Raw genomic sequence first — 57,671 nt, forward strand, 5'->3', positions numbered from 1 at the left:
TCGCCTTCAGCCTGACGCTGGGAATTGTTAGCCTGAATAATGGTGTGCTTAATGAGAACTTTACCAATGCACTGAATGGCATGGCAGGTTTAGGTTTTCTCTTGCTGTTTGTGGTCTATTTCTATTTTCATCTGGTGCTGGTCATTCGCCGACTCCATGATCTGAACCAGACCGGCTGGATCAGCCTGTTGCTGTTGGTGCCGGTCATCAACTTCTTCCTGGCCTTTTATTTACTGCTTGCTCCCGGTACTCCTGGGATGAACCGCTACGGTCCGCCACGCATGACCTCTGCAGCCGAAAAAATCATGGCCTGGCTGATCATTACCCTGAGTATTTTGAGCCTGCTTAGTATGGGCAGCATGATGTCCTACATGATGGGCAGTGGTGAGTTGCAGACCCCATCGGAAATGATGCGACAGAGCAGCAAGTATTTCTAAGCTCACATTTTTTAACTGGACAGCGCTGTGCACTTTGATTAGGGTAGGCAGCGCATTTTTTAATTAGGAAACAGGTTAGCCGGTGGCAGAACAGACCAATAAACTCAGCGATGTCGCACAAGGGACAGCAGATTTAATTCAGGAAGCGGGACAAAAAACCAGTGAATCGGTGATTGCACATACTGCGAAATATAATGATGCCTATCGTGCAATCGACAAGATCATGGAAGGATTCTGGGAACGTTTACCGTATTTTTGTATCGCTCTCGTTGTTTTCCTGATTTTCTGGTTACTCGCCAAACTGTTCAAGTTTTTTATCCGCAAAACCCTGGATAACCGCAGTTATGCTAAACAAAATCTGGTGCTGGTGCTGAACCGGCTGGGCAGTACGATAATTATTTTTATTGGTTTCCTGATTGCGTTGGTCATCGCCATTCCAGGTTTTACCCCCGGCCAGCTGATGAGTGCACTCGGGATTGGCTCGGTCGCGATTGGTTTCGCTTTCAAAGATATTTTCCAGAACCTGTTGTCTGGCATCCTGATTTTACTGAGCGAGCCGTTTCATATTGGCGATGACATCATTGTTGGTGGGATGGAAGGCACGGTGGAAGATATCCAGATTCGGGCGACGTATTTACGCTCACCGGATGGCCGCCGCATCGTGATTCCAAACGCAACCGTCTATACCAGTGCAGTGACGGTAAATACGGCTTATCAGCGCCGCCGCTGTGAATTTATCGTGGGGATCGGCTATGAAGATGATGTGCAGAAAGCCAAACAGATCATTCTCAAGATTCTGGACAATGACCGCAATATCCTCAGCCAACCACCATTTAGTGTCAATGTCTCTGCACTGGCAGATTTCTCGATTAATCTGACCGTGCGCTGGTGGGTTGATACCACTGAAACCACCACGGCAGCATCGATTAGTACCGTACAGGAAGCCGTGATTGATGCTTTTGATGAAAACAATATCTCAATCCCTTATCCGGTGCAGCAAGTGAAAGTCTATCGTGATGACGCGCAGCAGACCCAAGCACCCATTTCAGATACTAAATAAACGTCCCAGCGCATAAGGAATTACGGTTTCGGTACGGATAATGCGCTGTCCGAGAGAAACCGCTTGTGCCCCATTTCGGGTCAGCAGATCAACCTCGTACGGGATAAATCCGCCCTCTGGGCCAATGATCAGGGTACACGGATGTTGAATCTGCTGAGGCATCGTAACCATTGCATAAGGATGTGCCACAAAAGCCGGTCTCTCCAGACTGATCATGCCCGGTAAAACATCTTCCACAAAAGGTTTAAAACGCCGGTAACAGTCAATTGTCGGTGCCACCGTGTCTCCAGCCTGCTCCAGCCCCAAGGTGACATAGTCATCCAGTTGCTGCAGAAAAGGACTCTGCCAATAGCTTTTATCTACCCGATAGCTATGCAGCAAAATGATTTTCTCCACACCCAAGGTCACGCTATCCATGATCAATCGGCGCAAGACTTTAGGTCGCGGCAAGGCCACGATCAGAGTGACCGGCAATTTGGCAGGAACGACTTCCGGGTGTAAGGGCTGAACGATCACCTGTTGTGCACTAATCTCACGCACTTCGGTCAGATAACGCTGTCCCTGGCGCATACCCACCTTTAAATGATCACCAACCTGAATATCGAGATGTTGGCGCAAATGTTGTAACTGGCGTGGTTCGCGAATCACCCACACCTTTGAGTCGCTTGACTGCGGTTCAATTAAAACGATATTCACAGGTATTGATCCAGCAAATGAATATGACGCTGTAAAGCCCCCTGATTACGCGATAACACGGCTGACGCCTGCTCGACTTGTGTCTGTCGGAATGTGGTATCCCGCAACAGGTGCTGGATCTGTTCAATGGCATTCACTTCATCTTCGGCGACAATCAGCCCCTGCTCTTGCAAAAATTCATCTGCAATACTCTGGAAATTGAAATAATTTGGCCCGATCACCGTCGCCACCTGGAGCGACATCGGCTCCAGAATATTATGTCCACCACCTGGAGTATTAAATGAACCGCCGACAATACAGGCCTGACTGAGCGCATACCAAAGCCATAACTCTCCCATGCTGTCAGCTAAATAGACCTGCGTATCCGCTTGAATGCTTTGCCCCTGACTACGGCGCTGTACCTGCAGATTCATCGACTGGATCAGGGCAAAAACTTCATCAAAACGTTCTGGATGACGCGGCACCACGATACATAACTGTTCAGGGTGCTGTTTTAAATGCGGCTGCAGCATCTGCAACAGTTTCTGCTCTTCAGGTGCATGCGTGCTGGCCAGGGTAATGACTTGGCGCGATTCTAGTTGCCAATCCTGACGTAAGCGTGCAGCCTGCAGAATAAACTTTGGCGGTGGCTGAATATCAAATTTGATATTACCGACCACACTCATTTGCCGGGGTGATTTTCCCAAAACCGCAAAGCGCTGCAAGGTTGCTTCATCTTGCGCAGCAATCCAGTCCAACTGTTCCAACATCGGTGCAGTCAAACGTTTCAAACGTGCATAACCCTGTGCAGACTTTTTTGATAAGCGGGCATTTAACAGCAACATCGGAATTTCTTGCAACCGCACTCGTTCCAGCAGGTTGGGCCACAGTTCTGTTTCCATTAAGGCCAACACGCGTGGCTGATAGAGCTCAAGAAACTGGTCAATCAGGTCTTTTTGATCGACAGGTAGAAAGACTGCCTGAAAAAGGCCGGGATATTTTTTTAAGAACAAGGATTTGGCACGTGCCTGTCCGGTACGTGTGGTATTGGTGACCAGCACTGCTTGACCCGCTTGCAGATAATGTTCAATCAGCGGTTGTGCAGCATTAGTTTCACCCACCGAAACTGCATGAAACCAGAGAGCATTTTGATTTTTGGGTGGCTGAAAAGGCCCAAAACGTTCAGTCAATTCGTCAGCAAAATCCGCCAGATGCCCTGAACGCTTTTTTAAACGTTGACGGTAAAGTGGCTTAAGCACAGCCAAAATTGCGTTGTACCAAAATGGAGTTGCCAAGTGCATCGATCCTCTGATTGAACCTGGCAACTATAACATGACCCTGATTTTGGAATCATGCTTTACGACTATAGAGCTTATCCGTTGAGGCTTGGATAATCGGTATATCCTTCTGCACCTGCACCATACATGGTCGACACTTCGAGCTCATTCCACGCTGCATTTTCAACCAAACGTGTATACAGATCCGGATTGGCAATATAAGGACGACCAAAGGCCACGGCATCTGCCTGTCCTGAAGCCAATAATGCCAATGCCGATTCGCGGTTCAGGTTTTCATTGGCGATATACGGCACACCTGATTTTTCCTTGATCAACTGGCTGATGCTGTCTTCCGCCTGATATTCACGGGTAAAAATAAAGGCGATCTTGCGTTGACCCAATTGCTCAGCCACGTAACCAAATGTTCCACGTGGATCAGCATCCCCCATATCATGCGAGTCACCACGCGGTGCCAAATGCACCCCAACGCGGCCTGCACCCCAAACCTCGATCGCGGCATCCACAATTTCAAGCAGGAAGCGGGCACGATTTTCAACGGAACCGCCGTATTGGTCCTGACGCTGGTTGGTTGAGGTTTGTAGGAACTGGTCAATCAAATAGCCATTTGCCGCATGGATTTCTACCCCATCAAAACCCGCTTCTTTAGCGAGAAGAGCAGACTGACGGTATTCTTCAACAATCGCCTGAACTTCAGCCGTTTCCAGCGCACGTGGCGTGACAAAATCACGTTTTGGGCGCAACAGGCTGACCTGACCCGCCGGTTGGATGGCACTTGCAGACACCGGAGTTTCTCCACCGAGCAAATCCGGATGAGAAATACGGCCGACATGCCATAACTGCACCACGATTTTGCTGTCCTGCTCATGAACTGCCTGAATAATTTTTTTCCAGGCCTGAACCTGGGCATCGTTATACAAACCCGGGGTTTTCTCATAACCCACCGCATTTTCTGCAATCACCGTGGCTTCAGTCAGAATCAGGCCGGCATTGGCACGCTGACGGTAATACTCCACCATAAGATCGGTTGGAACTCGGTCTTCTGTCGCACGGGTACGGGTCAAGGGTGCAAGCACCACACGGTTTTTAAGCTGTAAATCACCAAACTGAGCGGGAGTTGAAAAATCGGTCATAACCTTATCCTTCAACATTCCTCAAGCAGGAAACACACCTTATAAGGAATGTTGCAAATGTTGTAAAAATTCTTGGATGAGTGCTTCGTTGCGCGAAAAGTAAGACCATTGACCATGCTTGGTAGCATGAATCAAACCGGCTTGCTGTAAAATCGACAAGTGATTGGACATGGTGGATTGCGACAGGTTACCAATCGTTTCGATATGTCCCGCACATACACCACGGCTAAAGTCATGACCACACTGATCGGACGCCAGAAACTGTTCAGGATGTTTCAAACATTGCAAGATCTGTCGACGCACCGGATTGGCCAAGGCTTTATAAATCGCTTCAGTGTCCATAGTATTACTCTTACACATCAGCAACCCCATCCCCTACACAGATTATATCTATTTCTATCGATATTAATATCGATATTTTTCGATATTTGTGTTTTTTTATGAAAGAGGTCCGCTGTTTTAATCCTAAAAGGCTAGTTTAACATCGCACATCAGTTTCTGCGTTTCTATTATGTCGCTGCTTTTCACTATTCCTCATCTTTTCTTGCAACCCTTGCTATGTGGATTTTCTCAAGACGACAGAACATATTGCACGTTATTACGACCCGCAGCCTTCGCTTGATACATCAAGGCATCCGCTGCCTTTAATGCTGTCTCCATCGAGCTAAAATCGCTCAGCATCACCAAGCCGAAACTGGCGGTGACCTGTTGACTGAGACCGCTTTCTAACTGTAGTGGTGTTGCTAACACTTTAGAGATGCGATCAATCACCAGCAGTGCTTCCTGCAAATTGGTCTGGCATAACACCCCCACAAACTCCTCTCCCCCAATCCGGGCTAGAATATCCTGCTCCCTCAGCACGGTCCGTACCGTGGCTGCGAAGGCTTTCAGCACCTCATCCCCGATCTGATGACCATGCTGGTCATTAATTTCTTTAAAATGATCCAAATCACAGAGAAATAAGGCGTGTTGCTGTACTTTTTGTGCCTGAAAAAATGCCTCAGCACTTTCAAAAAAACAGCGTCGATTGGTCAGTCCCGTCAGGACATCAATATCGCGTTCAGTTTTTAAAACATTCAGCCGGTCTCGGATATGTCCCACCAAGAATAAGACAGAAAACAGCCATAAAAACAGCAGACTGGCCAACTGGGTAGCGAACCAGAATACCGTCTGGCTATAATGAAGTTTTAATGGGCCTTGCCAGAGTTGCCACAACAATACCACTTCCCGAACCAGCAAGTAGGCACACAAAAAATAAAAAACATATTTGAGGGCTTGATCAATCGGATGCCGGGCAACAGCACGATAAATATCAGGCAACTTATGCAGACAAAGTGCAATAAAGCCCAAGCCACTCCAGACAATACGCATGTTTAACTGGTTATCGATCAGGGAGTAATAAAATATGCCCATCTGAACCACAATCACCACCAGCCAGACCAAAGGCCACGACACATGGGTGGAAAAACGTAGTGAAATTGCCTGTACTAAACAGATATAAGTCGCGAGATAAATAAAACCTAAAGGGACGGCCCAATGATGAATTTCAGCTAACGGAATAAAACTCAAGACCATCAGGCAAAAGCCCGCAAACATCGCCGCGAAGGAAAACCAGAGTAGATAAACTAACTCACGTTGAAAAAACCAGTACAAAGAAAAACACAGGCCGATCGTGATTAAACACAGTGGCGCCACCAAAATAAAATTGCTGAAGTTCGAACTTAGCATAGGCAAAAATCCACATCTGTCCCCGATCTCAAATGAGAGCTTGTATTGCAGAGCACCACGCTTTGTTGCCCTGATTTATGTTTTACGTTCATCGATACCGCCCTGCTTGACGGTTACAAGTTTTTTTGTTCGCTATTTATACCGCTTAAATATCTAATTCTCATTAAATTTTATTTTTCACCAATAATTGACCTACTGCAATCGTTTTTGTGATCCGCTGCAAATAAAAAGAGGCTGATTTCAGCCTCTTTTTATGAATAATCTAATGAGATTACAGTCCCTGTTTCAGACTGGCCTCAATGAATTTATCCAGATCACCATCGAGCACTGCACCGGTATTCGAGTTCTCTACACCAGTACGTAGATCTTTAATCCGCGAATCATCCAGAACATAAGAACGAATTTGCGAGCCCCAACCGATATCAGATTTGGTGTCTTCTAATGCTTGTGCTGCTTCATTACGCTTTTGCATTTCACGTTCGTACAATTTGGCACGTAACTGCTTCCACGCTGCATCACGGTTGGCATGTTGTGAACGCTGGTTCTGACAAGCCACGACAATACCAGTCGGAATGTGCGTTAAACGTACCGCAGAGTCAGTTTTGTTAATGTGCTGACCACCTGCACCCGATGCACGGTAAGTGTCGGTACGGACATCTGACGGATTAATCTCGATCTCAATATTGTCATCTACTTCAGGCGAAACGAATACTGCAGAGAATGAGGTGTGACGACGGTTACCCGAGTCAAATGGCGATTTACGCACTAAACGGTGTACGCCGGATTCCGTACGCAGCCAGCCATAGGCATATTCACCTTCAACGCGGATTGTCGCAGACTTGATCCCCGCGACATCTCCATCGGATTCTTCCATCAATTCAGCTTTAAAGCCATGACGCTCAATCCAGCGCATATACATACGCAATAACATGGAGGCCCAGTCTTGAGCCTCGGTTCCGCCTGAACCCGCTTGGATTTCCAGGAAGCATGGATTCGGATCCATCGGATTGTTAAACATACGACGGAATTCAAGTTTGGCTAAAGCTTCTTCAGCCGAATCCAGCTCGCTTTGTACATCAACGAGCAAACTTTCATCATCCGCTTCAACGGCTAAATCCAGCATCGCTTTGGCATCTTCAAGCTGAGTGGCTAAATTGTCCAAAACATTCAGGACATTTTCCAGCTCGCCTTTTTCTTTGGCCATTGCTTGAGCACGGTTCTGGTCATTCCAGATCGCCGGATCTTCAAGCTCGCGGAGTACCTCTTCTAAACGCTCTTTTTTTAGATCGTAGTCAAAGATACCCCCGTAAAGTTTGGCTACGATCAGACAAATCTTTTAACTGGTTTAGATAAGGATTGATTTCCACGGATTTAATCTCGCTACAGAAAAAATTGAGGCGAAGATTTTAACATATTGTGGGAATGATCTTGATATTTTAATTTTTGATCAAAATAAACCTTGCGACTGTTTTAATTTTAATCAACAATAACAAACCGTAACATAAGATTACATAAAATTTAACTTACTGAAGCTAATGATTTTTTGAGGGAAACATAATGAAAAAACTATCATTTTTATCGCTTGTATTGGGGACAACCTTAGGCGCAACACAAACCCAAGCATATCAATATCAAATTGATGCCGGTTATGACCATCACGAAATTGATGATATCGCTGGCCTCACAATTGATAAGGGTGATTTTAATCTGCAAGCCACAGCTTATTTTGAGAATATAAAAACTAAAAATGTACCTTTACAAGAAGCTGCATTTTTAAGTCAAACTAGTAATATTTATGGTGCATATGCTTATAGCTTCACAGATATTGAAGCTACGAACAATAGTGCTGAATTGAATATTGATGGTCATGATTTCAAAGGCGGCTTTGAATATTTAAACCGTCAAAATGGCCTCTATGTAAATGCTGAGATTGGACGTACTAGTCTTGATGCAACGGAGAAAGAAGATGGTGTAACAATTTGGGATGGTGAAGATCATGCTACCCATTACCGCGCCCTATTTGGTTTTATGCCACAGAATAATTTACTGATTGCTGCCGGGGTGCAGGGTTACAATGCTACAGGAGAGCAAAAAGAGGCGGGATTGGCAGCTCGTGCCAAATACGTCACTGCGTTGGGGCAAAAAGGTCAATATCTTAACTTGGAAACGAATGTTAATCTGAATGGTATTGATGGATATTTTAACGAAACCGATAGTTATCAAGTAGCAGCAGATTTCTATATCAACCCAACTTGGAGCATTGGTAGCAACTATACTTTTGTTGATTATGGTTCGGAAGATACCGACTCAATCTCAATCCGCACTAAAAAATATTTTAATCAAAATGTTGGGATTGGTGCTGAAGTGAATTTTGCTGAAGACGATACCGTATATGGCGTACGCGGAACCTACCGTTTCTAAATCTCAAACTACCCCTGCTTAAATACACCCTCCTGCTAAATTTCGTCGGATTTAGTAGGAGATCATTCGATATAAATTCTCACAAATCAGTCCGAAAATGAGTCATCAACACATTCTCTCCACAATCTTAATAAAACAAAACATTTTAAAAATCTGATTTATAATCAACACATTAAAGCAAACAATTTACACAAAGCTACCTATATTACTGTTTGATTACATTAGCAAGATTGACGCATTTTTTTTTTCCACTAGACTGAAAGTTGTAACAAAACATTAATAAAAACGTGGAGATTTAGCCATGAAAAAACTTGCAATCGCTTCAGCACTTTTATCAGCATTAGCAGTCACTGGTACAGCAAATGCCTATCAAGCAGAAATCGGTGCTTCAGCCGGCTATATCGATCCAGACAATGGTAGCTCAGGCTATTCGCTTGGTGCTGAAGGAACTTACTATTTCAACCCAGTACAAACCCGTAATGCGCCACTTGCCGAAGCAGCATTTCTTGACCGTGCCAGCAATGTCAAAGCACAGGTGCAATATCAGGATTATGACAATAACCTAGAAGTGACCGATTACGGTGCAGGTATTGAATACTTCGTACCCAACTCAGATTTTTATATGAGCGGTAATGTCAGCAATCAAAATGTAGATTATGGCGTTGCCGATGATGATACGACTTACTACTCTGCTGAAGTGGGTTATCTACCAGCACCAGGTTTCTTACTTGCCGTAGGTGCAAAAGGTTATGACAATGACCATGATGACGGTGTAGACCCAACGATCCGTGCCAAATATGTGACTCAAATGGGTGGTAAAGATATTAATCTCGAAGCAGGTGCCTCTTTTGGTGATCTAGATGAATACAATCTAGCTGCCGATTACTACATCGACAAAAGCTTCAGTATCGGTGCAGATTATTACAGCAACGACCTGACCGATCGTGATGAATTCGGTATCAATGCACGTAAATTCTTCACCCCACAAGTGAGCCTTGAAGGCCGTGTTGGCTTTGGTGAAACAGCGGCTAATAATGACTACAACACCTTTGGTGTCGCAGCGAAATACCGTTTCTAATCCTAATAATCGAACGACAAAAACCGCTCTTTATGAGCGGTTTTTGTTTTGAGCCAAATGTAAAATCTGCAGCTGTAAACTCACCACTCCATTGAACTGGTTACGCTGTAGGGTATAGACCAGATCCACATGATCTTGCATCGGATCAAAATCAAATTGATCGCGCAAATTGAAGCCAATCGCATCCACAATCTGACCGGTATCCAGCGCCAAACGTAACTTGAGATGCTGCTCTTTCAACCAACGATAATCCAGTACACGAAAGTGTCCCTCAAACACAGGAGAAGGAAACTTTTGCCCCCATGGGCCTAGCTGTTCAAGTAGATCTACGGTTTCTAGCTGCAACTCGGGATGAGGTAAAACACCATCGGTCCATAACGTTGCTTGAAACAGATCATCATCCATCTGTTCAATGAGATGGGTAAAGACCTGCTGAAACTCAGAAAAATGTGCTTTGCGTATGGTTAAACCCGCTGCTGCTGCATGTCCACCGAAATAACGCACTAGGTGCGGATACTGCTCGGCTACACGTTCAATCGCATCGCGGATATGAATTCCCTCAATCGAACGTGCTGAACCTTTAATATGCTCACCATCTTCATCCGCAGCAAACACAATACTCGGTCGATGAAACTGTTCTTTCAAACGTCCCGCGACAATTCCGATCACCCCCTGGTGCCAGTGTGGCTGAAAGAGTACGAGTGCAGCCGGCAAGCTTTGCTGGTCTAACTGAAGCTCTGCCAAGTGATGAAGAGCATCCTGCTTGATCTTTGATTCAACCTGACGACGTTCCAGATTCAGGTCATTCAGTTGCTGGGCTAAAGGATAAGCTGTCGCAAAATCTGCAGCCAGCAAACACTCAATCCCAATATCCATAGTTTCCATACGGCCAGCAGCATTCAGGCGAGGCCCCAATACGAACCCCAGGTCTTCAGCCTGTAATTGCTGGGGATCACGGCTGGCAATTTGTAACAGCGCGCTAATTCCCGGGCGGCATTGATTCTGCTGAATCCGTTTCAAGCCGGCATCAATCAAAATCCGATTGTTATAATCTAGACTGGCCACATCAGCATAAGTACCCAAAGCTACCAGGTCTAAATACTGTACCAACTTACTGCTACTTTTACCCTGTTTGGCCCGTTGACTCGCTAAATTTGCCAGCAGATAAAAAGCCACGCCAACACCCGCCAAGGCTTTACTCGGAAACTCACAGCCCAACTGATTTGGATTCACCACCGCTTCTGCATCAGGTGTTGCCTTGGTTGTTAAGTGATGATCGGTAATAATCACCTGCATACCATGCAGATGTGCCTGCTCTACCCCTGCATGACTGGAAATGCCGTTATCCACCGTGATCAACAGATCGGGCTGATAACGCTGCAATGCCAAATCTGCAATTGCTGGAGTCAAGCCATAACCATATTTAAAACGATCCGGAACCAGATAATTTACCTTAGCCCCCATATCGCGTAAGGCCAACATCATCAATGTCGTACTGGTCGCGCCATCGGCATCATAATCACCGACAATGACAATTTTCTTTTGCTGATCAATCGCCTGATCCATCAAAGCAATCGCCTGATCCAAACCTTTTAAATTCGGTGGCAATAAATATTTGAGCTTCAGTTCTAACTCTTGATCCGACTGCACGCCACGGCGTGCCAGAATCTCGGCCACAAAAGGCGGCACGCCCTGAAACTGTTCAGGGCGTGTCAAAAAAGGACGTTGTTGTATCTGTAGCTTTGGCATTTACGGCATTAATCGTTTCAGGTTCCAAACGCCATCGATTTTTTCATAACACAGACGGTCATGCAAACGGTTAGGACGACCCTGCCAAAACTCATAATATTCCGGTTCGAGACGATAGCCGCCCCAGAATTCTGGTTTTTCCAGCACATCCCGTCCTTCAACCTCAGCCTGTAAAGCCTGATAGCGCTGTTGTAACAGCTCACGACTCTCAATCACGCCACTTTGTGGCGTACTGATATGTGCAGCTATCTGGCTATCGCGTGGGCGTTTATGGTAATACTCGGTCGATTCTTCATGCGGAATCTGGCTCACCTTACCCGAGATACGTACCTGTTGCTCAAGCTGTGGCCAGTAAAACAGTAATTCTGCAAATGGGTTCGCCGCCAAATCCAGACCTTTTTGACTGTCATAATTGGTATAAAAATCATAACCTTGTGCTGTTGCACCACGCAGCAACAAGGTCCGCACATGCGGGCGTCCTGTTTGGTCGGCTGTCGCAACCGACATCGCATACGGTTCATGCAACTGTGCAGCTAAGGCCTGATTAAACCATTCTAAAAATTGCACATGTGGATCGGCATGAATCTGGTTTTCATGCAGCTCACCTTTTTGATAGCTGAGTCGCAGTTCACTGAGATCTTTAATGACATCGGTCATAGTTCACTTCCTTAAGCTGCTGCTTGAATACGGACTTGTTCAGCCAAATGAGTAGCGATCTGCTTCACTTGTTCCAGATCATCTCCTTCCACCATGACACGAATCACCGGCTCTGTTCCCGATTTACGGATCAAGATTCGACCATGACCTTTCAGTTGCTCTTCGGCTTGATTAAATTCTGCCACCAGCGCTGGAATACTGTACGGATCGACCATTTTTTCTAAACGTACATTAATCAGTTGTTGCGGAAACAATTCAAAGTCTGCCACCAACTCATGCAAAGCTTTTTTCTGTTCTACCATCACCGTCAGAACCTGCAAGGCAGCAATAATCGCATCACCCGTCGTACTCTTGTCCAGTGTCAGAATGTGGCCTGATGGCTCACCACCAATGTTCCAGCCATTTTCTTCCAAGCCTTGCAGAACATAGCGGTCACCGACTTTGGCTCGTACAAAGGGGACATCCGCTCGCTCTAAAGCCAGTTCCAATGCCATATTACTCATGACTGTCCCGACAATACCCGCTGGCTTTTGCACTGCCTGAGTCGCCAGAATATACAGAATATGGTCTCCATCAATCTGACGGCCCTGTTTATCCACCATAATCACCCGATCGGCATCACCATCAAAGGCGACCCCTAGGTCTGCTTGATGTTCTAACACCGCTTTTTGCAGATTTTCCGGATGGGTAGAACCACAATGGTCGTTAATATTTAAACCATTCGGCTCATTGTAAATACTGATGACTTTAGCACCAAGTTCACGGAATACTGCAGGACCGACGCTGTAGGCTGCACCATTGGCACAATCCACCACAATTTTCAAACCCCGTAAATTCAGATGATACGGGAACGTCGATTTACAGAATTCAATATAACGACCATTCGCATCTTTCACCCGCACACTCTTACCGAGATTGGCGGTATCTTCAATCACTAGCTCTTTTTCAATTTCTTTGCTGATCGCATCCTGCAACTCATCTGGCAATTTTTTACCTTCACCAGAGAAGAATTTAATCCCGTTGTCAAAATACGGGTTATGCGAAGCTGAAATTACAATACCCGCATGAGCATGCAGTGCACGGGTTAAGTGGGCAATCCCTGGCGTTGGAATGGGACCCAAAAGATGTACATAGACACCGGCAGCATTTAAGCCTGCCTGCAAAGCCGATTCTAAAATATAGCCTGAGAGACGGGTATCTTTACCCAATACCACGATTGGTTTTTCATTGGTATATTGTCGTTTTAATACTTTACCTGCCGCGAAACCTAGTTTTAATGCAAATTCTGGAGTAATAGGTAGTTGTCCAAATTTTCCGCGAATACCATCGGTACCAAAATAGCTCATTTATACACTCACTTATTATGATTTTAGCTGGAAAATACCCAACCTTTTTCAACCACAAAATACTTTACACCAAAACAAAAAGGCCGTCATGAAATTGACGGCCTTTTCTCAACTTTCACCAGCTATAACTTAGCCCATGCGATAGTTTGGTGCTTCTTTAGTAATCGTCACATCATGTACATGAGATTCCTGCATACCTGCTGAAGTAATCTTCACGAACTTGGCATTTTTACGCAAGTCTTCAATCGTCGCTGAACCAGTATAACCCATAGATGAACGTAAACCACCCATCATCTGATGCACGATTGCACTCATTGGACCTTTATAAGGTACACGGCCTTCAATGCCTTCTGGAACCAGTTTCTCAGCACCAGCTTTGGCATCCTGAAAATAACGGTCTGCAGAACCTGCTGCACCTGCCATCGCACCCAAAGAACCCATACCGCGGTAAGCTTTATAGTAACGACCCTGGAAGAATTCGACTTCACCTGGTGCTTCTTCAGTACCCGCCATCAATGAGCCGACCATGATGGTGCTTGCACCAGCAGCAATCGCTTTAGCCATATCGCCTGAATAACGGATACCACCATCCGCAATTAACGGGATCTGACCTTTCAACGCTGTCGCTACATTATCAATCGCTGAAATTTGTGGAACACCAATCCCTGCAACAATACGTGTCGTACAGATCGAACCTGGACCAATCCCCACTTTCACCGCATCCGCACCTGCATCTAACAACGCCAATGCAGCATCACCAGTTGCGATATTACCGCCAATCACTTGAACTTGTGGATAGTTGGTTTTTACCCAACGTACACGCTCAATCACACCAGCGGAGTGACCATGTGCTGTATCCACGACGATGACATCTGCACCCGCCTCAACCAATGCTTCTACGCGTGATGGTGTTTCTGCACCCGTACCGACAGCGGCACCGACACGTAAGCGACCAAGGTCATCTTTACAACTGTTTGGATAAAGCTCTGCTTTACGGAAATCCGTAACGGTAATCAAACCTTTAAGGTTTTGGTTATCATCTACCACCAATACTTTTTCAATACGGTGTTTTTGCAATAACGCCTGAATATTTTCTTTAGATTCGCCTTCACGCACCGTCACTAAACGCTCTTGCGGTGTCATGATGTTGCTGACTGGCTGTTCAAGATTGGTCACAAAACGTGTATCACGACCGGTCACGATACCGACCACTTTGCCATCTTTCACTACTGGCACGCCACTGATATTGTTCGCCTGAGTCAAAGCAATCAAGTCACGCACTGTGGTTTCTGGCGTTACACTGATTGGATCTTTCACCATGCCCGCTTCGAACTTTTTCACACGGCGTACTTCAGCTGCCTGGGCTGCAATATCCATGTTTTTGTGCAGGATACCGATACCACCATTTTGTGCCATTGCAATCGCCATACGGGATTCAGTTACCGTATCCATCGCTGCAGACACTAAAGGAATATTAAGTTGAATACCGCGGGTCAAACGTGTCTTTAGGGAGACATCTTTTGGAAGGACAGTAGAATAGGCAGGGAGTAATAAGACATCATCGAAGGTTAACGCTTCTTGAACGATGGTCAGCATAACAATCTCACTGGTAATTTCCGTGAGCTATTATAAACAAAAAATTTGCTTTTATTCATGCTTATTTTCAGGACGATACAAAATAAATCTGTATCGCCCCGGTTGGAAAACTGCTTGGTACGGGTCAATCAAATGAGCTGGGGCAGTTCTACAGCATGACCATTAAGCTGAACAACGGAAGATCTCTCGTTTAAACACATCGACACCACAAGGTAAATGCCACAGCCAGTCGAGGAATTGCTCGATGCTCTCTTTACCGACAAAAGGAGAACCGTGCTGCGGCACAATCATTTCGATATCCATGTCTCGAACCATTTCAATCTAATAACGTAAAATCTGATTAGAACACATATAACGTTGATGAAAGCTGCGCATGCCTGGCACATGAGCTTCTACATCTTGAACCTGAGTTTGTGGATCACCAGATAGGGACGCTCCCAAATCGCCAGAGAACAGAACTTTGGAAACCGGATCATAAAACTGGAAGTTTCCCACCGAATGCAGAAAATGTGCCGGAATACCAGACTAATCAATAGCCCTCATATCAGTCTTTGGGCAAAAAAAAGCAAGAACTGGATTCTTGCTTTTTTGCTTGATTTAAATTGCACTGATCAGTATTTATTCTGGACAGGTAAACACGCTTTCATCCATTAAATCTACGCCACATTCCAGATTCTCGATCCAATCGAGGAACTGGTTGATCATATCTTTACCAACGAAAGCACAACCATGTTGTGGCACGATCATTTCTACATCCATCGCGCGGACCATATTCACCCATAAACGGATGACTTTATTGCAACACATGTAACGTTGGTGGAAACCCTTCATTTTTGGAATATGTGCAGCAAAATTTTCTAATGGTTTACCCGCATCTTCCACCATCGATGCTCCCATATCGCCAGAAAACAGGATTTTGGCCACTGGATCATAAAACTGGAAGTTCCCTACTGAGTGTAGGAAATGTGCTGGTACAGCTATAATTGAAGATTGACCCAAAGGAATCACCTGACCATGATCCGGCAACTCAATCAAGCGATCTAGCCAGTTGCCTTTCATACGGTCACTCATAAATGCAGAGTTCAAATGCGGTAAGAAACGCGCCCATAGCTTGGAGGCCACAACTTTCGCATCTGAATACACCAACCAGCGTGGCATGGAGGTAATGATATCCGGGTCTTGATGCGAAGCCATCACATAATCAAGGTTTTGTAGACGAGTATATTTGTTCAGCTCCATGGTCAATGGAACATAAGTCAAATCACCACCTGGATCAAGAACAGCTGCACGTTCATTATCAATAATCAAAAATTGGTTGGCTTGTACGCCTTCACCTTTCACAAGACTGGTAAAGCTAATACATTTATGTGTGCCATTATCAAATAACACTTGTGAGGTGGTACGCTCTAAAGCCATTTCCTTGTTCCCCAAAAAAACTTATTTTTTAAATGAAATTATCTAATCCCTATAACATAAAAGGATTCGGGTAAAATTACAATAAATATACGAATAACTTTAACGCCATCACAGCCTGAAAATAAAAAGCTCAAACCGGGTTTGAGCTTTTTTGACGGAATCAAAATACAGTATTAAAAGAAGTAATGTTGCAACAATGTACCGACACCAATAATCAGGAAAATCGCAGCACCAATTTTATGGATCAGCGGAATTGGCAATTTTTCTGCCATCTTATTCCCGACAAAAACGGCTGGTGCATTGGCAATCATCATCCCGAGTGTTGTACCCAGCATCACCCAGAACACGCTATCAAAACGTGCTGATAAGGCAACAGTCGCGATCTGCGTCTTATCCCCAATTTCTGCCAGAAAAAACAGCACAAAGGTGGCACCAAATACCCCGAATTTTTGCCACTTATTAATACTATCCGTTTCATCATCCAGCTCATCTGGAACCAGCATCCAGAGCGCCATGGCAATAAAACCGATGGAGAGAATCCATAACAAAATTTCAGGGCTGAGCACCGTAGTGATCCACTGCCCTAACACAGCAGACAATCCATGGTTAATGAGCGTTGCGATCAAAATCGCCGCGAGAATCGGGATAGGTTTACGAAAACGGGCAGCAAGGAGTAACGCCAACAACTGGGTTTTGTCACCCATTTCAGCGAGTGCCACGATGGCAGTAGAAATAAAAAATTCTTGCATGTTGATTCTCTGGCTAGCGAAATCCCAATGACCTACCTTTCCCGCTAGCCAAATATTTCAAGCAGAAAGATAAATCAAAGGTCTTGCCAACAAAAGAACCAGGAGACGGGATTCTTTGGCTATGATGACCATGCGCTGTGGCGCAATTATGTTGACCATCACCTATTTACTGAGCGTAAATAGCGGCTACTCCCCAATGAAGTGAAGTTATTTTAAATAATTCCCAATGCAAAAGGCAAATCTTTTAGGATCTAACCAATAAAAAACCCCGCTGATGCGAGGTTTCCATCCAAGACTTCCGCAAGGATTACAACAATAAACTACGAATGTCTTTCAACAGTTTGGTCAGTTTGTTGGTGAAACGTGCTGCATCGGCACCATTAATGACACGATGGTCATATGATAACGATAATGGCAACATCAGGCGTGGATCAAAACTACTTCCATTCCAGACTGGCTGCATCGTCGCAGGGGAAATACCCAAAATTGCCACTTGAGGCCAATTTACCAATGGGGTAAAGGCTGTACCCCCAATACTGCCAAGGCTGGTAATGGTGAAGTTCGCCCCTTGCAGATCTTTAGGTGACAGTTTCTTGTCACGTGCTTTTTGGCTCAGCTCAGCCAACTCAATCGCAATTTGCTTAATCGATTTCTGGTCTGGATTACGCAATACCGGAACAGTTAATCCATCTGGTGTCGCCACTGCAATCCCCATATGAATTTCATTACGCAATAACACAGATTTCTGATCGTCTGCCAGATGCGAAGCGAAATAAGGCTCATCCTTCAGCAAATGCGCCACGACTTTGGCAATAAAGGCCAAGATGGTCAGGCTGATACCCTCCTTCTTGAAGTTGCCTTTCAGATCATTACGCCATGCTTCCAGCTCGGTAATGTCAGCTAGATCAAACTGCGTCACCTGTGGAATATAGTTGTTCAGAGACAACTGTGGAACCGACACTTGCTGTAAACGCGTCATACCTTTGACTTCACCACCACCAAATGCAGAGAAATCTGGTAATGCTGGCAAGCCTGCTGTTACCGCTGCAACTTGCTGAACAGGTGCAACCTGAGGCGCAGTTAAACGCTGTTTTACATACGCAAAGACATCTTCCTTGAGCACGCGGCTATGTGGACCCGTGGCTTGTACTTGTGCCAATAACACGCCTAATTCACGTGCCAACTGGCGTACAGCAGGACCTGCGTAGACTTTGGCATTTTCTGCTTGTTGAGCTGGTGTTAATTTCTCAGCACTATGTGTCGCCACTGGTGCTGTTGCTACAGCAGCAGGCACAGATGGTTTTACCGTTTCTACAACTGGGGTTGCTGTGGTCGCTGCTGCAGGCGCAGTCGTTTGACCTTCAATCGTAATCAGCTGGATGCCCTGGCTAACCTGTTGACCCTCAGTCACATGAATGGCTTTCACCACACCGGCAGCGGTACTTGGCACTTCAACTGTCGCCTTGTCTGACTCCACCACGACAATGCTTTGTTCAGCATCAACGCGGTCACCGACTTTGACCAGAATCTCCGCGACTGCCGCTTTATCCACACCCAGATCAGGCACAGTAATCACTGTTTCCGCACTAGCCGATGCAGTGGTAGGCTGAGGTACTGGCGCTACCGCACTATTCGTTGCAGGCGCTGGTGTAGCGGTTTGTTCCGGTGCAGGAGCAGTTCGGGCTGCTTTTACAGTGAGTAACAGTACGCCTTCTTTGACCACATCACCATTTTTCACCGAAATACTTTCTACGGTTCCTGCAACAGGGCTTGGCACTTCAACGGTCGCTTTATCCGATTCTGCAACGACCACACTTTGATCGACTTCGATCTGGTCACCCACCTTCACCAAAATTTCAGCAATCGATGCTTTTTCCACGCCAATGTCGGGAACTTTCACTTCAATCACTTCATTTGTTGTTGATGGAGCTACAGTCTGCTCAGCCGCAGGTGCAGGAACCTCAACAGCTGCTGCCGTTATTTCAACTTCAGGTGCAGAGGCTTCAGTTGTTTTAGTCTGTTGGCCTTCCACTGCCTCAAGCTCAATCAAGGCCGTACCTTCTGCAACTTCGGCACCATTCTCGACCATAATTGCCTTAACCACACCCGCAGAAGTACTTGGTACTTCTACAGTGGCTTTATCCGATTCCAGCACGACAATGCTTTGATCTACTTCGATGCGATCGCCCACTTTAACCAGAATTTCCGCAACCAAAGCCTTATCTACACCAATATCAGGAGCTGTAATTTGCATTATTTAGACTCCTTGTAGTCAGCAACCGCTTGAACTTCAGGAACCGCTTGCGGTGCCCAAGCCACTGGACGATCTGTATCCAATTCAAAGCTGGAAATGGCATCTTTAACTAAACGTGCATCCACTTCACCCTCATCTGCCAGTTTCTTCAGTGTGGCCACCACAATGTGCGCGGCATCGACACCGAAGTAGCTACGCAAATTGGCACGGGTATCAGAACGACCATAACCATCGGTACCTAAAGCTACAAATGGACGGTTGTCTGGCAGATAAGCACGGATTTGCTCACTGTAGGCACGCACATGATCCGTTGCGGAAACCACAATCCCATCAGTATCACGTAACTGTTGTGATACCCATGATTCTTTTGCTTGTTCAGCCAGCGGATGTAGACGGTTGTATTCTTCACATGCCATGCCATCACGTGCCAGCTCATTGAAGCTGGTTACACTAAAGACATTAGAGTGAATCTGGTATTCATCACGCAAGATTTTTGCCGCTTTAATCACTTCGCGCAGAATTACACCTGAACCTAGCAACTGTACCGTCGCTTTTTCATCTTCTTCCAACAGATACATACCACGCTTGATGCCTTCTTCTACGCCTTGTGGCATAGCTGGATGTTCATAGTTTTCGTTCATGACCGTCAAGTAATAGAACACTCGTTCCTGATCCACATACATGCGTTTCAGACCATCGTGGACGATGACTGCCAGCTCATAACCAAAGCACGGGTCATAAGACACACAGTTTGGAATGGTATTGGCTAAAATGTGTGAATGACCATCCTGATGCTGTAAACCTTCACCATTGAGTGTGGTACGACCTGCTGTTGCACCAAGCAAGAAACCCTGTGCCTGTGCATCACCTGCCGCCCAGGCAATATCACCGATACGTTGGAAACCGAACATCGAGTAATACATGTACATTGGAATCATTGGCAGGTTATTGGTTGAATAACTGGTACCCAACGCTGCCCATGCACTCATGGCACCGGCTTCGTTAATCCCTTCTTGTAGCATGTGACCGTCTTTGGCTTCACGGTAATGCATTAATTGTTCTTGGTCTTCCGGGGTATATTTTTGGCCATGTGCGGCATAAATCCCCAATTGACGGAACATCCCTTCTAAACCAAAGGTACGTGCTTCATCCGGAACAATGGGTACAACTCGATCTTTAATGGCTTTTTCTTTGAGCAAGGCAGCAATCAAGCGCACCATGACCATTGTGGTCGATTGCTCTTTACCACCTGAACCTGCCAACACTGAGTCAAATACCGACAACTCAGGAATCTGCAAAGCTTCACTGTCTTTACGACGTGCCGGTAAATAACCACCCAACGCCTCACGACGTGCCTTCATATATTTCAATTCAGGTGAGTTTTCGCTTGGACGGTAGAATGGAACTTCTTCCAATTGTTCATCCGTAAATGGCAGGTTGAAACGGTTACGTACGTATTTCAACGATTCCAGCTGCATTTTCTTGATCTGGTGGGTCTTGTTCACCGCTTCAATTTCTTCAGACAGACCGTAACCCTTCACGGTCTTGGCCAGAATCACGGTAGGCTGACCTTTGGCTTTAGTCGCTTCAGCATAAGCGGCAAATACTTTGTACGGGTCATGGCCACCACGGTTCAGATTATCAATATCTTCATCGCTTAAGTTCTTCACCAGCTCTTCAGCTTCTGGATATTTGCCAAAGAAGTGCGCACGCGTATAAGCACCGCCCTTCACCTGATAGCGCTGATAATCACCATCCACGGCTTCTTCCATTACCGCTTTCAATGCACCCGTATGGTCTTTCGCCAAGAGTGGATCCCAATGACGGCCCCATACCACTTTGATAACACGCCAGCCTGCACCACGGAATAGTGACTCTAATTCCTGAATGATCTTGCCATTACCACGTACCGGACCATCCAGACGCTGCAAGTTACAGTTCACCACCCAGATTAGATTATCAAGCTTTTCACGGCCTGCCAGCGAGATTGCACCCAAGCTTTCCGGCTCGTCCATCTCACCATCACCGAGATACGCCCAGACTTTACGATCTTCTTCTTTAATCAGACCACGATTCATCAGGTATTTCTGGATATGTGCCTGATAGATCGACATGATTGGGCCCAAGCCCATAGAAACCGTTGGGAACTGCCAGTAGTCCGGCATCAAATAAGGATGCGGATAACTTGAAAGGCCCTGACCGCCAACTTCACGGCGGAAGTTATTGAGCTGATCTTCAGTTAAACGGCCTTCAAGATAAGAACGAGCATAAATGCCCGGTGCACAGTGACCTTGATAATAGATCAGGTCACCACCAAAGCTGTCATTTGATGCACGGAAGAAATGGTTAAAGCCTACATCATATAAGGTTGCTGAAGACGCAAAACTTGCCAAGTGGCCGCCCAGATCATCCCCGGTTTTGTTAGCACGCAGAACCATAGCCAAAGCATTCCAGCGAATCAGGGCACGGATACGGCGCTCCATATCCTGATCACCTGGCATTGGAGGTTGTTCTTCAACCGAAATGGTATTTAAGTAAGGCGTATTTAAGCGTTGAATGGGTACATGCTTCGCGATCGCGCGTTGGTATAATTTTTCTAACAGAAATGCAGCACGTTCGGTGCCCATATGCTCTAAAACAGAATCAAATGCTTCTTGCCACTCTTGGGTTTCTTGCGCGTCGGAATCACCATAAAACGCCATAATTCACCTATTCCTTGATCTAAATCTACGAGGTGTATATTTAGCATGTTTTGGATCAGTAAAGTTATGGCTGCAACCGAATACACGTTTACCGTAACATTTAGCAGATAAATATTGGCTGCATATTTATTACACAAGCTAACAAAAAATCGCCAATTCAGGCGATTTTTTATACATAATCAATAAATTTAGATGATAACTTAATAGCTAATATCTATATGTGCCAACGTTCTCTTCAATTATGGCAACATAGCTAAATAAGTTGCTGGGTTTTTACGTTGACCATCTTTTACAACTTCATAATGTAAATGAGGACCAGTACAACGACCAGTACAACCCACATTTGCAATCTGGTCGCCCGCGTTTACGCGCTCACCCACGCTGACCAAGAGACGTGAAGCATGGGCATAACGAGTGAGGTAACCATTTCCATGATTAATTTCTACGTATTGACCATAACCATTCCCCCAGCCTGACTTGGTCACGACACCTGGGCCAGTCGCATAAATTGGAGTGCCACTTGGTGCAGCTAAATCAAGACCCGAATGGTTTTCAGCTTTACCACCCATAACACGACCTCCATAGGTAGAGCTAACGCGCGCACTTGGCAATGGATGAGCAATCAGCCAAGAAGAGATACCGTTGGCTGTATAACGTGTTGAAGTATTTGAACTGTATTTTTTTGCGAGAGATTGATTATTGAGTTCAACAGATTTTTCACGAAGTGTAACCGATACTTTTGTACGTGCAGGAATATCGATATCTTCAGGTTGAGAGTAAGAACCTTTGGCAATCGTATGAGTAAGTTCTTCAATTGGATCAATTTGAGTATTTGAATTTACTTCAACCAGATCAGCAGAAGCCACGGTAGCAGCAGAAGCTGCCAGGGAAAAAGCCAATAAAATACGACGCGTGTGCATAAAAAACCTCTTTCAACTGTTCTTACTCAATGTTTCTTGTGTGATCTCTTCCTTGATATTCACAGAAACAAGCGCATAAGATTAAGACATCAATGTTAAGGAAAGATGTATGTCTGAACCTATTAACGTGTTTCAAGCGACAAGAAAACACTCAAAAACAGGAAACTTAACGTTTCTCTCAACGCAAGTTGCACAGTGGCAAAAACTTACGAAAATGATTCAACCGCTGTTGCCCCAACCGGAACAATGGCAGGTGGTCTGTTATCAATCCGGCGTTTTAACCATCACCGGTGAAAATCAAGCCATGATTAGTCAACTCGGTTACTTGCAAAAGCCGTATATTTCTCAATTATCTCAACTTGAACCGTTGAAAGATTTGCATAAAATTCAAGCACGTTTAAGAGTTAAGTCTCAAAAGATCTCTGAACCAAGCCAACCTTCACGATCCATCAACACAGAAACGCAAAACATGTTACGTCACGCTGCTGACTTTGTGAGCGACCCTAAGCTTAGCCAAGCCTTGCTACGTTTGGCAAGCAATAAAAAGGAGTAGGATTTTTCTGGCAGGGCATTTTTTGATTATTTTTCGTGATATTTTTCACATTCAGAGTTGTTACTTTATAACATCACCTAGACAAGACAATGACTTATGTCACACTGACATACGGAATCGGGCAATCTTTCGCGTCATCAAATGTTACAATTTCATAACTTGTTGGATCTTTTTGCACATTGCGTAACAACTGGTTATTCAGGGCATGACCCGACTTATAACCATCAAATTTGGCAATAATCTGGTGACCTAGCAGATATAAATCTCCTACTGCATCCAGAATTTTATGGCGAACGAATTCATCCGAGAAACGTAAGCCTTCTTCATTGACCACGCCAGTATCATCCACCCCAATCGCGTTCTCCAAGCTCGCGCCCAGTGCCAAGTTATTGGCTTTCAGATAATCCAGGTCTTTCATAAAACCAAAGGTACGCGCGCCACTGACCTCATACACAAAAGTTTCGGTGGAAAAATCAATCGTGGCCGACTGGTATTCTTTGGCAAAAGCAGGGTGATCAAAATCGATGGTGAAATTCAGCTGAAACCCTGTATGCGGAGTGAAAATAGCCCGTTTATCATCGATGAGAGCAGATATTGGCTTCAAGATTCGGATAAACTTTTTCGGTGCATCCTGCTCAACCAGACCACCTTGCATCAGTAAGTAGATAAACGGTCCCGCACTGCCATCCATAATCGGTACTTCAGATGCAGAAACTTCCACGATCAGGTTATCAATACCCAGACCCGCGATTGCACTCATCACATGTTCAATAGTTCCGACTTTCGCGTCACCTTGAACCAAGTTAGAGCACATAAAGGCTTCCTGAATCAGCATCGCATCCGCAGGAATATCAACCGGTGGATCAAGATCAATACGGCGAAAGACAATTCCCCCATCTGCAACATGCGGTACAAAGTTAATCATGACTTTTTGCCCACTATGCAGTCCGATACCGCTAGCTTTGACGACACGTTGGAGGGTACGCTGTTTCAACATGCTACTACTGTCTTCTACTTACAAACCGCAATACGTTAGCATATTTGCTTTTTTTTGACAGCAAAAACGCTTATAGCCTCAGAATTTTCACTGTTAACTAGCAAAATTTCCGCTGATTTAAACCACTCAACCAACTATTTACAGGGATTTTGGCTTATATTTAGACAGCATTTAGTCTTAACCGAATCATAAGGCAATAAAAAAGCAGCGCGTTTGCGCTGCTTTTTTTTAGAAGTCCCACAACAGTTATTTACGCTGTTGGTTCTTCAAATAATCCTGAATGCTCATCGGTGAAGAACGTGGAGTTGCGCTTGGCGCAGCAACTGGACTTTCAGCATGCTGACGTTTGCTGATTGCAGGAACATCATCTTCTTCAAGTACTGCCTGTGCAGCCTGGCTTGCTTGCACAGCGGCATGCTGTACTGCAGAGGGTTGACGCTTCGCTTCTACCGCATCCGAATTCCGCGTCAAACCTGTGGCAATTACAGTCACACGAATTTCATCACGGGCATCTGGATCAAATACCGTACCGAAGAATACTTCACCTTCATCCAGATCGACGATTTGGTTCACCACATCGGTAATCACTTCTGTTTCACGTAGTGTGACATCATTACCACCAGTGATATTGATTAATACCCCCTTGGCATTCATGATATTGACGTTATCGAGTAATGGACTACGAATAGCCAGACGGGCCGCTTCCTCAGCACGATCTGGACCACTGCTCTTGCCTTCACCCATCATGGCATAGCCACGGGTACTCATCGCAGTTTTCAAGTCAGCGAAGTCAAGGTTGATATGACCTGGACGTACTACAAGATCAAAGATACTGCGTACTGCATTTAACAGCACATCATCCGCCTTACGATAAGCATCCTGCATGGAGATATCGCCATACACACTAAGCAAACGCTGGTTTGGAATGATGATCAGGGAATCAACATAGGCTTCGAGTGCTTCGATGCCTTTCTCGGCTGAGCGCTGGCGACGACGACCTTCAAAGTTGAATGGCGTGGTGACAACGCCTACGGTAAGAATACCCATTTCTTTGGCAATTTCTGCAACGACTGGCGCAGCACCTGTTCCGGTTCCCCCGCCCATGCCGGCAGTTACGAATACCATATCGGCACCTTCAAGATGCTGACGAATCACTTCGCGGCTTTCTTCTGCTGCGATCTGACCCACTTCAGGATTTGCACCAGCACCTAAACCACGGGTACTTTGTTCACCCAACTGGATTTTAAATGGCGCATTCATGCGATCAAGGGCTTGTTTATCCGTATTGGCACAGACAAATTTTACGCCTTTAATATCAGACTGCACCATGTGCTGTACGGCATTACCGCCACCACCACCTACACCAAACACAGTGAAACGGGCTTGACCGTTACTATCGGTTTGTTCATCTTCTAAAAATTCAAATGAGGCCATGACCTATAGAGTTCCTAAATAATATTGGCAGTCACTTCAGCCCGTATACTGCCTTGATCTGCATAAACAAATTATTTTTTTAGGATGCTGTGCAATACTCGCCTTGTCAAGTACAGCAGTTTTCTTGTACAACTTCCTAACAATAATCCCAATGAAATACACCTTAAAATATCGATTTTAATTTGTTATTCAGTGTATTCCAGCCATTGCCAACACGCGACCAAAAAGAACGCTTTTCTTCGTCTTCTGGTTCTTCTACTGCATCCTGCATGTCACTCTGACTAAATAACAATAAACCCGCTGCCGTCGCATACATCGAACGACGTAACGCAGCCTGATGTGGCTCATCGGCATATACCTGTAAAGGTGGATTGCCTAAATGGGCCGAAACCCCCAACATACGCCGCGCCAGATTAACCATACCTTCAATCTGACAAGCATCTCCGGTCAGGACCACGCCATGATATAAACCATGTATCGCGCCGCTCTGCTCTAATTCCTGACGAATCAGGCCAAAGATTTCTTCGTAACGTGCAACAATAATATCCGTCAATTCAATACGACTAATGGTTTGTGGCCCGTCAATTCCTTGAAATTGAATCATATGATCCGGCTTGACCACTTTGAGGTCCACACAGCCATGTAACAATTTCAGACGTTCAGCTTCATCCGTGGTGGTCTGCAAGACTGCCGCGATATCTCGTGTGACATGTTCGCCACCGCGCTGGAATGTGCGAGTTAAGGCCAAACGTCCATCTAGGTAAACGGCTAAGTTCGTGGTTCCTGCACCGATATCAACGAGACATACCCCATATTCTTTTTCATCTTTGAGCAAGCTGGCTTCTGCAGTAGCGAGACAAGACACCACCATTTTCTCGACACCGATATTCGCGCCTTTCATCGCACGATCCAGGTTCTGCATGGTACTAATCGGCAGCATCATTAACTGATAATGCCCTGTCATACTTTGGGCAGACATGTTAATTGGATTCTGCACCCACTCTGCAGCATCATCCAATTCAAATCCTAAAGGCACCGCACTCGCCAGATAATGATCCGGGGTCACATGACTGGCTTTGGCCAAATCCAAAGCACGGACCACCTCATTGGTGGTAATAATATGTTCGGTGTTGACAATCGGCGTACGGCCCGAGGCATAAAAGCTTTTTAATTCTGTACTTGGGATCGACACCCAGGCCGAATGTATCCGACATTCCGCCATCTTTTCCGCTTCAGCAACGGCATTTTTTATTGCAGCAATCACTTTATCAAGGCTGACAATTTTACCTTTGTTCATGCCTCTATTACGTGCCGTAGCCATCCCGATAACTTGAATTTTATCAGGTGCATGTACTTTACCAATCAAAACTGAAACTTTATGTGTCCCAATGTCAATCGCAACAACTGAGGGAACAGCTTCACTCATTACGTACTACCACTTACATGTTGGTTTATCTTTAGCTTAAGCGCCTTGTTTTTAAAGCCACGTATTATGGCTTTGCCGTTATTCCACCCGCAATGCCTGTGTCATCACTCGTTACAACAAACTGCCCATTTATAATTGTAGGCGGGCTGGCATTTTTCCACTGAATGGCTAGTCCATTACGATAGCGCAAATCAATGGCAGAAATCCTTGGCCACACCGGCTTGAGCTCATTTTTTGCCAGATAACTCAGACGTTGTAGTTTACTCATGGTTTGATCCTGATCAACGATCACACGCAAGCCAGAATCAAACTGCATAAACCAGGTCATACGTTCAGTTAAATATAACTCTTTTAAACGTAAATGAACCGGTTGAAATAACTGATTAATCTCGTTATATCGACGCATCATCACTTCAGACTGACTGATCGGGCCATGTAGTAAGGGCAAATGCGCATTATTTTTCGGCACCGCCTCACTAAATACATCCCCACTATCACTCAGCAATCGCCCGGTTCCCCAACGCGCAATTGCATGTCGCGGCATGACACGAACCCGAATCGCATTCGGCCAGGTACGTGAAACCACTACACGGTCTACCCATGACACGGCCAGAGCGCGGTCACGAATTTGTTCCAGATCCGAAGTAAAATAATTGTCTTTCACGATGGGTTGCAGATGCACCTGCATCTGCTGTTGCTCAACGGTGCTGTGTGTCCCAACGACTTGTAGTTCGGCCACATGCGCATCCGTGATCACTTTATACAGACCATAAAAACCGACTGCCAACACCACAAAAGCCACCAATAGCAGCAACCAACCACCCAAATTTGCAAGCTTTTCCTGACGTGTAGGTGGCTTGTCATGAATCGAGGTGATGGCAGCAGCACGTTTGCGGCGCATGGAAGCAGGAAGTTGAGCCATAAATTAGTGTGCCACCGCATCCAGAGTTTGTTCCAAAATCGCTACACAGAGCGCTTCAAAACTATAACCGACTGCTTTCGCTGCTTTTGGCACCAAGGAATGACTGGTCATGCCTGGCACTGTATTCACTTCAAGCAGCCAGAAGTTACCTTCAGCATCCTGCATGGCATCAATACGGCCCCAACCTTTTGCACCCACCGCTTGGAAGGCACGCAACGCCAAGTCTTGTAACTGCTTTTCTTCTGTCTCAGTCAAACCACACGGAATGCCATATTGCACATCGTTACGGTTGTATTTGGCTTCATAGTCATAAAAGGCCACATCTTGTGGTGGTTCCAAACGAATCACCGGGAGTGCCTGGCCATTTAGCATGACAATAGTAAATTCACGGCCTGTGATCCATTTTTCCGCCATAACCACGGCATCATGTGCTGTCGCTTTGGCAATCGCATCGGCAAAGTCTTCAATTTTCTCGACTTTACTCATGCCAATACTCGAACCCTCATGTACCGGCTTGATAATCACAGGCAAGCCCAAGCTAGACACAAGCTCTTGCACATCGGTGTCTTTATTGATGATACGGTAAGGTGCGGTTGGTAAATCACTGCCCTGCCAGATCTGCTTGGTTTTAACCTTGTCCATACCAATGGCAGAACCCTGTACGCCCGTCCCCGTATAAGGAATATTCAACCATTCCAGCACACCCTGAATCTGGCCATCTTCACCACCGCGACCATGCAGCACAATAAAAGCACGATCATAATTAACCAGTTCCGTCACGCTACGTTGTTGCGGGTCAAAAGCTTCGGCATCAACGCCAGAACGCAACAATGCTTCCAGCACAGCCTGACCACTATCTAGCGAAACTTCACGCTCTGCTGATTTACCACCCAATAACACGGCAACTTTGCCGAACTTTGAAGCATTTGACACGTTGAGATCCTTAAAACTTTATAACTGGTCAATCACATTCACGCCATACGACGTCATTATTTAAGATATAAATGCTGTTGTGCCAATTCAACTGAAATGGCTCCCACGTTACCTGCACCTTGGGTTAATAACAAGTCATTTGGTTGTAACACTTTTTGAATGACATTGCGCAGGTTTTCATCAACCGGATCAATCAGAATCGGTTCGACCTGACCACGTAGACGCAAGCTACGTGCCAAAGTTCGGCTGTCAGCACCGACAATCGGCTTTTCACCCGCGGGATACACTTCTAAAAGCAAGAGTTGATCCACCTGTGATAACACCTCGACAAAATCATCGAAACAGTCACGGGTACGGCTAAAACGGTGCGGCTGGAATAACATCACCAGACGACGGTCTGGATGGCTAGCGCGCGCAGCCTTGATGGTTGCCTCAACTTCTTTTGGATGGTGACCATAGTCATCCACCAGTTTCACTGTCCCTTCGCCTAGCGCAAATTCACCTTGCACCTGGAAGCGACGTCCTACCCCGCTAAAACCTTCTAGAGCACGGCTAATTGCAGCATCAGATACACCTTCATCAGTCGCGACACCAATTGCAGCCAAGGCATTCAGGACATTATGCAAACCTGGTTGATTAATGGTCAGGCGTAATGGTTCGCGGCCTTTACGCAACACGGTAAAGTGGGAACGCATACCATCCTGTTCAACATCGACCGCACGAATATCATTGTCTTCACCAAAACCATAAGTGATCACCGGACGGCCGACACGTGGCAAGATTTCACGAATATTGGCATCATCACCACACACCACAGCCAAACCATAGAATGGCAATTTGTGCAGGAACTGGATGAAGGTATCTTTTAATGTATCAAAACTGCCACCATAGGTATCCATATGGTCGGCATCGATATTGGTCACAATTGCGGCCATCGGTTCCAGGAACAGAAAAGATGCATCTGACTCATCAGCTTCGGCCACGATATAACGGCTGGCACCCAACGCAGCATTTACCCCGGTACGGTTCAGCAAGCCGCCGATCACATAGGTCGGATCGAGGCCTTCTTCTGCTAACATACAGGTCAACAGACTGGTGGTCGTCGTCTTACCATGCGTGCCAGCCACTGCAATGCCATGGCGATAACGCATCAATTCACCGAGCATTTCCGCACGGCGAACCACAGGAATTCGGTTTTCAATCGCTGTTTTGATTTCCGGGTTTTCCGGATCAATTGCGGTCGACACCACCAGCACATTGGCACCCTGAATATTTTCTGCACTGTGGCCAATAAATACTTTAATGCCGTTTTCTTCGAGTTGTGCCGTGGTTTTCGAGGCTTTGATATCTGAACCAGAAACTTTATAGCCCTGATTTTTTAATACTTCCGCGATGCCACACATCCCTGCTCCACCAATACCCACAAAGTGAATATGCTTGATACGGCGCATTTCAGGAATTTTAATTAATTTTTTTGCTTGATCAGCAGGGCTTGATGGAGACATAGGAAAACTCTAACTTACAATTCTTGAATGAGACTAACCACATGCTGGGTTGCGTCCGGTTGAGCTTTTTGACGTGCCTTGACGGCCATTTCAGACAAAGTCTGACGATTCATCAATGGTTTGAGCAGATCAGCCAGGCTCTCGGAAGTCATGCTGGCTTGCTGACAGATTTTAGCTGCGCCGGTATTGGCCAAAAATTTGGCATTTGCTGTCTGGTGATCATCCACCGCACTAGGCAAAGGCACGAAAATCGCGGCTACCCCCGCGGTGGCGACTTCTGTCACCGTTAATGCACCCGCACGACAAATAATCAGATCTGCCTCCGAATACGCTTTCGCCATATCGTCAATAAACGGACTGACTTCTACCTGTAACTGTGCTGGAGCGTCTGTATAACGTGCCTGCGTGGCTTCAAACTGTTGCTGGCCACACTGATGAAAGACCTTTAGTGGCATATTTAACTGTTTTAATGCGGCTGGTACACGTTCATTCAAAGCTTGTGCTCCGAGTGACCCACCAACAATCAGAATATGCAGGGGCTGTTCTGCCTGCTCACGTTGCTGATAGCGCCAAGCCGGGCTCAGAATCTCGGTAATTTCCTGACGGACCGGGTTTCCAGTCGTGACAATTTTGGCACTCTCTGGAAATGTTCCCGGGAACGCCTGACAAACCGTTTTGGCGATTCGTGACAATTGCATGTTGGTAAAACCGGCGACTGCATTTTGCTCATGAATCAGCACGGGAATACCTAATACGCGGGCAGCAAGACCACCTGGACCGGCTACATAGCCACCAAATCCAGCAACCGCTTCAATTTTGAGTTGCTTCATGTAGCGCATTGCACTCAAGGTGGCTTTTAAAATCTTGAAAGGTGCAACGAGTTTGCGTAATACGCCATTGCCACGTACACCCTGTATATCAATCTGATAAATCGGAATATCATGTTGTTTTAACAGCCGGTTTTCCATACCGTTCGGTGTTGCCAACCAAGACACCTGGCAACCCTGTTGTTGTAATTGTTTTGCGACAGCCAATGCCGGAAACACATGCCCACCTGTCCCTGCGGCCATCATCATGACACGTTTCGGTGGCTGCTGTTTGGACTCAATCACGTGAATTCTTCGACTCTAAATGAAGTGGATCTTAAGATTATTTTAAAACGCCAATTGTAATCACAAAGCCCCTCTGCGGAAAAGCCGATTTGTGGGTTTTCATCGAGGAGATCATTGTTTTTTTGCTACAGAATGCCAATCTTAAACTAGATTTGGAATGAAACCGCCAAAAAAGCCCGATTCCACATTTACTCAATTTTAAGCAACTGATTATTTTAATGATTTCCAATCTAGCTTAATCATCACCAGAAAAGAAGCTTTTTTGTTTTTCATCCCTTTGACGATGAACAGGCAAACCGTGATTTACCTGTTTTTACAAAAGCGCATTTTCAGAAAGGGCAAATCATCCTGCGGATTGAATTCCGGCCTCAAGCACATCGAACAGATCATCTGCAATGTGCGTACCAAACTGGGCATCAATTTCCCGGATACAAGTTGGACTGGTGACATTGATTTCAGTGACATAATTGCCAATCACATCCAGCCCGACAAAGATCAGACCCTTTTCCCGCAAGAATGGCCCCACTTTCGCGGCAATCATCTTATCATTTTCAGACAATGGACGGGCCTGTCCCAGACCACCCGCAGCCAAATTGCCGCGCACTTCACCATTTTGTGGAATACGCGCCAGACAGTAAGGTACCGGTTCACCATTCACCATCAGGATGCGTTTATCGCCTTCGACAATTTCCGGAATATAGCGCTGTGCCATGATCGGACGTTTGCCCATTTCGGTTAGCATTTCCAGGGTAGAACCAATATTCACCCCATCCTGGAACAAACGGAAAATCCCCATACCGCCCATACCATCGAGTGGTTTCACAATCACATCGCCATGTTCAATAATAAATTCACGAATCAGGCTTTGTTGTGACGTCACTAAAGTCGGTACTTGCAATTCAGGAAACTGGGTAGCGAACAGTTTTTCATTACAGTCACGCAAGGATTGCGGCTTGTTGATGATCCACGCCCCTTCACGTTCTGCCTGTTCCAGAATATAGGTGGTATAGACAAAGTTCATGTCAAATGGCGGATCTTTACGCATCAACACCACATCATAAGCCGCGATGGATTCTTTCTGTTTTTCACCTAACTCGTAATAATGGTTATAGTCTTCAAAAACGTTGAGCGGAGCAATCAGGCCAAAAGCTTTGCCATGCTCAATATATAAATCCTGTTGTAAGGCATAGCCCAACTTATGGCCACGACGGCTAGCAGCCCACAGCATGGCCATGGTGGAATCTTTCTTTAAATTAACCGTTTCGATGGGATCCATCACCACAAGAACGCGCATATTGAAAGCTCATTTCATTTTTTAAATTGGGAAAAGTATAGCGGAGATTCACAATCATGTTTTCTGAATTTTCGATACATTCAATTTCTTGAAAAACATGCTTCCAGAATTCCGATCTATCACACCGCTTTCGTCGGATTATAATTTTATACCTATTTTACAATATGTTATAAAACCTCATTCACAATAAAATGATTATAAAAATGCGTAAAATAAAACACACGTTCAATTCTGGGGTGCTTATTGGCGTTATCGCAAGCCTATCAACCGCGGCTTTTGGCTATGCGGGGTATTATGTCTATCAAGATTATCGAACCCAACAATTGATCAAGCAAGTTGATGAACAAAAGCAGCAATTTATCACTCAGCTCAATCAGCAGTTTTTGAATTCAGATCCAAAACAGAATAGTGCACAGCAATTGATGATGATTTTAGGGCAGTCATCACAAATAGAATCGAAGATCCTGGATAATCTCCCGCCCCATCCGGGTATTCTTTTACAATTCGATCATTGGTTATTCACTGCTAAATTTGACGCTTCCTCTGAAATCCCCAGCGTTCTAGCGCAACATGCCATTTTCTATCAACCCCAGTTTGTCAGTCGTGACCAGCCGATAACATGGCAGTGTTATTCCACCTTACCGGACAAGTTACGCCCCAAAGATTGCTTATATACAAAAGATAAACCTGACTCATCCGGCTTACTTCGACACGTGTTAACTAACATGTTTTCCGATAAGTATCGATACCGCCAGAGAACACGTTATACCCCCTCTATGGGAAATGAATGCAGCAAATTCAAGGAAAAATTGCCGCAACAGTTTGATATTGTTGCAGTCGGTGCCTATTCAGGCCGCAAGTCGAACTACCAGATCGATAATAGCGGTCATCAAGCCCATCTCATGGATATTCAGGTTCAGCATCATCGCCCGGTCGTGCTGATTCTAGGTTCGTATGAACCAAGCATTTGGAATATTCAATGGGAAAGCCAGACCGAAATTGTTGGGGTGGTTGCTACAGGCCACTATAAGCAGCGTGTGTTAGGACTTCCAAGTTCTATCCCTATCCTGGAAACAACCGCCAAGAATTCTCAATGCGGCTATAGCTATGTATCAGATCAAAATGCGGCTGAAATGAATCAGCTTTCGCAAAAAATCATGCAGCGTGATATCCAAGCGATTGTCGTTGCCCGGAATGGCTATGCCACGATCGGCAATATGAGTACAACAACAGCCTTACAATCATCAAAAGAAAAGACCTTGGAAGATATCATCGATAAAAATGCACCGCTTGCCGGCCCAGCAGGTCTTCAAGATGCTGTCGCGAAAGGCTTGTTACGTCCTGCTACTCGAGCGGATATTCAGGCATGGAAGACAGCGTACAATAAGGCAAATAATATTTATACACCGCCTGTTATCGGAGGGTCGGGATCATCAGATATAGGTTCGCTTTCCCACAATGCCTATGTTGTCCTGCAACCGATGACCATTCCCGAGGGTTTATACGGCGCACATTCAGCCAATTTCTTTGTTCCACAAGGTGTGTCACGTCCTCGGGGTAATCCTGGACATTCAACGATTCATGATCTCAGTTCTGGTGAATGCTATGGTTCAAACCCGGATTGTTTGAGACCCTAATGTTTATGCGGTATAAATCGAATAATCAGATGTAGAAATTGCATTCAACTACACCGAGTGCTGGAGACTCAAACATGCTACAAGCCATTATCGGTTTTCATCTAGATGAAGAACAGCATTGGGTCGCTGACCTTTCCTGCGGGCATGGTCAGCATGTGCGGCACAATCCTCCCTGGCAAAACCGGCCGTGGGTAATGACTGAAGAAGGTCGTAAAGAAAAACTTGGGGTAAAGTTGGATTGTAAGAAGTGTGAAATACAGACCTAATACTTTTTGACAACTTGGGGAATAAACTCAGCCTTATGTAGCTTTGTAAATTATGGATTCTATTTTATTGCATTCTGGATCAAGCCAATTATGGAATAGACTCAACTTCGGCAAGAATGTTGCTTCGTCCAAAACTTAGAATAATAATTGATGGAATACTTAAAATAACGCTTATGGTACTTTTTGAAAAAAGTGCTCGCTAACTTCATAAGATAAAAACATATATGCAAGAAATGGAAGAACTATGGTTTTCGCTCTCTTTTTTATTTATAGACAATACAATTGATTATCAGCAGATCGCTACTGAAATCGCCATGCATGATATCGAGCTTATTGAATTTCATCTCTTTTACAATGTTGCCCCTGAGTGTTCTGCAAATCTGGAGCAGACCATCCCACCCATTTGGGTGAGTTTTGATAAAGATGAACTTATACAACATATTAAAAAAAATGGGATTTTGGATAAAGCACAAATTACTTTAGCAAGAAAAATTTCTGCAACAATATATAGATTCAAGTATAGAGATGAGTGGGCTACATTAACCCAATGCCTGATGGACTATAAATAAATCCCCAATTTAAAATAATAAATGCTATGTGATGATTTATATTGAAAATCAAATCGTTAATTATTAAAAACCTGTTTTTCACTCTTTATTTTTTATCAATTTATAATTTTTCTCGATCCATCTTTAATCAATATTTCTTTACATTAGACATCCAACCTTAACCATGCTACTTCTTCATATCAGCCCAAAATAAAAAAGGAAGCATACGCTTCCTTTTTAGGATCTATATATTAAATTCCGTACTTTTCACGATATGCCTGCATTTTTGCCAATGCTTCCGTTTCACCTTTAGCTTCTAGGTAATCCATCAAATCTTTCATGGTAATCAACGCATAGACTGGAATATCCAGTTCCTTTTGCACTTCCTGAATCGCAGACAATTCACCCTGACCACGTTCCTGACGGTCTAACGCCACCAAAACACCTGCGATGGTTGCACCGGCATTTTGCAGAATAGTGACCACTTCACGGATCGCAGTGCCCGCAGTAATCACGTCATCAATAATCCAGACTTTTTTACCTTCAACAGCCGCACCGACCAATACCCCACCTTCACCGTGGTCTTTGGCTTCTTTACGGTTAAAGCCCCAAGGCACACTCACGCCATGATTTTGTGACAAAGCCACAGCTGTCGCTGCCACAAAAGGAATACCTTTATAAGCCGGCCCGAAAATCACTTCGACATCGTTGCATTGCATTAATTGATCAGCGTAACCTTGTGCCAAAAGCGATAAGGCTTCACCATCATTGAGTAAACCCGCATTAAAAAAATAAGGGCTCACACGGCCTGATTTTAAAGTAAACTCACCAAATTTAAGCACACCACGTGATAAGGCGAGTTCGATAAAAGCTTGCGGGTTAAATTGCACTGGCGTTGTCATGAGGTGCTCCGAATTGCAAATTGAGGTTATGACTGCGCATGATAGCAAAGGATCACTATCCAAGTGATGTAAAAATTCTACGAGTAGTTTCAATTAACGTGAATGGTTTACGTTCGTCCGTGACCAAAGGCCTGCTGGAATGGCTAGAACAATCAGATGCGGATGTGGTGTGCATGCAGGAAAGTCGCATTACCCATGCACAGTGGACGGATAAATTTAAACCTGAAGGCTGGCATACACACTTATTCCCGGCCGAACGTGCGGGCTATGCAGGCACCGCCATTTATAGCCGCCTGCCTTTTGTCTCCGTACAGGATGGCTTGGGCTTTGAACTGGCTGATAGCCAAGGGCGTTTTATTCGTGCTGAATTCGATCTGGGCCTGGGCTATCCGGTCTACATCTGTTCGCTCTATCTACCTTCAGGGTCAAGTGGCGAAGAAGCGCAGGCACGCAAAGACCATTTCCTGGATCAATACAAACTGATTCTAAAACAGTGGCGTGAAGAGAATAAGTCGCTCATCGTTTGCGGTGATTACAATATTGTGCATAAGAAAATCGACATTAAGAACTGGTCAGGCAACCAGAAGGCCTCCGGCTGTTTACCGCATGAACGTGCCTGGCTAGATCATATCTATAATGAACTCGGTTATGTCGATACCTTCCGTGAAGTCCGCAAAGAAGCCGATCTATACTCCTGGTGGTCAAATCGCGGACAGGCACGGGCCAAGAATGTCGGTTGGCGGATTGACTATCATGCTTGCTCACCAGACTGGAAAGAGCGTACGATTAATGCTTGGGTATATAAAGATCAATGGTTTAGCGATCACGCACCAGTGATTATCGACTATAAACTGTAAACTTGAGTTTACAGTTGTTCACTGAATAGAAGTTTATAACCTACGTTTTTTGTCGTGTTTGTGTATTTTTATTCAGTGACTTTGTTGGCAAGATAGCAATCACGGCACAGGGACATTGTCAGGATGACAGCGAAGGGATAGGAAGCCGTAGGATGAAAGGAATAAATTAAATGATTTAATTTATTTTGCAAGGATGTGACATGGAACGTTGTAACGAGACCCGCATGATCAGGATGATTAAATGCGGGTTTCTCTATTCTGGGCAATTATTTTTATTTTAATCAATACCCAACACATCGTTACAGCTTTATATTGCCAAGTCTGTATGACACTCTCATGACATCCTGTTTTCAAAAACATTTCTCCGCGATTTCCGATTTTAACCCGATAGTATTCCGCCCATTTTTTCGCTAGGCTTAGCAGCCAGTCAGGTTAAAGTAATGGAATCCTCATGCTGAAAATTTATGGCATCAAAAATTGTAATTCAATGAAAAAAGCCTTCGATGCACTTAATGCATTAGGATTGGCCTATGAATTTCATGATTACAAAAAACAAGGTATAGAAGCCGAAACACTCAAACTATGGTTAGAGCAGATCGGTGCAGATAAAGTCTTGAATAAAAAAGGCACGACCTGGCGCAAACTGACTGAAGCAGAACAGCAAAAGGCGTTATCAAGTGAAAAGGCTCTGATTGAAGCACTAATGACTCACACCAGCTTAATCAAACGCCCGATTTTACAAACTGCACAAGGTTTTGTTGTTGGTTTTGATGAAACAGCCTACCGCAACCTGGCTTAATCTCTAAAACAAAAAGCCTGATCTATGATCAGGCTTTTTGATAATCACATTATCACTTAATTTACACGAATCCAGGTTTGATTCCGTCCCAAAACTGATATCCCGATATAGCCACGCAGATTGAGTTTTTTGCCACCCTCTGTAATTTCAGCTTTGAGCTTATAGGTTTTACCGGATTGTGGGTCCAGAATGCTTCCGCCTTCGTATTGCTGACCTTCACTAAGTTTGAGGTTATGCACAATCGTCAGACCTTTTAACGATTTATTATGATAAGGCCCTTCACACTTCTTACAGGCGTTTTCCTCACCTGGTGTTAAGATATTCTGGATATTGGCATTTAAGGTGCCATTTTTTAGTTCGGTAAACTTCACAATGGCTTTAGGCTGCTTGGTTTTGTCATCAATGGTCTTCCATACTGTACCATTGAGCGGATCGGCAGCGTGAGTCAATACAGCAGCGCTGAATAACCCTAATGCTAAGGCGAGTTTTTTCATTTCCTATATTCCCTGGTCATCGACTCGACTGGGTCAGTATTGAAAAATCACAACAAGAATGCAATTTTTCAGTGTGACTGTTTAGTGTAAGGTTGTAAGTATCCCGCATGATCAATACAAAATGGAATAACAATGCCAATCAATCCCATGTGGAAACAGTATTTTAGTGAAACCCTGCTGAAAGGCATCATCCGTGCGCCGAGTCGGCTGAATTTGCCTCCCGAAACATTGCGTCAAACGCTGGATCGTTTATCTAACCTGTTGCCCAAAACGGAAGGTGCGACAGTCCGCTCATTTAGCCTTGCTGGTTTAGCTGCAGAAGAAATTAAACCTAGTCATCCGGCCACACAACTGATCTTGCATCTGCACGGTGGGGCATTTTTCCTGGGTTCGTTACGTACCCATCGCGCCTGGATGATCGATATGGCACTGCGCACACAAATGCAGATCGTGCATCTTGATTATCCGCTGGCTCCCGAGTCACCCTATCCAGATGGACTGGATGCCCTTTATTTAGCCTATCTGACGCTGCTGGATCAAGGCATTCAAGCCAAGGACATTATCCTGTCTGGAGATTCTTCTGGTGCCAATCTGGCTGTATCCTTGTGTTTACGCCTGCGAGATCAGCAGCAGCCTTTGCCAGCTGCCTTGATGTTGCAGTCTCCTTTCTTGGATTTGACCTTGAGCAGCCCTTCGCTACGTTACAATGCCGAGCATGATGCCCTGCTCTCTCAGGAATTACTTGAGGCAGGTATTGATTACTATCTGGTTCGGGATGTGGATCCAGCTGAGCCTTATGTCTCTCCACTATTTGCTGATCTACGCGATTTACCTCCAACGCTGATTCAAGTCGGATCGAAAGAAATCCTGCTAGATGATGCACAGCGTTTCCGTGATCAAGCTGAGGCTGCAGGTGTCGATGTGACTTTCAAGTTATATACAGGCATGTGGCATGACTTTCAGTTGTTTAATTCCTGGTTCAGTGAGGGCAAGCAGGCGTTAGCCGATCTCACTGAATTTGCGCATCGGATTGACCAAAACTAAACAAGCATAAAAAAGGTCAGCCGAAGCTGACCTTTGTAGTAAGGCAAATTAGAGTGCCTGAATTTTGCTTAATGCATCCGCAATTGCTTGTTCTTTCTGGTCTGGCATTGCAACACCTTCTGAACGAATCACTTCAATTTCTGTGACGCCAGTAAAGCCAAAGACAGTTTTCAAATAGGCTTCTTGGAAGTCGGCAGGGCTGTTGTCGCCATAAACACCACCGCGACTACTTGCGATATAGACTTTTTTACCACCCGCCAAACCTTCCGGACCATTTTCAGTATAACGGAAAGTTTTACCCGCTACACAAATACGGTCAATCCAAGCTTTCAGGGTCGATGGAATGCTGAAGTTATACATTGCTGCACCTACCACCACGATATCTGCCTCCAGATATTGCTGTACCAGCTGCTCACTCAGCTGGCTTTGTTCTGGATTTTGCCCCATGAGGATTGGGCCAGACAGGTGTGGAATCTGGTGCTGATCAACATCCAGATATTCAACTTCAAGATTGGCATGTTTGCTTTTCAGTTGTGCCACGATGGCCTGTGTCAACTGACGTGAAACAGATGCATCACCGAGAATACTAGAATCAATGTGGAGTAATTTCATGTGCAATCTCTAAATCATCTTTTATTGGATGAACGCTAGCTTAGAAGATAACACCGCTAAAATCAGTGCGTTGCTTGCTACACTATGTTGCAAAAACAGAACAGCTAACCTCAAGAGGAAACTTATAGATCCTAAAGATTAGGGGTGGAGCTGCTTGAGTTGGCTTAGCAATTCTACTTCGCTAAATGCACCAGTTAAACGTAACTGTCGCTGTTCCTGCTGTTGAGCATTCAGAAAAATATAAGTCGGTGGCCCAAGAATTTGCCATTTTTTTAGCAAAGCCTGATGGGAGGCATCATACTGGCTCAAATCCAGTTTAATCAGGTAATAAGGTGCTAATGCCTGCTGGACGGTGGACGATTTTAAAATCCGATGTTCGATGGGTTGGCACGCCACACACCAGTCGGCATACACATCAATCACGATCGCACGACCTGCAGGTGCCTGTGCCAATAAACGTTCAAATTCAGCTGCTGTTCTAGCGATCTGCCACTGATTTTTCTGCAAGTTTTCAGGCTGATGATAGTTTTGAATTTGCTGATACTGGCTATAGCCAAGATAAGGCAGCAACACGATGAGTAACAAGAGATACAGTACACGCATGCCACCCGTGTAACGCCATACACTACGGATCAGGTAAATAACCAGCCCTATACCAAGCAACAGGCTCAATACCTGTAACAGCAGCGCTGGCAATAATGGACGGATAAAATACAGGGCCAAGCCCAGCATAATAAAGGCAAAAATGACCCGGATCTGTAACATCCACTGCCCGGCTTTGGGGAGCACTTTTGCTCCCAGCACACTGGCCAGCAACAAGGGAAGACCCATGCCAAAACCCAGCATAAACAACAGCAAAGCACCCTGCCAGTGATGCTGGGTCTGTAAAATAAACAGTAAAGCTCCAGCCAGTGGTGCCGTCATACAGGGTCCGACCAATAAGGCAGAGATAATGCCCATGATGCCCGCACCCAGCAACGTTCCACCCTGTTGTAAAGACTGCACCTGATCCAGACGCTGTAACCATGCTTGTGGCAGACGAATTTCAAACAGGCCAAACAAATTGGCCGCAAACAGGACAAATAGCGCACTAAAGGCCAGCAAAGTAGCGGGTTGCTGTAACCAACGCTGAAAATTCAGACCCGCTGATGATGCCACTAGACCGAGTAGTGCATAGACCATGGCCATACTCAGCACAAAAACCAGTGCAATCATCCAGGCCTTCAAACCTTTATGATCCCGCACGATCAGTGAAGTTAAAATCGGCAGCATGGGTAAGGAACACGGTGTAAATGCCAGCAAAACACCCAAACCAAGAAACAGCAGCAGGCTGTAAAATAAAGAATGCTCGGCAAGCTGCTGAAACCATACCTGATCCTGAGCCCCCTCCAAAGTCAGTGGGGGATTCGGTTGGCTAGGAACTGAAGAAGGTTGTGACGGCGTTGAGGCATCCACCGGCAAGGTTTGCCCCGAGGCCGGAGCCAGATCCAGTAAACGTTTTGAGGATGCCGTTTCCTGCAACTGAATCAGTCCATCAAGATCTGTCTGAAACTCGATCGTTTGTGGCGGATAACAAATCCGGTCCTTGGCACAACCCTGCCAAGTCAGCTGATAGCTTTGTGCCGGTTTTGCTGCAAAGCGGATGTCGAGCTGCTGAAAATACACCTGACTCTGGCCATAATTGTCATCATATTGTGTGACAGCGGGGGGCAACCGCAGTGGAACCGTTTGACCGGCCTGCTTCAGCTCGATTTTATGTTGATACAGGTAGTAACCGGGTTCAATCTGCCAGTGGAGTTCCGCCTCATGTTGGCTTAGAGACTCTACGGAAAAGCGAAAGGCCTGCTCCGCTGGAAGTAGCGGATTTTCTGCATGACTCAACACTGAGATCAGCCAACAGCTGATACTCAGTAAAATCGCAAAACTCAGTTGCACCCGATTACCGGGTTCCAGACATTGCATACCCTAAGCCACTCAGGATTAAAACAGGAAAGAAACGCCTAGGCCACCATGGTAATCCGGTCGCTCACCACTGAGTGAAACACCAACACTGGCATCCAGCTGTGCACGGTCGTTTAAGGCATACATCACGCCCGACGCCAAGGATGTCTCATTGGGTTGGCTTTCTGCCTTACGATAAACAAATTCAGAAAACCCAGACCAATTCTCGGCAATCTTGTATTGAATGCTCGGAACCGCAGTGACAGCCCATTCTCGATCCTGCATTTCATAACGCATGGTCATCGCGGTCGTGATCAAATCACTATAACGATAAGCAAGTGCTGAGCTTAAGCTATAAATATCATCCTTCGCAGAGAAACCAGGATTACCAGTAGCGAGTTGAACCTGAGCCAGCACAGCCATCGTAAGCTGCTCATCTTTCAGGTTAATGGCTTTCTTCACCCCGATACTGACATCGCCCAGACCATCGGTTTCCCGGGTTTGTCCAGCAGATTTGGTTTTCGTCCAGCTTGGCCCCTGCCAGCCTAGCTGTAGCTCGGTATCCTCATTCAGACCACTGCGTAACAGCATATTACCATTCAGACTCAGTGTTCTGACTTTCAAACCATCCACATACTGTTCATCATAGGTCGCTGAAGGCAAACCTTGTTCCCACGCCACATGGCCAACCGGCGTAATGCCAGTGCCAAAACCGCTCCCCGGACGGTCAAATGAAAATTCGGCAGCCCATGTGCCCATACTGAGGCTTGCCATCATCAATAACGTGGTTGTTTGCATGATTTTCATGTCATTTCTCAATTTTTTACGCTAGTTCTTTCGACATCTTGGCGCCACGACTGCGCAACAACTGCAAAGTTTCTTTTTCTTCAGGTAGTGCCTCTGACCAGTCAATTTCATCAAATTCACAGTCAAAAAACAAATCGCTAATTGATGATAAAATAGTCAATCCATCTTCATCTTTACTGTTTGGATCTACCTGTTCATCCAGCAAACGCTTTACAGCCGGCACACAGGCCGCACTTGCCGCATCCCAGAGTGGACCATAGAGCTCTTCCGCATCCCATAAATGCAGGTTAGCCTTGGCCTGAATCAAGGCATCCAGAATCTCTAGATGAACCTGTAAAGCCTCTTGTTTCTGCTGCTCAGTCATCGGCTCGGCCTGATAGGCTTCACTGACCAACTCCCACCACTGAAATAATCCATCACACGCCACGGAAATGGGTGGGCCCTTTTCTGGATCAATAAAATTCGGATCCAGACCATCCGCCAGTAGCTTTTGAACCTGTGGCAAATTCAGTTCTTCTATCGCTTGTACTAAAAGCTGTTGTTGTGCAGTTAACATGCGATCTCTCATTTGTCGGTTTGTCTTATTATGCCGAATAATGTCCGATTTGTTTTAAGGAAATGTTGTCGAGGTGATATTCAGGCATAAAAAAAGCCCCGTAGGGCTTTTTTTACAGAAGCTTAGGCTTCTTCTTCATCGTTGTCGATCAGCTCAGGAGCTGCACCGCGCGGATCATCAATTTTTTCAAATAAGTGTTCAAGGCTACGGCCTAATTTATCCATGGCACCATGGAAAGCGATGTCGACATTTTTCGCTTTGTGATTAACAGCTACAGGTTTTAAACCTTTAGGACGTGCTTCAATCATGCAACGGATATCATCATCTCCGCCTTTGTCCCCATTTTCATCGCTAAAATGTACAGAAAAGTGAGTAATACGTTCCGCATGACGTTGAAATTCTTGGCCAAGTTCTGCACGCACATAACTAATTAAACGTTCATTATTCTGAATATTTTTGTCGGTACGGATTTCAATGTTCATAATATCATCCTCTTTCTGGATCTTTTTGTGCAAAACTTTTGTTATTTACGCTTGTCAGATGACAAGCGGTTGTTCCCTTGAGGGATCGGTTAAATTGAATTGGGGCTTTGCTCTCCTCACTCAATTCAGGACGGTGCATGTAATCGTTTTACTGTCCTTATGTCTTCAATATCAGGCCATCCGCAAAAATATGCAAGGGGGTTTTTAAAAAAAATATTTGAACCCTAGCAGAGTACTAAGACTTAAAAATGACAGGCTAAAAAACTGATCAAAAGATATTCATTTATTTACAATTATTCACATTTTTAGTACCAAATTTACAGCTCCACAATCTGCAAAACAGCACATTTTTTTGATCTTTTGGTCAAATTTCACTTTATTTCCAGCCGATAATCTGTATGCTTGTTACGCTTTTTTGGCCGGAGAGATTCTTAATGAAATTTACACAATCGGTAATCGCAGGTGCACTTCTAAGTAGTGCAAGCTGGGCTCAAGCACAACCAGTTTGGCAGGATTTTAGTGTTACAGGTCTATATGGTGAAAACTACGAGCTGATTGCACGTGAGGATCAGCAAACCACGGTAACCCTGGAATATGCAGCAAAACTTAACTATGGTGATGTGTTTGCTTTTCTGGATCGTACCGATAATGATGTCAGTGGCAAAGAAAGCTATTTTGAGGTTTCACCACGATTAAGTTTGAGTGAGGTTTCCGGTCAGAAACTGGCAATTGGCCCGATTAAAGATGTGTTAATTTCAACCACTTGGGAAAGTGGTGAGGGATTCGATAATTATTTGTATGGTATCGGTCTGGACTTGGCGGTGCCTTATTTTCAATATGCCAGTCTGAATTTCTACCGGGCCAAAAATGACAGCACCAAAGATGATTACCAGCTCACCTTCACTTATGGTGTGCCGTTTAAACTGGCCAATGAAGAATTTTTGGTGGATGGTTTTCTCGACTGGTCCACGGCTGAAAAAAATAGCCATGCCAGCGAACTGAACTGGACCACACAATACAAGTGGAATCTCGGCCAACACATCGCGCCTGGCACACGACTTTACCTTGGGGTAGAGCACTCGTTGTGGAACAATAAATACGGTATTGCCAATGCCAAAGAAAATAACGTGAGTGCTTTGCTGAAATATCACTTTTAATCTGTGAAACTCCCTCTTTTTCAAAAGCAAGACCCAAGTCTTGCTTTTTTTACCCCCATTCTGATGAGGTTCTAGCAAAAGATCGCCGGCAAAGTGTTCTGGTTGTGCAGGCTAACCACGGCATAATGCTGCTCAAACGATACCCGATAAAAATTCTGTAGCTGAGTAAAACTAAGTACCAACCCTGCCTGTTCCTGTTCGGGTGCCTGCCCCCAAGCTTCTGAGAGAAGTTTGGCTTGTTGCAGATATTGCGGATGATAACAGCGCTGAAACTGTTCAATGCTGATCTCATCCAAGGCCTGAGAAATCTCGGCTACCTGATGTACCAGATTATAATGTGCACTGAGGTCAGGCTGTTGTACGTTGCGAAAAGGAAACTGCGCCACCAAGGCATAATGCAGGCAGCTTGTCGCGATCAGCTGAGCTTGAGTGAGTAAAATCTCCAGGATCGGGGCACGATGCTGCAGGTCGAGTTTGGCCTGAATGCCACTCGCCTGTGCAATGTCCTGCTCATTCTGTGCTTGACTAGATAACAGCAATAAATCCTCAGCACGAATGGCCAATAATTGAGTATTCATGCGGCAAGCTCTTCTGCTCCTTGACCCGTTTAGCTTACAGCGAGTTTGTGCAAAAAAACGGCTATAATTCTGTAATTACTGCCTGCAGATTGTAATAACACGTGTCTACGATCACCCTGCTCATCGCTGTCCTGTTTTCAGCAAAACATGAAATTATCTCCTGAGAAGCGTTCAGCATTTACTGAAATTTCATTACAGGCACAATTTTAAATAAAATCAAACCATTGATTTAATTTAAAATAATAAATTGGCATGTTTTTTGATTAACTCCATCTGCACTTACAAGGAAACGTCTGTTGGGATAACAGATGTCGTATGCATATGGAGTTTTACATGAAAAAATTTGCACTACTCGGCCTAGGGCTTTGCTGTATCGGTTCAACCCATGCAGGTTTTGAGCTGGACCGCTTTCAGACGCGTTTTGGTCTTACCCAGATTGAACCGAAAAATAATCCAGGCAATCTTGATGATGGCACACGTACCAACGTATCCAATGCCTATGCCCTGACAACTGATTTTGTCTATTTCCTAACCCCAAATCTGGCGGTTGATTTATTGGTCGGTAGCGCACCAAAACATAATATTTATGGAGATGGGCAGAAGATCGGCAATACCAAGTACATTCCGCCAACGCTCAGCCTGCAATACAACTTTAACCCGCAAGGCCAGTGGAACCCATATGTGGGGTTGGGGGTAAATTATACCTATTACTTTGATGAAAACTTGCTGAATGGTCAAAAGCTCGATGTGTCGAATTCCACCGGCGTCGCCGCGACTATCGGGATGGACTATAAACTGAATGAACATTTCAGCTTGGGAACCGATATCCGTTATGTCGATGTAAACTCTGATGTAAAAATTAACGGAGTCAAAGTCGGTAATGTGGATGTCAATCCGATGCTCTACAGCTTAACGTTGGGTTATAAATTCTAAATATCCCGCTCTCTCGAAGAAAAACCCGCAATTGCGGGTTTTTTAACGAATGGAATTTAAATCACAATATCCGCCAGATTGCCTTTCTGTTCCAACCATTGCTTACGGTCAGCAGAACGTTTCTTGGCCAGCAATTTATCCAGTAGCCCTGCAGTAAAATGACTGTCATCCAGATCCAGCTGTACCAGACGGCGGGTGTTCGGATCCATGGTAGTTTCACGCAACTGGCTGGCATTCATTTCACCCAAACCTTTAAAGCGGGTAATTTGTGGATTCTTAGTTTTGACTTTTGCCAAAATCTGTTCCAGCTCCGCTTCATCCAGTGCATAGTGCACATCCTTACCAGCATCAATCCGGAACAAGGGAGGCATCGCCACATACAGATGCCCCTCTTCCACCAATGCCGGAAAATGTTTGACGAACAAGGCACACAGCAAGGTGGCAATGTGCAAACCATCTGAGTCGGCATCAGCCAGAATACAGATCTTGCCATAACGCAGTTCCGACAGGTCATCACTGCCCGGATCGACGCCAATCGCAATGGCAATATCATGCACTTCCTGAGAGGCCAACACCTCATCGGATGACACTTCCCAAGTGTTTAAAATCTTACCGCGAATCGGCATGATGGCCTGGAAGTTCTTATCCCGTGCCTGCTTGGCACTCCCCCCTGCAGAATCCCCCTCGACAATAAACAGCTCGGATTCTTCGCGGGTCTGGCCGACACAGTCAGCCAGTTTTCCCGGTAAAGCCGGACCAGAGACAATCTTTTTACGTTCAACTTTTTTCGCAGCTTTCAAACGGCGTCCGGCTTTGGAAATCGCCATTTCCGCCAGTTGCATGGCAATGTCAGAGTTCTGGTTCAGCCACAGGGCAAAGGCATCCTTGGCGATATTCAACACCACAGACGACGCTTCACGGCTGGACAGACGTTCCTTGGTCTGCCCGGAAAATTGTGGCTCTTGAAATTTCAGCGACAGGATGTAATTCACCCCATCCCAGACATCTTCAGCCGAAAGTTTCAGGTTACGCGGCAACAGACTGCGCAGTTCACAGAATTCACGTAACGCATCGGTCACCCCGGAACGCAAACCATTGACGTGGGTGCCGCCTTGCGCGGTTGGAATCAGGTTGACATAGCTTTCCTGTACCTGCTCACCGCCTTCGGCATTCCAGCAGATGGCGAATTCAGCACTGGCTCGCTCGGCATAGCCTGTAGCCACAAAGGCCGGGTGCGGCACAATTTCACGATCCTGCAGTTCATCCATCAGGTAATCGACCAGGCCATTTTCAAACTGCCATTCGATTTTTTCGTTATTAATCTGGTCAATATAAATGACTTGCAAACCCGCGGCTAACACCGCTTTGGCTTTCAGGTTGTGTTTCAGTGCCTTTAAGGCAAATTTCGGACTGTCAAAATACTTACCTTCCGGCCAGAAATGAACGGTAGTACCTGTGGCACGTTTCGGGGCTTTACCTTCCAGCACTTCCAGCGGTGCCACAGGCTCACCCTGTGCAAAAGCCATCTTGTAGAGATTGCCCTGACGCTGGACTTCCACTTCAACCCGGCTCGACAGGGCATTGACCACGGAAATCCCGACCCCATGCAAACCACCAGAGAACTGGTAATTGTCGGTACTGAACTTACCACCGGCATGTAACTTGGTCAGAATGATTTCGATTCCGCTCTGGCCATATTCCGGATGGATATCCACCGGCATACCCCGGCCGTTGTCTTCCACTGATAGCGATCCATCCGCATACACCGTGACCACAATCTTATTGGCATATCCGGCCAGTGCCTCATCGACTGCATTATCAATCACTTCCTGCGCCAGATGATTCGGGCGTGTAGTATCGGTATACATGCCGGGACGACGGCGTACCGGATCTAGACCAGATAAAACTTCAAGCGATTGAGCCGTATATTGAGACACGTTCTATGGGTTCCTTGATGTTAGGGAATACGATAAAAATTCGAGCAGTAACGGAATTTTGTCTGCAAAATCATCCATGCCATGATTGCCTTGCGCATCTGTGATGATCAGTGCTGCAGGCCGAGCCGCACTATAATAGCGCTGTGCATCACGATAATCCAAAACTTCATCGCCTTGTTGCAAGAGCAGTAAAATTTTATCGGCATGTTGGGGCTGTTTACAGGCCAACTGTTCGAGCTGTTGCAGTTGTGCCTGATCCAGTGACCAGTCTGCAGTGACCGGGTAAGGCAACTGTTCAGCAAAAAGATCATGGAACAGCTGCCATGGTCGCATAGCAGGATTGATCAGCACAGCCGGAACCGCATACCGTGCGACCAATTGTGTCGCATAAAAGCCCCCTAAGCTGCTGCCTACCAGCGCAACATGATCCAGTGCTTCAATCAAGTTGGCCACGCGTGCCAATGCCTGTACAGGGGGCAGGTTCAGATCCGGCAAATGGACACGGATCTCTGGACAATGGCGCTCACAGTAATGTTTAAGTTGCTGACCCTTAATCGATAATGCACTACTTTTGAAACCATGCAGGTAAATCAGGTTCATCAGGCTTCCCTTGTTGCACTCAGGATATTGTGGATCAGTGCATGATCCCGCGAGCGATAAAAACCGCCAAGTTACATTCTGCAGTGAAATTGTTAGACAAAAATCATCGAAACTTCACCATTCGCACGTATTGTAAAATCATGACATGATTACACTAACTATGCGCGAACGCTGATGTTTATAGCGCGAAGCCAGATAAAAAGAAAGAGTACATTTTAGGATGAATCCATGCCCAGTTTAACGCCTCTACATGAAAGCTACTGCCGATGGGATCGTACCCCACCCAGCCAGGCCGATGTACTGGAAGGACTGGCTCAACTGGTCAGCAGCAACCTGTTGGGACTGGATGAACTGCTGGCCTGTCTACAACAGGATCTGCTACAGCAAAGTTCGAAACTCAGTGATCAGATCACTGTACAGTTACAGCAAACCCCGCATGTCGACAAGCTGTATCAGCTGTTCTATCACATGGCACAAAAATCCGGACACCATCTGCTTGCTCCCGGGTTGCGCCGGATTATCGATAAATTTCCCAAATTACAAGCCAAACCGCTCAACCCGAGTCTGCATTTTCTGGTCGGTGTGTTAAACGGGATTCTGGGTGATTATCTGCTCACACATCACAACCCGCTTGCCCTACCTATGTTGCTCTATGATCACTATGGCGCTCTGCAGCGCGGCGAGCTGGCCGGTCGTGTAGTGATTTTTGTGCATGGCCTCGGCATGAACCATTTACACTGGTCAACACGCAAATACGCCGGGATCGGTGAGCGGCTGCTGGCACAACGTGACCATAACACCATGCTATATCTGAATTACAATTCGGGACGGCGCATTTCTGCCAACGGGCGCAGCCTGGCGGTACTGTTACAACAGCTGATCCAGCAACACCCGCAAATTGATAGTATTGATCTGATTGGCCACAGCATGGGCGGTTTGGTGGCGCGCAGCGCCCTGTTCTATGGTAAACAGAATCTGCATTACTGGATGCACCGGGTCAATAACCTGGTCTGTATTGGCACACCCAATCACGGTGCATCGTTAGAACGTTTTAGCCATACCCTGCAGGAGAAACTGCACCATTGGCCAGTCATCAAAATTTTGGGACATGCAATCAATATTCGCAGTAATGGTATTCTGGATTTACGCTATGGCAGCGTCCGTGATGATGACTGGGAGCATTTACCGGCACGGATTGGCCTGATGGACGATAACCGCAAACCAGCCCCCTTACCGAGCTACATCAACAGTTATATGATTGCTGGCACCGTAGAGTCGGAAAATAACCAGAACAAGGCATTGAATATCCTGGGGGATTATCTGGTCAGTGTCAAAAGCGCACTAGGTGAACATCCTCATCCACGCTTTCAGCTGAAGCTGCCGGAATCCCATAAGGCGGTGTTTTATGGACTCAACCATTTTGAGATTCAGTCCCATCCGGTTGTTGCCGAACAGATTGCCCGCTGGTTCTATGCCGACAATGAAGAAGAAAGTGCAGAACAACCCATGCACGAATATCTGGTTCAGGTCGAACAGCGGAATTGGGAGAACTTGCGAGGGATTGTAGAAACCTAAAGCAAGAGGTGATGAGCCAATCGGCAAGAGAAAATATCAGCCCGGCAGAAGCCGGGCTGATGAAATTGTTATTTTTTACGTAGCACTCTGCTATATGGGTAGTTACGCACCAGTTGCCAGAGACATAGCAGTGCCAGCACACTAAAGAACAACAGTGACCAAACAGGCAAAGATTGACCGAGGAAAGTCCAGTCGATGGCAGCACACTCGCCTGAACCGGACAATACCTGCTGCAACACGCTTTTTAATGGCAACGCATCCAGCAAATAGTTGAGACCAGGGCCGCAACTCGGTACCTGATCGGGTGGCAGAGACTGCAACCAGACATGACGGCCTGCCACACCCACCGACCATAAAATGGCCAGAGTCGCGAGAAAGGCATACAGACGTTTGACCGCATTTGATGCCGGATTATGGATCAGGGCAATCAAGGCAATCAGCCCCATGCCGATCAGCCCTACACGCTGAAAAACACATAGGGGGCAAGGCTCCAAACCTTTCACGTGTTCGAGATAGAGCGCAAAAGCCATACCGATCACACTGGCCAACACCAGCAGGCCGTTCACCAAGCGATAACTCCACTGCATGGATCTTCCTCTTGTTTTTATCTATAAGCGGCAAGATAGTCGTGAAAACGTAGACTACTGTCTTGCTCAAGTTGTTGTTGCTGTTGCAGGGATTGTTCCGCCAGTGCATCAAAATAGCCTTGGGTTTCTTCATCTAGGACATGTTGTTCATAGGCCAAGGCATGTTGCTGCGCCATATAACTGCCAAAGGCCCAGGTTCCGCCATGTTCGAGCGTATCGGAAATCATTTGGGCTGAAAGCGTCAGATCCACTTCATCAATACGTTGTTGCATCACATCGAGCGCCTTGCTGTACAGGTCGGTTTCGTAAGCGGCGTCTAGTAAAGCAGCCAAAGGTTGCATTGCTGTGACATAACCCTCTGCCCAGCTTTCAATTGGGTAAGACTCGCCCTGCTGCTGAATGCTGGCATTCGGTGCACGGCCACGATTGACCACTTCCGCTTGATTTTTCTCAATCTGGTCTTGCTCTGCGACACCCAGTTCCGGACTTTCAGCAAACAGGCAGTACAGTGACAGGGTTTCCAGGAATCCAGCCGCATCTTCATCAATGCCGATTGGACTATATGGGTTGACATCAACCGCACGCAGTTCCACATAACCGACACCACGATTGGCCAACGCTTGTGATGGGGTTTCACCAGCTTGCGGCACCTGTTTTGGGCGTACCAGACTGTAATATTCGTTTTCAATCTGGAGCACATGATCGTTGATCTGGATCGGTTCGCCCTGAGCATCATCCAGTCCCAAACGGCTAAAGGCCGGATAAGGCGTTTTCACAGCCTTCTGCAGACCTTCCAGATAGCCTTGCAGGCTGTTGTAATGGATGCCGAGCTGTTTCTGTGCAGAATTTTGGTAACCAAACCGTCCCATACGTAATGCGGTTGCATATGGCAGGAATAGCGTTCCTCGTAAAAGTGGCAATAGGTGATGTTCACGACCACTCAAAAAGCACTGACACACCGACGGACTCGCCCCCAGAAGCAGCATGACCAATGGCGTGAGACGGATAAAATTCCGGATCAGGCCAAAATAGCGGTAACTGCGATAATCCTGCAAACTCAGGGCTTTTAGCTGCTCATCCGTCTCATGCTGTTGCAGCGCTTCAAACAAGGAATCCGGAAAAGACAGGTTATAATGCACCCCGGAAATGGTTTGCATACGGCGGCCATAACGTACACCCAAACCGCGGCGGTACAGGGTCTTAAAACGACCGATATTCGAACTGCCGTATTGGGCAAGCTGGATACTTTCTTCTTTTTCGTCCAGCATACATGGCATGGACAGCGGCCAGAGTTTTTCATCCTGTTCGAGATGACGGTGAACCACCGCATGAATATCCTGCAGGTAGTTCAAAGCCTGAGGAATGCTGTTTTGTGGTGGCGTAATAAACTCCATCAGTGCTTCGGAATAATCCGTGGTGATATGCGGATGGGTTAATGCCGAGCCTAGACCGTGCGGATGCGGTGCTTGTGAAATAAACCCGTCACGTTGCATGCGCAGGCTTTCACGTTCAATGCCGCGTAGCATACCCTGCAACAGCGAAGAATCCACCCAAGTCGGTAAAATGTCTTGAGAGATCGGGAGGGAGTAACTCATTACACGGGCTCGCTTATTAAAAAGAACAACAAAACAAAATCATCAGCTTAATCACATTCGGGTGATTGTTGGCTGCTACATTACGCCCAAACATGGTCGAAAGGCAAAGCAGATTTAATGTTGGCAATTTTTTATCACAATCTTGCAGTATAAGACACGGGTTATTTGTGATTATATTAAAGATCAGCCCTGTTTTTTTTAAGGAAATGGTGAATTATCAGACATGGTCCGATGCTGAACCATTGGTGGGCGAGTCGCATGTATTGCGATAACAGGCTGTCTTTACAGTCGTCAAAACGCGCAAAAATCAATTTAATAAAGCGTCGTTTTTGTTTTGATCCTATTCCTTGTCCCGGGCAGGCTCTGCCGCGGAAGGAGTTTTCTCATGAACACCTCATCTTAGTGTGCCAGTTTACTGGTCGTGATGCTGTTGGCCGGTTGTGCCAGCATCCCACAACAACCACAGAACTCACCGCAGTTGAATAATACTTTTATGAGCTATCCGCTGATTTAATCTGAAACTCAGATTTGATCAATCCTGATAGTGAAAAAAGTACTCAACTGATCCATCGTATTCCCGTCTGGCTGTCCATTTACCCGCAGCCAGACGCCATACGACCGAATCAGTCTTTATGACGGCAGTGAATTTCTGGCACATCCACTCTTACTTTTCTCTTTGCCCCAGGAGTTTTTTATATGCATCGACGTTATTTAAGTTTAGGTCTGCTCATATGCCTTGGCCTTGCAGGCTGTGCCAGCACGCCGAAAAAACCGCTCAGTCTGGATCAGCTCGGCAACTTCGCCAGTTATCCCCTGAATGATCATAGTTACCGCATCAGCTATCGGGCCGATCAACGCATCAGTTTTGGTACGGCAGAGGAAATTACCCTGCTAAAAGCCGCACAGACCACCGTACAACAGGGTTTTCGCTATTTCAAAGTGTTGGAAGACCCGAGCAACCGCACGCAAAAACCACCGCGTCAGGCCGTGATTTACTCCAGCCCGAATTATTATCCGTATTATTACCGCCGTCATCCGCTTTTCTGGCCAGACCCATTTTATGATGTTCCGCAAGTGGTTAACATCGATCCAGTAGAAGTGTCTTATACTATTGAATGCTATAAAGATACGAAAAAAGCCCCGCAGGATGCCTTTGATGCTTTCTTGATTTTGCAGTCGCTGGGACAAAAATATGGTGTCAATAGTAGCGGTCAGGCGGCTGCACCTGTAGCAGCCCAACCCTGAACGAAAAGGACCAGATGAAATAGGATGTGTGCATGCCCGATGCCGAATTAAACTCAGCCAGCTTAAAGCGTAGCAAGCGCCTGGCCAGTATGGCCCTGATCAGTGTGGTACTGCTCTGGTTGCTGCTGATGGTTAGTGCCAAACTATGGCCGGATCACGCCTGGTGGATCCAGATTCTGATGCTCTCTGCTGAAGCCGGCGTGGTCGGTGGGCTGGCTGACTGGTATGCAATTACCGTACTGTTCCGCAATCCGTTCGGTCATTTGCCGATTCCAGCTTTTTTACGTGACCACACCGAAATTATTCCGCGCAACAAGGCGCGCATTGCCGAATCCATGGGACGTTTTGTGCAGGAAAATTTCCTGTCACCGCAAGTTGTAGAAAAAAGTCTGGCCAAAACTGACCTGAGTCTGGCCGTGGGGCAATGGCTGGCCCATCCACAGAATAATGCGCAAGTGGTGCTGATCATTCAGCAGACTGCACCGAAAGTCTTCGACTTTGTCGGGCAGGAACAGATCGCACATTTTATTCAGAACAACAGTGTGCAATGGCTACGCAATACCCAGATGAACCACATGGCCAGCGAACTGTTACGTGCAGTGATCGACAATGATTTCCATCAGGATGTGCTGCAGCGTGGACTGGATCTGGTACATGAATGGATGGTACAACACCCGCATGAAACACGTGAACTGACACGTAAACTGCTGAAGGAACTGGGGGTCTGGAAGCTGGTCAAGGGTGCCAGCTGGATTGGGATTGATCTGCAACAGCGTAGTATCGACTCCTTGATTGCCAAAATAGAAACCATGCTGGCCGATCCGGAACATCCGTGGCGACAGCAGATCGAGGATCAGGCCCATGCCTGGATGCTGCAACTGGCCGATCCAGACAGCGACGTCAGCATGCGTTTAAATGCAGGTAAAAATGCCCTGCTCGACAGCCCACAAATGCTGAATTTCATCAGTGGTGCAGTGGTGATCTTGTGTGATGCGATCAAGCAGGATTTGCTGCAGCAGAATTCCGGCATTGCAGCCAATTTACAGGCAGCCATCCAGCAACTGGGGGAAAACCTGATTCACAATCGGGACGTGCGTGAACTGCTGAACCAACGTTTTTCTGGCCTGGCCATTACATTTAGTGGCCAATACAGTGACAAGATCATCCGTTATATTAGTGAACGCATCCATGAATGGGATTCACGTGAAATGATCGCCAAGATTGAAAATGAAGTGGGGGGTGATTTGCACATGATCCGGGTCAATGGGGTGGTCGTCGGTGCCATGATTGGTCTGCTTCTTGGTGTGATCCGTGCGGCACTTGACGCTCTGTTATAGTTTTCGCTTTTATTTTTATTGTTTGCTTTAGGTTCTGGCCATGCTGCAGTTTAGTTCCAAATTACCCGCTCAGGGCGTCACCATTTTCAGTATCATGACAGAGCTGGCGCAACGCCTAAATGCCCTGAATCTGTCACAAGGTTTTCCAGATTTTCCGGCACCCGCACCACTGCTAGATGCCCTGTGTCAGGCCACCTTAAGCGGTCATAACCAGTATCCGGCCGGAGATGGCCTGCTCGCGCTGCGTGAACAGGTTGCACTACAGTTCCATCGACGTGACCAGATTCACCTGGACCCTGTCACTGAAATCACGATTACACCGGGTGCAACCATCGGGATTTATTGCCTGATTCAAGCCCTGATCCGAGCAGAGGATGAGGTGATTATTTTCGACCCGAGCTATGACAGCTATGCACCGAGTGTGCAAATGGTCGGTGCTAAAGCTGTGCATCTCAATCTGCTGGCACCTGACTTTCAGGTGGACTGGTCGCAGGTCAAGGATGCCATCAATGACAACACCCGCATGATCATTGTCAACACGCCGCATAATCCGAGTGGGGCCATTTGGTCCCGTCAGGACTGGCTGAACCTGATTGAACTGATCCGGGATCGAAACATTGTGGTGCTATCCGACGAAGTATATGAGCACCTAGTGTTTGATGGCCAACAGCATTATTCCGCCCTGTCCTTCCCGGAATTACGTGAACGCAGTTTTGTGGTGGGCTCATTTGGAAAGACTTTTCATGTGACCGGCTGGAAAACCGGTTATTGTGCTGCTGCGCCGCAATTGATGCAGCTGTTCCGTCAGGTCTATCAGTTTGCCAATTTCTGCGGCACCACTCCATGCCAGGTGGCGCTGGCGCAGTACATGCAGCAGTATCCGCAGCATATTGCCGAACTCGCAGACTTTTATCAGGCCAAACGTGATCAGTTTATTGCTGGAATTGCACAGTCGCGTTTCCACTGGCTACCCTCAGCGGGCACCTATTTTCAAAATCTGGATTACAGTGCCATCCGCCCGGATTTAAATGATCTCGAGATGTGTCAGGTGCTGGCCGAGCAACATGGGATTGTTGCGATTCCCTTCTCCGCTTTTTACAAAAATGCACCCACCGATTTACGCCTAATCCGTTTCTGTTTTGCCAAACAAGATCAGACCTTGCAACGTGCAGGAGAAATCCTGTCTCGCTGCTAGCGGAACTTGCGACAGAGGAAGATCAGCTGCAGGATTCCCCCTGTTTTTTCTGAAATGGCATGTTATGTTGAACAACAGACCGATCAGGGAAAGGAGTCCGAGCTGCCATGTCGCAACATCAGCTGATCCACCAGAAACCGCTATGGAAAAGCTTTTTGCTATTTCTGCTGCCATTGATCGCCACCAATATTTTACAGAACCTCTCAGGTACGATTAACACCATCTTTGTCGGGCAAATGCTCGGGGTAGATGCGATTGCAGCGGTGGCAGTATTTTTCCCTATTCTATTCTTTTTACTGGCCTTTGTGATCGGGCTGTCTGCCGGTACAACCGTACTGATCGGACAGGCCTGGGGTGCACAGAACCTGGAAAAAGTCCGGATGGTGGTCGGCTCCACCCTGTTTATGACCCTGATTGGTGGCTGTCTGATCGCACTGTTTGGTGTGCTGTTTGCCGAGCATCTGCTCCGACTGCTCGGGACCAATGACAACGTCATGCACCTGTCATTGCCCTATGTCCGATGGATGCTGGCGGGTAGCCCTCTACTGTTTATTTATATTATTTACACCTCAATCTTACGGGGTGTGGGGGACAG

General features: G+C 46.0%; 53 protein-coding genes, 1 pseudogene and 1 riboswitch (2 of these 55 cut by a window edge). Of the genes and pseudogenes, 18 read left to right on the plus strand and 36 right to left on the minus strand.

All coding sequences use genetic code 11. The features are described from left to right. Together PGW99_RS10755 and PGW99_RS10760 are read left to right on the plus strand one after the other, a co-directional pair. A protein-coding gene (locus PGW99_RS10755) for a DUF805 domain-containing protein (protein WP_273777681.1) crosses the window boundary here: on the plus strand, nt 1-437 show its 3' portion. 145 nt of this gene lie to the left of the window's left edge; 437 of the gene's 582 nt are visible here — the last part of the coding sequence; its start codon lies off the left edge, out of view; the stop codon is at nt 435-437. A gap of 82 nt (nt 438-519) precedes the next feature. Beyond that, nucleotides 520-1,497, plus strand: a complete 978-nt coding sequence (locus PGW99_RS10760) for a mechanosensitive ion channel family protein (protein WP_273777682.1) — start codon at nt 520-522, stop codon at nt 1,495-1,497. Here PGW99_RS10760 and PGW99_RS10765 read toward each other — a convergent pair. From PGW99_RS10765 to prfB, 6 genes are all read right to left on the minus strand, one after another. Then, nucleotides 1,483-2,193: a 16S rRNA (uracil(1498)-N(3))-methyltransferase gene (locus tag PGW99_RS10765; RefSeq protein ID WP_273777683.1), complete on the minus strand. Its 711-nt coding sequence runs from the start codon at nt 2,191-2,193 to the stop codon at nt 1,483-1,485. The two genes, PGW99_RS10760 and PGW99_RS10765, sit on opposite strands and share 15 nt — an antisense overlap. Continuing rightward, nucleotides 2,190-3,467, minus strand: coding sequence for a 3-deoxy-D-manno-octulosonic acid transferase (locus tag PGW99_RS10770; RefSeq protein ID WP_273777684.1), 1,278 nt, complete (start codon nt 3,465-3,467; stop codon nt 2,190-2,192). Before PGW99_RS10770 ends, PGW99_RS10765 begins: the two co-directional genes overlap by 4 nt. A 77-nt stretch (nt 3,468-3,544) precedes the next feature. After that, nucleotides 3,545-4,600, minus strand: coding sequence for an alkene reductase (locus tag PGW99_RS10775; protein ID WP_273777685.1), 1,056 nt, complete (start codon nt 4,598-4,600; stop codon nt 3,545-3,547). A gap of 39 nt (nt 4,601-4,639) precedes the next feature. Next, complete coding sequence (locus PGW99_RS10780) at nt 4,640-4,942, minus strand: ArsR/SmtB family transcription factor (RefSeq protein ID WP_273779499.1); 303 nt, start codon at nt 4,940-4,942, stop codon at nt 4,640-4,642. A gap of 228 nt (nt 4,943-5,170) precedes the next feature. Beyond that, complete coding sequence (locus PGW99_RS10785; protein WP_273777686.1) at nt 5,171-6,328, minus strand: GGDEF domain-containing protein; 1,158 nt, start codon at nt 6,326-6,328, stop codon at nt 5,171-5,173. Nucleotides 6,329-6,599: 271 nt separating this feature from the next. Continuing rightward, a protein-coding gene (prfB, locus tag PGW99_RS10790) for a peptide chain release factor 2 (protein ID WP_273777687.1) occupies nt 6,600-7,695 on the minus strand; the annotation gives its coding sequence in 2 pieces (ribosomal slippage) (nt 6,600-7,622 and nt 7,624-7,695; 1,095 coding nt in all). Nucleotides 7,696-7,885: 190 nt separating this feature from the next. On the opposite strand from prfB, the gene PGW99_RS10795 reads away from it, so the two are divergent. Together PGW99_RS10795 and PGW99_RS10800 are read left to right on the plus strand one after the other, a co-directional pair. Further along, nucleotides 7,886-8,749 carry a putative porin gene (locus PGW99_RS10795; protein ID WP_273777688.1) on the plus strand — a complete coding sequence of 288 codons (864 nt, stop codon included), beginning with the start codon at nt 7,886-7,888 and terminating at the stop codon, nt 8,747-8,749. 301 nt (nt 8,750-9,050) lie between these two features. Further along, nucleotides 9,051-9,827 carry a putative porin gene (locus PGW99_RS10800; protein WP_273777689.1) on the plus strand — a complete coding sequence of 259 codons (777 nt, stop codon included), beginning with the start codon at nt 9,051-9,053 and terminating at the stop codon, nt 9,825-9,827. 30 nt (nt 9,828-9,857) lie between these two features. On the opposite strand, the gene recJ is transcribed toward PGW99_RS10800, so the two are convergent. From recJ to PGW99_RS10850, 10 genes and pseudogenes are all read right to left on the minus strand, one after another. Further along, nucleotides 9,858-11,576, minus strand: a complete 1,719-nt coding sequence (gene recJ, locus PGW99_RS10805; protein WP_273777690.1) for a single-stranded-DNA-specific exonuclease RecJ — start codon at nt 11,574-11,576, stop codon at nt 9,858-9,860. Next, nucleotides 11,577-12,233 (minus strand): pyridoxamine 5'-phosphate oxidase, encoded by a 657-nt coding sequence (gene pdxH, locus PGW99_RS10810; protein WP_273777691.1) that lies wholly within the window; start codon nt 12,231-12,233, stop codon nt 11,577-11,579. Nucleotides 12,234-12,244: 11 nt separating this feature from the next. Next, nucleotides 12,245-13,579, minus strand: a complete 1,335-nt coding sequence (gene glmM, locus PGW99_RS10815) for a phosphoglucosamine mutase (RefSeq protein ID WP_273777692.1) — start codon at nt 13,577-13,579, stop codon at nt 12,245-12,247. A 129-nt stretch (nt 13,580-13,708) separates the two neighbouring features. Continuing rightward, nucleotides 13,709-15,175 (minus strand): IMP dehydrogenase, encoded by a 1,467-nt coding sequence (gene guaB / locus PGW99_RS10820; RefSeq protein WP_273777693.1) that lies wholly within the window; start codon nt 15,173-15,175, stop codon nt 13,709-13,711. A gap of 162 nt (nt 15,176-15,337) precedes the next feature. Further along, nucleotides 15,338-15,694 (minus strand): annotated as a pseudogene (locus tag PGW99_RS10825) (MBL fold metallo-hydrolase); the annotation flags it as partial. A 99-nt stretch (nt 15,695-15,793) separates the two neighbouring features. Further along, complete coding sequence (locus PGW99_RS10830; protein ID WP_273777694.1) at nt 15,794-16,591, minus strand: MBL fold metallo-hydrolase; 798 nt, start codon at nt 16,589-16,591, stop codon at nt 15,794-15,796. Nucleotides 16,592-16,764: 173 nt separating this feature from the next. After that, complete coding sequence (locus PGW99_RS10835; protein ID WP_273777695.1) at nt 16,765-17,340, minus strand: TMEM165/GDT1 family protein; 576 nt, start codon at nt 17,338-17,340, stop codon at nt 16,765-16,767. Nucleotides 17,341-17,386: 46 nt separating this feature from the next. Next, nucleotides 17,387-17,547: riboswitch (yybP-ykoY riboswitch) on the minus strand. A 100-nt stretch (nt 17,548-17,647) separates the two neighbouring features. Then, nucleotides 17,648-19,594 carry a 2-oxo acid dehydrogenase subunit E2 gene (locus tag PGW99_RS10840; protein WP_273777696.1) on the minus strand — a complete coding sequence of 649 codons (1,947 nt, stop codon included), beginning with the start codon at nt 19,592-19,594 and terminating at the stop codon, nt 17,648-17,650. Beyond that, complete coding sequence (aceE, locus tag PGW99_RS10845; RefSeq protein ID WP_273777697.1) at nt 19,594-22,296, minus strand: pyruvate dehydrogenase (acetyl-transferring), homodimeric type; 2,703 nt, start codon at nt 22,294-22,296, stop codon at nt 19,594-19,596. Before aceE ends, PGW99_RS10840 begins: the two co-directional genes overlap by 1 nt. Before the next feature lie 239 nt (nt 22,297-22,535). Next, on the minus strand, nt 22,536-23,216 hold the full coding sequence (locus PGW99_RS10850; RefSeq protein ID WP_273777698.1) for a M23 family metallopeptidase: 681 nt from the start codon (nt 23,214-23,216) through the stop codon (nt 22,536-22,538). Nucleotides 23,217-23,325: 109 nt separating this feature from the next. On the opposite strand from PGW99_RS10850, the gene PGW99_RS10855 reads away from it, so the two are divergent. After that, the gene (locus PGW99_RS10855) at nt 23,326-23,769 is read left to right on the plus strand and encodes a DUF721 domain-containing protein (RefSeq protein WP_273777699.1); all 444 of its coding nucleotides are present in this window, start codon (nt 23,326-23,328) and stop codon (nt 23,767-23,769) included. Between the two features lie 94 nt (nt 23,770-23,863). Here PGW99_RS10855 and lpxC read toward each other — a convergent pair whose 3' ends face one another. The 8 genes from lpxC to gshB form a co-directional block, all read right to left on the minus strand. Beyond that, nucleotides 23,864-24,766 carry a UDP-3-O-acyl-N-acetylglucosamine deacetylase gene (gene lpxC / locus PGW99_RS10860; protein ID WP_273777700.1) on the minus strand — a complete coding sequence of 301 codons (903 nt, stop codon included), beginning with the start codon at nt 24,764-24,766 and terminating at the stop codon, nt 23,864-23,866. Nucleotides 24,767-25,012: 246 nt separating this feature from the next. Next, nucleotides 25,013-26,200 (minus strand): cell division protein FtsZ, encoded by a 1,188-nt coding sequence (ftsZ, locus tag PGW99_RS10865; protein WP_273777701.1) that lies wholly within the window; start codon nt 26,198-26,200, stop codon nt 25,013-25,015. A gap of 163 nt (nt 26,201-26,363) precedes the next feature. Further along, the gene (ftsA, locus tag PGW99_RS10870) at nt 26,364-27,626 is read right to left on the minus strand and encodes a cell division protein FtsA (protein WP_273777702.1); all 1,263 of its coding nucleotides are present in this window, start codon (nt 27,624-27,626) and stop codon (nt 26,364-26,366) included. 64 nt (nt 27,627-27,690) lie between these two features. Further along, the gene (locus PGW99_RS10875) at nt 27,691-28,548 is read right to left on the minus strand and encodes a cell division protein FtsQ/DivIB (protein WP_273777703.1); all 858 of its coding nucleotides are present in this window, start codon (nt 28,546-28,548) and stop codon (nt 27,691-27,693) included. 3 nt (nt 28,549-28,551) lie between these two features. Beyond that, nucleotides 28,552-29,481, minus strand: coding sequence for a D-alanine--D-alanine ligase (locus PGW99_RS10880; RefSeq protein WP_273777704.1), 930 nt, complete (start codon nt 29,479-29,481; stop codon nt 28,552-28,554). Between the two features lie 56 nt (nt 29,482-29,537). Further along, on the minus strand, nt 29,538-30,986 hold the full coding sequence (murC, locus tag PGW99_RS10885; RefSeq protein WP_273777705.1) for a UDP-N-acetylmuramate--L-alanine ligase: 1,449 nt from the start codon (nt 30,984-30,986) through the stop codon (nt 29,538-29,540). Nucleotides 30,987-31,000: 14 nt separating this feature from the next. Next, nucleotides 31,001-32,098, minus strand: coding sequence for an undecaprenyldiphospho-muramoylpentapeptide beta-N-acetylglucosaminyltransferase (gene murG / locus PGW99_RS10890; protein WP_273777706.1), 1,098 nt, complete (start codon nt 32,096-32,098; stop codon nt 31,001-31,003). A 343-nt stretch (nt 32,099-32,441) separates the two neighbouring features. Next, nucleotides 32,442-33,392, minus strand: a complete 951-nt coding sequence (gene gshB / locus PGW99_RS10895; protein ID WP_273777707.1) for a glutathione synthase — start codon at nt 33,390-33,392, stop codon at nt 32,442-32,444. Nucleotides 33,393-33,595: 203 nt separating this feature from the next. Between gshB and PGW99_RS10900 the strand changes: the two genes are divergently transcribed. From PGW99_RS10900 to PGW99_RS10910, 3 genes are all read left to right on the plus strand, one after another. After that, nucleotides 33,596-35,029 carry a hypothetical protein gene (locus tag PGW99_RS10900; protein ID WP_273777708.1) on the plus strand — a complete coding sequence of 478 codons (1,434 nt, stop codon included), beginning with the start codon at nt 33,596-33,598 and terminating at the stop codon, nt 35,027-35,029. A gap of 74 nt (nt 35,030-35,103) precedes the next feature. Then, nucleotides 35,104-35,295 carry a DUF3565 domain-containing protein gene (locus PGW99_RS10905; protein ID WP_273777709.1) on the plus strand — a complete coding sequence of 64 codons (192 nt, stop codon included), beginning with the start codon at nt 35,104-35,106 and terminating at the stop codon, nt 35,293-35,295. Nucleotides 35,296-35,519: 224 nt separating this feature from the next. After that, nucleotides 35,520-35,864: a DUF7079 family protein gene (locus PGW99_RS10910; RefSeq protein WP_273777710.1), complete on the plus strand. Its 345-nt coding sequence runs from the start codon at nt 35,520-35,522 to the stop codon at nt 35,862-35,864. 230 nt (nt 35,865-36,094) lie between these two features. Here PGW99_RS10910 and pyrE read toward each other — a convergent pair whose 3' ends face one another. Beyond that, a complete protein-coding gene (gene pyrE / locus PGW99_RS10915) occupies nt 36,095-36,745 on the minus strand; it encodes an orotate phosphoribosyltransferase (protein WP_273777711.1) in 651 nt (216 codons plus the stop codon). Nucleotides 36,746-36,783: 38 nt separating this feature from the next. On the opposite strand from pyrE, the gene PGW99_RS10920 reads away from it, so the two are divergent. Beyond that, nucleotides 36,784-37,602 (plus strand): exodeoxyribonuclease III, encoded by an 819-nt coding sequence (locus PGW99_RS10920; RefSeq protein WP_273777712.1) that lies wholly within the window; start codon nt 36,784-36,786, stop codon nt 37,600-37,602. Between the two features lie 451 nt (nt 37,603-38,053). Continuing rightward, nucleotides 38,054-38,401, plus strand: a complete 348-nt coding sequence (locus PGW99_RS10925; RefSeq protein ID WP_273777713.1) for an arsenate reductase — start codon at nt 38,054-38,056, stop codon at nt 38,399-38,401. 56 nt (nt 38,402-38,457) lie between these two features. Here the strand turns inward: PGW99_RS10925 and PGW99_RS10930 are convergent, their stop codons facing one another. Continuing rightward, a complete protein-coding gene (locus PGW99_RS10930; RefSeq protein WP_273777714.1) occupies nt 38,458-38,895 on the minus strand; it encodes a DUF2147 domain-containing protein in 438 nt (145 codons plus the stop codon). 132 nt (nt 38,896-39,027) lie between these two features. On the opposite strand from PGW99_RS10930, the gene PGW99_RS10935 reads away from it, so the two are divergent. Continuing rightward, nucleotides 39,028-39,939 (plus strand): alpha/beta hydrolase, encoded by a 912-nt coding sequence (locus tag PGW99_RS10935; RefSeq protein ID WP_273777715.1) that lies wholly within the window; start codon nt 39,028-39,030, stop codon nt 39,937-39,939. Between the two features lie 48 nt (nt 39,940-39,987). Here PGW99_RS10935 and PGW99_RS10940 read toward each other — a convergent pair whose 3' ends face one another. The 5 genes from PGW99_RS10940 to PGW99_RS10960 all read right to left on the minus strand — a co-directional run bounded on the left by PGW99_RS10940 (nt 39,988) and on the right by PGW99_RS10960 (nt 44,337). Beyond that, a complete protein-coding gene (locus PGW99_RS10940) occupies nt 39,988-40,551 on the minus strand; it encodes an FMN-dependent NADH-azoreductase (protein WP_273777716.1) in 564 nt (187 codons plus the stop codon). A gap of 138 nt (nt 40,552-40,689) precedes the next feature. Further along, nucleotides 40,690-42,513 (minus strand): protein-disulfide reductase DsbD, encoded by a 1,824-nt coding sequence (gene dsbD / locus PGW99_RS10945; RefSeq protein WP_273777717.1) that lies wholly within the window; start codon nt 42,511-42,513, stop codon nt 40,690-40,692. 18 nt (nt 42,514-42,531) lie between these two features. Beyond that, a complete protein-coding gene (locus tag PGW99_RS10950; protein ID WP_273777718.1) occupies nt 42,532-43,299 on the minus strand; it encodes a transporter in 768 nt (255 codons plus the stop codon). Nucleotides 43,300-43,315: 16 nt separating this feature from the next. Next, the gene (locus PGW99_RS10955) at nt 43,316-43,855 is read right to left on the minus strand and encodes an ankyrin repeat domain-containing protein (RefSeq protein ID WP_273777719.1); all 540 of its coding nucleotides are present in this window, start codon (nt 43,853-43,855) and stop codon (nt 43,316-43,318) included. Between the two features lie 122 nt (nt 43,856-43,977). Next, the gene (locus PGW99_RS10960) at nt 43,978-44,337 is read right to left on the minus strand and encodes an HPF/RaiA family ribosome-associated protein (RefSeq protein ID WP_273777720.1); all 360 of its coding nucleotides are present in this window, start codon (nt 44,335-44,337) and stop codon (nt 43,978-43,980) included. 434 nt (nt 44,338-44,771) lie between these two features. Between PGW99_RS10960 and PGW99_RS10965 the strand changes: the two genes are divergently transcribed. Then, the gene (locus PGW99_RS10965) at nt 44,772-45,494 is read left to right on the plus strand and encodes an outer membrane protein OmpK (RefSeq protein WP_273777721.1); all 723 of its coding nucleotides are present in this window, start codon (nt 44,772-44,774) and stop codon (nt 45,492-45,494) included. A gap of 71 nt (nt 45,495-45,565) precedes the next feature. On the opposite strand, the gene PGW99_RS10970 is transcribed toward PGW99_RS10965, so the two are convergent. Then, nucleotides 45,566-46,072 carry a DUF1877 family protein gene (locus tag PGW99_RS10970; RefSeq protein ID WP_273777722.1) on the minus strand — a complete coding sequence of 169 codons (507 nt, stop codon included), beginning with the start codon at nt 46,070-46,072 and terminating at the stop codon, nt 45,566-45,568. A 333-nt stretch (nt 46,073-46,405) separates the two neighbouring features. Between PGW99_RS10970 and PGW99_RS10975 the strand changes: the two genes are divergently transcribed. Then, nucleotides 46,406-47,005 carry an OmpW/AlkL family protein gene (locus tag PGW99_RS10975; protein WP_273777723.1) on the plus strand — a complete coding sequence of 200 codons (600 nt, stop codon included), beginning with the start codon at nt 46,406-46,408 and terminating at the stop codon, nt 47,003-47,005. A 56-nt stretch (nt 47,006-47,061) separates the two neighbouring features. On the opposite strand, the gene parE is transcribed toward PGW99_RS10975, so the two are convergent. Both parE and PGW99_RS10985 read right to left on the minus strand, forming a co-directional pair. After that, complete coding sequence (gene parE, locus PGW99_RS10980) at nt 47,062-48,942, minus strand: DNA topoisomerase IV subunit B (RefSeq protein WP_273777724.1); 1,881 nt, start codon at nt 48,940-48,942, stop codon at nt 47,062-47,064. Between the two features lie 3 nt (nt 48,943-48,945). After that, nucleotides 48,946-49,542 carry a YqiA/YcfP family alpha/beta fold hydrolase gene (locus PGW99_RS10985; RefSeq protein WP_273777725.1) on the minus strand — a complete coding sequence of 199 codons (597 nt, stop codon included), beginning with the start codon at nt 49,540-49,542 and terminating at the stop codon, nt 48,946-48,948. Nucleotides 49,543-49,770: 228 nt separating this feature from the next. Between PGW99_RS10985 and PGW99_RS10990 the strand changes: the two genes are divergently transcribed. Continuing rightward, nucleotides 49,771-51,117 (plus strand): alpha/beta fold hydrolase, encoded by a 1,347-nt coding sequence (locus PGW99_RS10990; protein ID WP_273777726.1) that lies wholly within the window; start codon nt 49,771-49,773, stop codon nt 51,115-51,117. A 68-nt stretch (nt 51,118-51,185) separates the two neighbouring features. Here the strand turns inward: PGW99_RS10990 and PGW99_RS10995 are convergent, their stop codons facing one another. Both PGW99_RS10995 and gshA read right to left on the minus strand, forming a co-directional pair. After that, nucleotides 51,186-51,704, minus strand: coding sequence for a disulfide bond formation protein B (locus tag PGW99_RS10995; RefSeq protein WP_273777727.1), 519 nt, complete (start codon nt 51,702-51,704; stop codon nt 51,186-51,188). A gap of 17 nt (nt 51,705-51,721) precedes the next feature. Continuing rightward, the gene (gene gshA, locus PGW99_RS11000) at nt 51,722-53,299 is read right to left on the minus strand and encodes a glutamate--cysteine ligase (protein ID WP_273777728.1); all 1,578 of its coding nucleotides are present in this window, start codon (nt 53,297-53,299) and stop codon (nt 51,722-51,724) included. Between the two features lie 696 nt (nt 53,300-53,995). On the opposite strand from gshA, the gene PGW99_RS11005 reads away from it, so the two are divergent. The 4 genes from PGW99_RS11005 to PGW99_RS11020 all read left to right on the plus strand — a co-directional run. Next, nucleotides 53,996-54,544 carry a CC0125/CC1285 family lipoprotein gene (locus PGW99_RS11005; RefSeq protein WP_273777729.1) on the plus strand — a complete coding sequence of 183 codons (549 nt, stop codon included), beginning with the start codon at nt 53,996-53,998 and terminating at the stop codon, nt 54,542-54,544. 32 nt (nt 54,545-54,576) lie between these two features. Next, entirely contained in the window at nt 54,577-55,881 is a 1,305-nt protein-coding gene (locus tag PGW99_RS11010) for a DUF445 domain-containing protein (RefSeq protein ID WP_273777730.1), read from the plus strand. Between the two features lie 40 nt (nt 55,882-55,921). Beyond that, nucleotides 55,922-57,076: a methionine aminotransferase gene (locus PGW99_RS11015; protein WP_273777731.1), complete on the plus strand. Its 1,155-nt coding sequence runs from the start codon at nt 55,922-55,924 to the stop codon at nt 57,074-57,076. Between the two features lie 107 nt (nt 57,077-57,183). Next, nucleotides 57,184-57,671 carry the beginning of an MATE family efflux transporter gene (locus PGW99_RS11020; RefSeq protein WP_273777732.1) on the plus strand. The gene runs 877 nt beyond the window's last position, so the window shows 488 of its 1,365 coding nt (coding positions 1-488); the start codon lies at nt 57,184-57,186; its stop codon lies beyond the right edge, outside the window.

Origin of the sequence: Acinetobacter sp. GSS19, assembly GCF_028621895.1 — a bacterium.
Taxonomy (GTDB): domain Bacteria; phylum Pseudomonadota; class Gammaproteobacteria; order Pseudomonadales; family Moraxellaceae; genus Acinetobacter.

What these genes read in the sequence shown, in the direction of transcription:
- PGW99_RS10775 (WP_273777685.1), bottom strand. Translation starts at nt 4,600, where the DNA reads ATGACCGATTTTTCAACTCCCGCTCAGTTTGGTGATTTACAGCTTAAA.
- PGW99_RS10780 (WP_273779499.1), bottom strand. Translation starts at nt 4,942, where the DNA reads ATGGACACTGAAGCGATTTATAAAGCCTTGGCCAATCCGGTGCGTCGA.
- PGW99_RS10785 (WP_273777686.1), bottom strand. Translation starts at nt 6,328, where the DNA reads ATGCTAAGTTCGAACTTCAGCAATTTTATTTTGGTGGCGCCACTGTGT.
- PGW99_RS10795 (WP_273777688.1), top strand. Translation starts at nt 7,886, where the DNA reads ATGAAAAAACTATCATTTTTATCGCTTGTATTGGGGACAACCTTAGGC.
- PGW99_RS10800 (WP_273777689.1), top strand. Translation starts at nt 9,051, where the DNA reads ATGAAAAAACTTGCAATCGCTTCAGCACTTTTATCAGCATTAGCAGTC.
- recJ (WP_273777690.1), bottom strand. Translation starts at nt 11,576, where the DNA reads ATGCCAAAGCTACAGATACAACAACGTCCTTTTTTGACACGCCCTGAA.
- pdxH (WP_273777691.1), bottom strand. Translation starts at nt 12,233, where the DNA reads ATGACCGATGTCATTAAAGATCTCAGTGAACTGCGACTCAGCTATCAA.
- glmM (WP_273777692.1), bottom strand. Translation starts at nt 13,579, where the DNA reads ATGAGCTATTTTGGTACCGATGGTATTCGCGGAAAATTTGGACAACTA.
- guaB (WP_273777693.1), bottom strand. Translation starts at nt 15,175, where the DNA reads ATGCTGACCATCGTTCAAGAAGCGTTAACCTTCGATGATGTCTTATTA.
- PGW99_RS10830 (WP_273777694.1), bottom strand. Translation starts at nt 16,591, where the DNA reads ATGGCTTTAGAGCGTACCACCTCACAAGTGTTATTTGATAATGGCACA.
- PGW99_RS10835 (WP_273777695.1), bottom strand. Translation starts at nt 17,340, where the DNA reads ATGCAAGAATTTTTTATTTCTACTGCCATCGTGGCACTCGCTGAAATG.
- PGW99_RS10840 (WP_273777696.1), bottom strand. Translation starts at nt 19,594, where the DNA reads ATGCAAATTACAGCTCCTGATATTGGTGTAGATAAGGCTTTGGTTGCG.
- aceE (WP_273777697.1), bottom strand. Translation starts at nt 22,296, where the DNA reads ATGGCGTTTTATGGTGATTCCGACGCGCAAGAAACCCAAGAGTGGCAA.
- PGW99_RS10850 (WP_273777698.1), bottom strand. Translation starts at nt 23,216, where the DNA reads ATGCACACGCGTCGTATTTTATTGGCTTTTTCCCTGGCAGCTTCTGCT.
- PGW99_RS10855 (WP_273777699.1), top strand. Translation starts at nt 23,326, where the DNA reads ATGTCTGAACCTATTAACGTGTTTCAAGCGACAAGAAAACACTCAAAA.
- lpxC (WP_273777700.1), bottom strand. Translation starts at nt 24,766, where the DNA reads ATGTTGAAACAGCGTACCCTCCAACGTGTCGTCAAAGCTAGCGGTATC.
- ftsZ (WP_273777701.1), bottom strand. Translation starts at nt 26,200, where the DNA reads ATGGCCTCATTTGAATTTTTAGAAGATGAACAAACCGATAGTAACGGT.
- ftsA (WP_273777702.1), bottom strand. Translation starts at nt 27,626, where the DNA reads ATGAGTGAAGCTGTTCCCTCAGTTGTTGCGATTGACATTGGGACACAT.
- PGW99_RS10875 (WP_273777703.1), bottom strand. Translation starts at nt 28,548, where the DNA reads ATGGCTCAACTTCCTGCTTCCATGCGCCGCAAACGTGCTGCTGCCATC.
- murC (WP_273777705.1), bottom strand. Translation starts at nt 30,986, where the DNA reads ATGTCTCCATCAAGCCCTGCTGATCAAGCAAAAAAATTAATTAAAATT.
- gshB (WP_273777707.1), bottom strand. Translation starts at nt 33,392, where the DNA reads ATGCGCGTTCTTGTGGTGATGGATCCCATCGAAACGGTTAATTTAAAG.
- PGW99_RS10900 (WP_273777708.1), top strand. Translation starts at nt 33,596, where the DNA reads ATGCGTAAAATAAAACACACGTTCAATTCTGGGGTGCTTATTGGCGTT.
- PGW99_RS10905 (WP_273777709.1), top strand. Translation starts at nt 35,104, where the DNA reads ATGCTACAAGCCATTATCGGTTTTCATCTAGATGAAGAACAGCATTGG.
- PGW99_RS10910 (WP_273777710.1), top strand. Translation starts at nt 35,520, where the DNA reads ATGCAAGAAATGGAAGAACTATGGTTTTCGCTCTCTTTTTTATTTATA.
- pyrE (WP_273777711.1), bottom strand. Translation starts at nt 36,745, where the DNA reads ATGACAACGCCAGTGCAATTTAACCCGCAAGCTTTTATCGAACTCGCC.
- PGW99_RS10920 (WP_273777712.1), top strand. Translation starts at nt 36,784, where the DNA reads ATGATAGCAAAGGATCACTATCCAAGTGATGTAAAAATTCTACGAGTA.
- PGW99_RS10925 (WP_273777713.1), top strand. Translation starts at nt 38,054, where the DNA reads ATGCTGAAAATTTATGGCATCAAAAATTGTAATTCAATGAAAAAAGCC.
- PGW99_RS10930 (WP_273777714.1), bottom strand. Translation starts at nt 38,895, where the DNA reads ATGAAAAAACTCGCCTTAGCATTAGGGTTATTCAGCGCTGCTGTATTG.
- PGW99_RS10935 (WP_273777715.1), top strand. Translation starts at nt 39,028, where the DNA reads ATGCCAATCAATCCCATGTGGAAACAGTATTTTAGTGAAACCCTGCTG.
- PGW99_RS10940 (WP_273777716.1), bottom strand. Translation starts at nt 40,551, where the DNA reads ATGAAATTACTCCACATTGATTCTAGTATTCTCGGTGATGCATCTGTT.
- dsbD (WP_273777717.1), bottom strand. Translation starts at nt 42,513, where the DNA reads ATGCAATGTCTGGAACCCGGTAATCGGGTGCAACTGAGTTTTGCGATT.
- PGW99_RS10950 (WP_273777718.1), bottom strand. Translation starts at nt 43,299, where the DNA reads ATGAAAATCATGCAAACAACCACGTTATTGATGATGGCAAGCCTCAGT.
- PGW99_RS10955 (WP_273777719.1), bottom strand. Translation starts at nt 43,855, where the DNA reads ATGTTAACTGCACAACAACAGCTTTTAGTACAAGCGATAGAAGAACTG.
- PGW99_RS10960 (WP_273777720.1), bottom strand. Translation starts at nt 44,337, where the DNA reads ATGAACATTGAAATCCGTACCGACAAAAATATTCAGAATAATGAACGT.
- PGW99_RS10965 (WP_273777721.1), top strand. Translation starts at nt 44,772, where the DNA reads ATGAAATTTACACAATCGGTAATCGCAGGTGCACTTCTAAGTAGTGCA.
- PGW99_RS10970 (WP_273777722.1), bottom strand. Translation starts at nt 46,072, where the DNA reads ATGAATACTCAATTATTGGCCATTCGTGCTGAGGATTTATTGCTGTTA.
- PGW99_RS10975 (WP_273777723.1), top strand. Translation starts at nt 46,406, where the DNA reads ATGAAAAAATTTGCACTACTCGGCCTAGGGCTTTGCTGTATCGGTTCA.
- PGW99_RS10985 (WP_273777725.1), bottom strand. Translation starts at nt 49,542, where the DNA reads ATGAACCTGATTTACCTGCATGGTTTCAAAAGTAGTGCATTATCGATT.
- PGW99_RS10990 (WP_273777726.1), top strand. Translation starts at nt 49,771, where the DNA reads ATGCCCAGTTTAACGCCTCTACATGAAAGCTACTGCCGATGGGATCGT.
- PGW99_RS10995 (WP_273777727.1), bottom strand. Translation starts at nt 51,704, where the DNA reads ATGCAGTGGAGTTATCGCTTGGTGAACGGCCTGCTGGTGTTGGCCAGT.
- gshA (WP_273777728.1), bottom strand. Translation starts at nt 53,299, where the DNA reads ATGAGTTACTCCCTCCCGATCTCTCAAGACATTTTACCGACTTGGGTG.
- PGW99_RS11005 (WP_273777729.1), top strand. Translation starts at nt 53,996, where the DNA reads ATGCATCGACGTTATTTAAGTTTAGGTCTGCTCATATGCCTTGGCCTT.
- PGW99_RS11010 (WP_273777730.1), top strand. Translation starts at nt 54,577, where the DNA reads ATGCCCGATGCCGAATTAAACTCAGCCAGCTTAAAGCGTAGCAAGCGC.
- PGW99_RS11015 (WP_273777731.1), top strand. Translation starts at nt 55,922, where the DNA reads ATGCTGCAGTTTAGTTCCAAATTACCCGCTCAGGGCGTCACCATTTTC.